General features: G+C 74.2%; 50 protein-coding genes and 1 riboswitch (1 of these 51 running past the window's edge). Of the genes, 31 read left to right on the forward strand and 19 right to left on the reverse strand.

Annotated features, from left to right (window positions below):
• The 4 genes in view from ACFYE1_RS11120 to ACFYE1_RS11135 are tightly spaced (each overlapping or abutting the next) and all read left to right on the forward strand, a layout consistent with a single transcriptional unit that may run on beyond the window.
• Positions 1 to 881 carry the 3' portion of an ABC transporter permease gene (locus ACFYE1_RS11120; protein WP_387742720.1) on the forward strand. The gene continues 61 nt to the left of window position 1, outside the view, so the window shows 881 of its 942 coding nt (coding positions 62–942); its start codon lies beyond the left edge, outside the window; the stop codon is at positions 879 to 881.
• On the forward strand, positions 874 to 1,716 hold the full coding sequence (locus ACFYE1_RS11125) for an ABC transporter permease (protein WP_387742721.1): 843 nt from the start codon (positions 874 to 876) through the stop codon (positions 1,714 to 1,716). Before ACFYE1_RS11120 ends, ACFYE1_RS11125 begins: the two co-directional genes overlap by 8 nt.
• Positions 1,709 to 3,361: a nickel ABC transporter ATP-binding protein NikE gene (gene nikE, locus ACFYE1_RS11130; protein ID WP_387742723.1), complete on the forward strand. Its 1,653-nt coding sequence runs from the start codon at positions 1,709 to 1,711 to the stop codon at positions 3,359 to 3,361. The genes ACFYE1_RS11125 and nikE overlap by 8 nt, the downstream gene beginning before the upstream one ends.
• Positions 3,348 to 4,670, forward strand: a complete 1,323-nt coding sequence (locus ACFYE1_RS11135; RefSeq protein ID WP_387742725.1) for an MFS transporter — start codon at positions 3,348 to 3,350, stop codon at positions 4,668 to 4,670. The genes nikE and ACFYE1_RS11135 overlap by 14 nt, the downstream gene beginning before the upstream one ends.
• Positions 4,671 to 4,704: 34 nt before the next feature.
• On the opposite strand, the gene ACFYE1_RS11140 is transcribed toward ACFYE1_RS11135, so the two are convergent.
• The 4 genes from ACFYE1_RS11140 to ACFYE1_RS11155 all read right to left on the reverse strand — a co-directional run bounded on the left by ACFYE1_RS11140 (position 4,705) and on the right by ACFYE1_RS11155 (position 8,435).
• A complete protein-coding gene (locus ACFYE1_RS11140) occupies positions 4,705 to 5,217 on the reverse strand; it encodes an SRPBCC family protein (RefSeq protein WP_387742726.1) in 513 nt (170 codons plus the stop codon).
• A 104-nt stretch (positions 5,218 to 5,321) separates the two neighbouring features.
• A complete protein-coding gene (locus ACFYE1_RS11145; RefSeq protein WP_387742728.1) occupies positions 5,322 to 6,548 on the reverse strand; it encodes an NAD(P)/FAD-dependent oxidoreductase in 1,227 nt (408 codons plus the stop codon).
• A 9-nt stretch (positions 6,549 to 6,557) separates the two neighbouring features.
• On the reverse strand, positions 6,558 to 7,730 hold the full coding sequence (locus tag ACFYE1_RS11150; protein ID WP_387742730.1) for a type III polyketide synthase: 1,173 nt from the start codon (positions 7,728 to 7,730) through the stop codon (positions 6,558 to 6,560).
• Between the two features lie 93 nt (positions 7,731 to 7,823).
• On the reverse strand, positions 7,824 to 8,435 hold the full coding sequence (locus tag ACFYE1_RS11155) for a malonic semialdehyde reductase (RefSeq protein WP_387742732.1): 612 nt from the start codon (positions 8,433 to 8,435) through the stop codon (positions 7,824 to 7,826).
• Positions 8,436 to 8,561: 126 nt separating this feature from the next.
• On the opposite strand from ACFYE1_RS11155, the gene ACFYE1_RS11160 reads away from it, so the two are divergent.
• From ACFYE1_RS11160 to ACFYE1_RS11170, 3 genes are all read left to right on the forward strand, one after another.
• The gene (locus tag ACFYE1_RS11160; RefSeq protein ID WP_387742733.1) at positions 8,562 to 8,984 is read left to right on the forward strand and encodes a DoxX family protein; all 423 of its coding nucleotides are present in this window, start codon (positions 8,562 to 8,564) and stop codon (positions 8,982 to 8,984) included.
• Positions 8,985 to 9,184: 200 nt separating this feature from the next.
• On the forward strand, positions 9,185 to 10,846 hold the full coding sequence (locus ACFYE1_RS11165) for a S8 family serine peptidase (protein WP_387742735.1): 1,662 nt from the start codon (positions 9,185 to 9,187) through the stop codon (positions 10,844 to 10,846).
• A 237-nt stretch (positions 10,847 to 11,083) separates the two neighbouring features.
• On the forward strand, positions 11,084 to 13,213 hold the full coding sequence (locus ACFYE1_RS11170; RefSeq protein WP_387742736.1) for a S8 family serine peptidase: 2,130 nt from the start codon (positions 11,084 to 11,086) through the stop codon (positions 13,211 to 13,213).
• A gap of 29 nt (positions 13,214 to 13,242) precedes the next feature.
• On the opposite strand, the gene ACFYE1_RS11175 is transcribed toward ACFYE1_RS11170, so the two are convergent.
• The 3 genes from ACFYE1_RS11175 to ACFYE1_RS11185 are packed head-to-tail and all read right to left on the reverse strand — an operon-like array spanning position 13,243 to position 15,239.
• The gene (locus ACFYE1_RS11175; protein ID WP_387742738.1) at positions 13,243 to 13,791 is read right to left on the reverse strand and encodes a TspO/MBR family protein; all 549 of its coding nucleotides are present in this window, start codon (positions 13,789 to 13,791) and stop codon (positions 13,243 to 13,245) included.
• Positions 13,792 to 13,794: 3 nt separating this feature from the next.
• Positions 13,795 to 14,436 carry a hypothetical protein gene (locus tag ACFYE1_RS11180; RefSeq protein ID WP_387742739.1) on the reverse strand — a complete coding sequence of 214 codons (642 nt, stop codon included), beginning with the start codon at positions 14,434 to 14,436 and terminating at the stop codon, positions 13,795 to 13,797.
• Entirely contained in the window at positions 14,433 to 15,239 is an 807-nt protein-coding gene (locus tag ACFYE1_RS11185; protein ID WP_387742741.1) for a glycosyltransferase family A protein, read from the reverse strand. Before ACFYE1_RS11185 ends, ACFYE1_RS11180 begins: the two co-directional genes overlap by 4 nt.
• A gap of 38 nt (positions 15,240 to 15,277) precedes the next feature.
• On the opposite strand from ACFYE1_RS11185, the gene ACFYE1_RS11190 reads away from it, so the two are divergent.
• Genes ACFYE1_RS11190 through ACFYE1_RS11210 form a run of 5 tightly spaced genes read left to right on the forward strand, consistent with a single transcriptional unit; the run spans position 15,278 to position 21,078 of the window.
• Entirely contained in the window at positions 15,278 to 15,898 is a 621-nt protein-coding gene (locus ACFYE1_RS11190; RefSeq protein ID WP_387742743.1) for a MarR family winged helix-turn-helix transcriptional regulator, read from the forward strand.
• A gap of 47 nt (positions 15,899 to 15,945) precedes the next feature.
• Positions 15,946 to 17,064: a polyprenyl synthetase family protein gene (locus tag ACFYE1_RS11195; RefSeq protein WP_387742745.1), complete on the forward strand. Its 1,119-nt coding sequence runs from the start codon at positions 15,946 to 15,948 to the stop codon at positions 17,062 to 17,064.
• On the forward strand, positions 17,061 to 19,547 hold the full coding sequence (gene crtI / locus ACFYE1_RS11200) for a phytoene desaturase family protein (RefSeq protein ID WP_387742747.1): 2,487 nt from the start codon (positions 17,061 to 17,063) through the stop codon (positions 19,545 to 19,547). Before ACFYE1_RS11195 ends, crtI begins: the two co-directional genes overlap by 4 nt.
• Complete coding sequence (locus ACFYE1_RS11205; protein WP_387742749.1) at positions 19,544 to 19,900, forward strand: lycopene cyclase domain-containing protein; 357 nt, start codon at positions 19,544 to 19,546, stop codon at positions 19,898 to 19,900. Before crtI ends, ACFYE1_RS11205 begins: the two co-directional genes overlap by 4 nt.
• Positions 19,897 to 21,078, forward strand: coding sequence for a prenyltransferase (locus ACFYE1_RS11210; RefSeq protein ID WP_387742751.1), 1,182 nt, complete (start codon positions 19,897 to 19,899; stop codon positions 21,076 to 21,078). Before ACFYE1_RS11205 ends, ACFYE1_RS11210 begins: the two co-directional genes overlap by 4 nt.
• A 47-nt stretch (positions 21,079 to 21,125) precedes the next feature.
• Here the strand turns inward: ACFYE1_RS11210 and ACFYE1_RS11215 are convergent, their stop codons facing one another.
• Positions 21,126 to 22,565, reverse strand: coding sequence for a phytoene desaturase family protein (locus tag ACFYE1_RS11215; protein WP_387742752.1), 1,440 nt, complete (start codon positions 22,563 to 22,565; stop codon positions 21,126 to 21,128).
• The gene (locus ACFYE1_RS11220) at positions 22,562 to 23,428 is read right to left on the reverse strand and encodes a UbiA family prenyltransferase (protein WP_387742754.1); all 867 of its coding nucleotides are present in this window, start codon (positions 23,426 to 23,428) and stop codon (positions 22,562 to 22,564) included. The genes ACFYE1_RS11215 and ACFYE1_RS11220 overlap by 4 nt, the downstream gene beginning before the upstream one ends.
• Positions 23,429 to 23,566: 138 nt before the next feature.
• Between ACFYE1_RS11220 and ACFYE1_RS11225 the strand changes: the two genes are divergently transcribed.
• The 3 genes from ACFYE1_RS11225 to ACFYE1_RS11235 all read left to right on the forward strand — a co-directional run bounded on the left by ACFYE1_RS11225 (position 23,567) and on the right by ACFYE1_RS11235 (position 26,462).
• Positions 23,567 to 24,760: a glycosyltransferase gene (locus ACFYE1_RS11225; protein WP_387742756.1), complete on the forward strand. Its 1,194-nt coding sequence runs from the start codon at positions 23,567 to 23,569 to the stop codon at positions 24,758 to 24,760.
• Between the two features lie 197 nt (positions 24,761 to 24,957).
• Positions 24,958 to 25,119, forward strand: a complete 162-nt coding sequence (locus ACFYE1_RS11230) for a hypothetical protein (protein ID WP_387742758.1) — start codon at positions 24,958 to 24,960, stop codon at positions 25,117 to 25,119.
• 89 nt (positions 25,120 to 25,208) lie between these two features.
• Positions 25,209 to 26,462 carry an alpha-hydroxy acid oxidase gene (locus ACFYE1_RS11235; protein ID WP_387742760.1) on the forward strand — a complete coding sequence of 418 codons (1,254 nt, stop codon included), beginning with the start codon at positions 25,209 to 25,211 and terminating at the stop codon, positions 26,460 to 26,462.
• An 89-nt stretch (positions 26,463 to 26,551) separates the two neighbouring features.
• Here the strand turns inward: ACFYE1_RS11235 and ACFYE1_RS11240 are convergent, their stop codons facing one another.
• The 3 genes from ACFYE1_RS11240 to ACFYE1_RS11250 are packed head-to-tail and all read right to left on the reverse strand — an operon-like array spanning position 26,552 to position 30,233.
• Positions 26,552 to 28,009 carry a dihydrolipoamide acetyltransferase family protein gene (locus tag ACFYE1_RS11240; RefSeq protein ID WP_387742762.1) on the reverse strand — a complete coding sequence of 486 codons (1,458 nt, stop codon included), beginning with the start codon at positions 28,007 to 28,009 and terminating at the stop codon, positions 26,552 to 26,554.
• A gap of 2 nt (positions 28,010 to 28,011) precedes the next feature.
• Positions 28,012 to 29,061, reverse strand: coding sequence for an alpha-ketoacid dehydrogenase subunit beta (locus ACFYE1_RS11245; protein WP_387742764.1), 1,050 nt, complete (start codon positions 29,059 to 29,061; stop codon positions 28,012 to 28,014).
• The gene (locus ACFYE1_RS11250; protein WP_387742766.1) at positions 29,058 to 30,233 is read right to left on the reverse strand and encodes a thiamine pyrophosphate-dependent enzyme; all 1,176 of its coding nucleotides are present in this window, start codon (positions 30,231 to 30,233) and stop codon (positions 29,058 to 29,060) included. Before ACFYE1_RS11250 ends, ACFYE1_RS11245 begins: the two co-directional genes overlap by 4 nt.
• A 242-nt stretch (positions 30,234 to 30,475) precedes the next feature.
• Between ACFYE1_RS11250 and ACFYE1_RS11255 the strand changes: the two genes are divergently transcribed.
• The 4 genes from ACFYE1_RS11255 to ACFYE1_RS11270 all read left to right on the forward strand — a co-directional run bounded on the left by ACFYE1_RS11255 (position 30,476) and on the right by ACFYE1_RS11270 (position 34,656).
• On the forward strand, positions 30,476 to 30,928 hold the full coding sequence (locus tag ACFYE1_RS11255) for an Lrp/AsnC family transcriptional regulator (protein ID WP_387742768.1): 453 nt from the start codon (positions 30,476 to 30,478) through the stop codon (positions 30,926 to 30,928).
• A 109-nt stretch (positions 30,929 to 31,037) separates the two neighbouring features.
• Positions 31,038 to 31,159: riboswitch (SAM riboswitch) on the forward strand.
• Between the two features lie 37 nt (positions 31,160 to 31,196).
• Entirely contained in the window at positions 31,197 to 32,525 is a 1,329-nt protein-coding gene (locus tag ACFYE1_RS11260) for an O-acetylhomoserine aminocarboxypropyltransferase/cysteine synthase family protein (protein ID WP_387742770.1), read from the forward strand.
• A gap of 8 nt (positions 32,526 to 32,533) precedes the next feature.
• Positions 32,534 to 33,727 (forward strand): cystathionine gamma-synthase, encoded by a 1,194-nt coding sequence (locus ACFYE1_RS11265; protein ID WP_387742771.1) that lies wholly within the window; start codon positions 32,534 to 32,536, stop codon positions 33,725 to 33,727.
• A gap of 32 nt (positions 33,728 to 33,759) precedes the next feature.
• Positions 33,760 to 34,656, forward strand: a complete 897-nt coding sequence (locus ACFYE1_RS11270; RefSeq protein WP_387742773.1) for a sulfurtransferase — start codon at positions 33,760 to 33,762, stop codon at positions 34,654 to 34,656.
• Here ACFYE1_RS11270 and ACFYE1_RS11275 read toward each other — a convergent pair.
• The 3 genes from ACFYE1_RS11275 to ACFYE1_RS11285 form a co-directional block, all read right to left on the reverse strand.
• On the reverse strand, positions 34,622 to 36,178 hold the full coding sequence (locus ACFYE1_RS11275) for an SDR family oxidoreductase (protein ID WP_387742775.1): 1,557 nt from the start codon (positions 36,176 to 36,178) through the stop codon (positions 34,622 to 34,624). The two genes, ACFYE1_RS11270 and ACFYE1_RS11275, sit on opposite strands and share 35 nt — an antisense overlap.
• Positions 36,179 to 36,350: 172 nt before the next feature.
• Entirely contained in the window at positions 36,351 to 37,466 is a 1,116-nt protein-coding gene (locus ACFYE1_RS11280) for a fatty acid desaturase family protein (RefSeq protein WP_387742777.1), read from the reverse strand.
• A 51-nt stretch (positions 37,467 to 37,517) separates the two neighbouring features.
• Positions 37,518 to 38,570, reverse strand: coding sequence for a ferredoxin reductase (locus tag ACFYE1_RS11285; protein WP_387742779.1), 1,053 nt, complete (start codon positions 38,568 to 38,570; stop codon positions 37,518 to 37,520).
• Positions 38,571 to 38,673: 103 nt separating this feature from the next.
• On the opposite strand from ACFYE1_RS11285, the gene ACFYE1_RS11290 reads away from it, so the two are divergent.
• Complete coding sequence (locus tag ACFYE1_RS11290) at positions 38,674 to 39,879, forward strand: PucR family transcriptional regulator (RefSeq protein ID WP_387742781.1); 1,206 nt, start codon at positions 38,674 to 38,676, stop codon at positions 39,877 to 39,879.
• A 27-nt stretch (positions 39,880 to 39,906) separates the two neighbouring features.
• Here ACFYE1_RS11290 and ACFYE1_RS11295 read toward each other — a convergent pair whose 3' ends face one another.
• The gene (locus ACFYE1_RS11295) at positions 39,907 to 40,722 is read right to left on the reverse strand and encodes a lysophospholipid acyltransferase family protein (protein WP_387742783.1); all 816 of its coding nucleotides are present in this window, start codon (positions 40,720 to 40,722) and stop codon (positions 39,907 to 39,909) included.
• A gap of 248 nt (positions 40,723 to 40,970) precedes the next feature.
• On the opposite strand from ACFYE1_RS11295, the gene ACFYE1_RS11300 reads away from it, so the two are divergent.
• A complete protein-coding gene (locus ACFYE1_RS11300; RefSeq protein WP_387742784.1) occupies positions 40,971 to 41,369 on the forward strand; it encodes a DUF4870 domain-containing protein in 399 nt (132 codons plus the stop codon).
• Here the strand turns inward: ACFYE1_RS11300 and ACFYE1_RS11305 are convergent.
• Positions 41,362 to 42,615: an MFS transporter gene (locus tag ACFYE1_RS11305; RefSeq protein ID WP_387742786.1), complete on the reverse strand. Its 1,254-nt coding sequence runs from the start codon at positions 42,613 to 42,615 to the stop codon at positions 41,362 to 41,364. The two genes, ACFYE1_RS11300 and ACFYE1_RS11305, sit on opposite strands and share 8 nt — an antisense overlap.
• 56 nt (positions 42,616 to 42,671) lie before the next feature.
• On the opposite strand from ACFYE1_RS11305, the gene ACFYE1_RS11310 reads away from it, so the two are divergent.
• The 8 genes from ACFYE1_RS11310 (at position 42,672) to ACFYE1_RS11345 (ending at position 47,424) form a co-directional block, all read left to right on the forward strand.
• Positions 42,672 to 43,310, forward strand: coding sequence for a DNA-3-methyladenine glycosylase I (locus tag ACFYE1_RS11310; RefSeq protein WP_387742788.1), 639 nt, complete (start codon positions 42,672 to 42,674; stop codon positions 43,308 to 43,310).
• A 58-nt stretch (positions 43,311 to 43,368) separates the two neighbouring features.
• Positions 43,369 to 43,581, forward strand: coding sequence for a hypothetical protein (locus tag ACFYE1_RS11315; RefSeq protein WP_387742789.1), 213 nt, complete (start codon positions 43,369 to 43,371; stop codon positions 43,579 to 43,581).
• Between the two features lie 4 nt (positions 43,582 to 43,585).
• A complete protein-coding gene (locus ACFYE1_RS11320) occupies positions 43,586 to 44,419 on the forward strand; it encodes a PhzF family phenazine biosynthesis protein (protein ID WP_387742791.1) in 834 nt (277 codons plus the stop codon).
• A 41-nt stretch (positions 44,420 to 44,460) separates the two neighbouring features.
• The gene (locus ACFYE1_RS11325; protein WP_387742793.1) at positions 44,461 to 44,634 is read left to right on the forward strand and encodes a hypothetical protein; all 174 of its coding nucleotides are present in this window, start codon (positions 44,461 to 44,463) and stop codon (positions 44,632 to 44,634) included.
• A gap of 1 nt (position 44,635) precedes the next feature.
• Positions 44,636 to 45,505 (forward strand): SMP-30/gluconolactonase/LRE family protein, encoded by an 870-nt coding sequence (locus ACFYE1_RS11330; RefSeq protein WP_387742794.1) that lies wholly within the window; start codon positions 44,636 to 44,638, stop codon positions 45,503 to 45,505.
• Positions 45,506 to 45,510: 5 nt separating this feature from the next.
• A complete protein-coding gene (locus tag ACFYE1_RS11335) occupies positions 45,511 to 45,684 on the forward strand; it encodes a hypothetical protein (RefSeq protein WP_387742795.1) in 174 nt (57 codons plus the stop codon).
• 43 nt (positions 45,685 to 45,727) lie between these two features.
• On the forward strand, positions 45,728 to 46,522 hold the full coding sequence (locus ACFYE1_RS11340; RefSeq protein WP_387742797.1) for a MerR family transcriptional regulator: 795 nt from the start codon (positions 45,728 to 45,730) through the stop codon (positions 46,520 to 46,522).
• Positions 46,523 to 46,722: 200 nt separating this feature from the next.
• Positions 46,723 to 47,424, forward strand: a complete 702-nt coding sequence (locus ACFYE1_RS11345) for a TetR/AcrR family transcriptional regulator (RefSeq protein WP_387742798.1) — start codon at positions 46,723 to 46,725, stop codon at positions 47,422 to 47,424.
• Positions 47,425 to 47,428: 4 nt separating this feature from the next.
• Here ACFYE1_RS11345 and ACFYE1_RS11350 read toward each other — a convergent pair whose 3' ends face one another.
• Positions 47,429 to 47,974, reverse strand: a complete 546-nt coding sequence (locus ACFYE1_RS11350) for a GNAT family N-acetyltransferase (RefSeq protein WP_387742800.1) — start codon at positions 47,972 to 47,974, stop codon at positions 47,429 to 47,431.
• 131 nt (positions 47,975 to 48,105) lie between these two features.
• Between ACFYE1_RS11350 and ACFYE1_RS11355 the strand changes: the two genes are divergently transcribed.
• A complete protein-coding gene (locus ACFYE1_RS11355) occupies positions 48,106 to 50,241 on the forward strand; it encodes a 3-hydroxyacyl-CoA dehydrogenase NAD-binding domain-containing protein (RefSeq protein ID WP_387742802.1) in 2,136 nt (711 codons plus the stop codon).
• A 50-nt stretch (positions 50,242 to 50,291) separates the two neighbouring features.
• Positions 50,292 to 51,530 carry an acyl-CoA dehydrogenase family protein gene (locus tag ACFYE1_RS11360; RefSeq protein WP_387742804.1) on the forward strand — a complete coding sequence of 413 codons (1,239 nt, stop codon included), beginning with the start codon at positions 50,292 to 50,294 and terminating at the stop codon, positions 51,528 to 51,530.
• A 75-nt stretch (positions 51,531 to 51,605) separates the two neighbouring features.
• Here ACFYE1_RS11360 and ACFYE1_RS11365 read toward each other — a convergent pair whose 3' ends face one another.
• Positions 51,606 to 51,944: a hypothetical protein gene (locus ACFYE1_RS11365; protein WP_387742806.1), complete on the reverse strand. Its 339-nt coding sequence runs from the start codon at positions 51,942 to 51,944 to the stop codon at positions 51,606 to 51,608.
• Between the last annotated feature and the right edge of the window lie 619 nt (positions 51,945 to 52,563).

Below are 52,563 nucleotides of genomic sequence, written 5' to 3' on the forward strand. Positions count from 1 at the left end.
TCGTAGTCTTCCTCATCCCCTACGTCACGCCGGGGGACCCCGTGCGCAAGATCATCAGGTCGCGGGTGGCGGGGGAGGTGGTCGACGACGCCGCCGCCCAGGGGCTGGCGCTCGAGCTGGGACTCCAGGATCCTTTGGCGGTGCAGTACCTGGGATGGGTGGGCCGGCTCGCCGGCGGCGACATGGGCCTGTCCTACGCCAGCCGCACACCGGTGGTCGAGCAGGTGCTGCCCGCTCTGTGGATCACGCTGAGCCTCGTGGTCCTGGCAATCGGGGTGGCAGCCACGGTGTCCGTGGTGCTGGGGACCGTCGCCGCCCTGCAGGAGGGGCGCCCGGCCGACCGGGTGATCACCACGGTCACCCAGTCCTTCATCGCGATGCCCGAGTACTGGCTGGCCCCGATGCTCGTGCTGGTCTTCGCCCTGCAGCTGTCCCTGCTGCCCTCCGCCGGGTGGGAGAGCCCTGCGTCTGCGGTCCTGCCGGTGGCGGTGCTGGCCCTGCGCCCGATCAGCTACTTCACCTCGGCGGTGCGGGAGGGAATGCTCGAGGCTCTGAGCGCCGAGCACGTCGTCGCCGCCCGGGCCCGGGGACTGAGCCACCGGCAGGCCGTGTGGAGCCACGTGCTCCCCAACGGCCTGCTGCCCCTGACCACGCTGGTGGCGGTGTGGTTCGCCGGGCTGCTGGGCGGGTCCGTCATCGTGGAGGTCGTCTTCGCGATCCCGGGGATGGGGAGGCTGTTGTTCAACGCCGTTCTCAACAGCGACATCCCGCTGGCCCAGGGAGGCGTGGTGGTGGTCGTGGGGTTGGCGGTCGCGCTGACGACCGTGGCGGATCTGGTCCACGGACTCCTCAACCCCCGGTTCAGGGGGTCCCTTGGGTAACCGGCCCGTGCTCGTCTGGGTGGCGGCGGCGGTCCTGGCCCTGATCGTGCTGTCCGTGGCCGTGTCGCCCTGGATCGCACCGTATCCGCCCGCCGGCCAGGACCTCGGTGCGCGGCTTGCCCAGCCCGGTCCAGCCCACAGGCTGGGTACGGACCACCTGGGCCGGGACACCTTGAGCCGGTTGCTCGACGGCGGCCGGTTCTCCCTGGTGACCGCCGCCGTGGCCACCGTGCTGACCGCTGCGATCGGCACGGGGATCGGCGTGCTGAGCGCCCGCCGGCGGGGTTGGCTCGACGAGCTCCTCACACGGACCAACGACGTCCTGCTGGCGCTGCCGGAGATGGTGGTGGCGCTGTTCCTGGTCGCCGTGCTGGGGTCCGGCCACCTGACCCTGCTGCTGGCCCTGACCGTGACCGGCTGGACGCCCTTCGCCCGGCTGGCCCGAGCGCTGGCCTACGACGTCTCGGCCCGCGGCTTCATCGAGGCCGCCCGCGTGCTGGGGTGCTCACCGTCCTTCATCGTCTTCCGGCACATCCTGCCGCACCTGGCCGGACCGCTGCTCGGGCAGGCCGCACTGCGGTTCGGTCAGTTCCTGATCACCGTCGGCGCCCTGTCCTACCTGGGGCTGGGGGTGCAGCCGCCGCAGTCGGACTGGGGGGCGATGCTGGCCGCGGCCCAGCCGTACGCCGCCAGGGCGCCGGTGACGATCCTGGCCCCCGGCATGGCGGTCTTCACCGTGGCGCTGTGCGTGACCCTGATCGGCCAACGACTGGCGCACATGAGCAGCACTCGCATGCTGCTGCCGGCCTCGTCACGGACGGACCACGATGTCTGAGCACCTGGTCGTCGAGGACCTGCATCTCAGCCACCGGCCGGCCGGTCCCGGAGGTGGGACCGCGGACAGCGCCGGGGGCCGCCCGATCCTGTCCGGTGTCGGCCTCAGCGTGGCTGCCGGTGAGTTCGTGGCGCTGGTGGGCGCTTCCGGGTCGGGCAAGACCCTGACGGCCATGTCCGTCCTGGGTCTGCTGCCCCCGCAGGTGCACCGCGACGCCGCGACGATCCGGCTGGGCGGGACGGACCTCGCCCGGGCCGGCGAGGCGGAGCTGAACCGCGTGCGCGGCGGCCGGATCGGCATGCTCTACCAGCAGCCCAAGAGGATGTTCAACCCGCGCCGGACCATCGGCAACCACCTGCGGGAACCACTGAGGCTCCACGCCGGGCTCCGCGGCACGCGGGCTCGTGCGCGGACGCTGGAGCTGCTGGCCGAAGTGGGTTTCGAGGACCCCCAGTGGTGCGCCAGGGCACATCCGCACCAGCTCTCGGGTGGCATGGCCCAACGGGCCATGGTGGCCCTGGCCCTGGCCGGCCGCCCCGGACTGCTGCTGGCCGACGAGCCGACGTCAGCCCTGGACACGGTGCTCGAGCGGCAGATCCTGGAGCTGATCGACCGCGAACGGCGCGATCGCGGACTGGGGATCCTCTACATCACCCACAACCTGGCCACGGTGTCCGCCTACGCCGACCGGGTCGTGGTGATGGACGCCGGACGCGTGCAGGAGTCCGGGCCGGCCGGCACCGTGCTCAACGATCCGCAGAGCACGTGCACGAAGGCCCTCCTGGAGGCAGCGGCCCTCACCCCCACCGGGACACCGCCCTCCACCGGTGGGGCGCGCCCCGTCGTGGTGCTGGACGACGTCACCAAGCGATTCCGTCCGAAGCGACGGGAGGCCCGTCCCGCCGTGGACCACGTGTCCCTCGACCTGCGGGAAGGCGAGATCCTCGGGGTGCTGGGGCAGTCCGGCTCCGGCAAGAGCACCCTGGCCCGGTTGCTGATCGGACTCGAGACACCGGACACCGGACGCATCACCCACACCCCGGGCACCCACGGCGGTGACACCGGTGCGGCGGGCTCGCACGTGCAGCTCGTCTTCCAGGACCCGCACGACTCCTTCGACCCGCGCATGAGGCTGCGCACCAGCCTGGAGGCTCCCCTGCTGCGACACCGGAACGGCACGCCCGAGCAGCGGCGGGAACGCATCCGCGAGGTCGTGCGCGAGGTGGGGCTGGAGCCCGGACTGCTGGACAGACATCCCGGCCAGTGCTCCGGAGGCCAGCTGCAGCGGCTCACCATTGCCAGGGCACTGCTGCTGGAGCCGGCGGTGCTCATCTGCGACGAGGCCACCTCGGCCCTGGACGCCGTGACCCAGCGCACCGTCCTGGACCTGCTGCTGCGCCTGCACCGGGACCGACGACTGTCCCTGGTGATGATCTCCCACGACCTGAGCGTCGTCCGCTACATGAGCCACCGGGTCGCCGTGCTCTTCCGGGGCCGTCTCGTCGAGCTCGCGGAGACCTCCGAACTCTTCACCCGTCCGCAGCACGAGCACAGCAGGCAGCTGGTGGCAGCGGCACTGCCCCAGGTGTGCGCGATCCTGGACACGCACCGCCCGCCCGAGGAGCCCCTCGATGCCCTTCCGTGACCACCGGCCCGAGACGCGCATCCTGCTGGGCGCTCAACTGGTGTTCAACATCGGCTTCTACGCCGTCGTGCCGTTCCTGGCCGGAGCCATGGGCACCGAGTACGGCCTGGACGCCGCAGCCATCGGACTGGTCCTGGGGGCTCGGACCTTCAGCCAGCAGGGTATGTTCCTGCTCGGCGGGATGCTGGCCGACCGGTGGGGTGCCCGCCGGTCCATCCTCACCGGCTGTCTGGTGCGCATCGCCGGCTACGCCACGCTGGCGGCGGCGTCCGACTTCGCCCTGTTCCTCCTCGGCGCGGTGCTCACCGGCGCGGGCGGCGCCCTGTTCTCGCCCGCCCTGGAGTCCTGGCTCTCCCACGCCGATCGGCCGGGCGGATCGGACGGGCCGGACCGGGCGGGGGGAGGTCCACGATCGGTGTTCGTATGGCTGGCGATCACCGGCGAGATCGGCGCCGTCCTGGGGCCGGTGCTGGGTTCGCTCCTCCTGGGGTGGGGGTTCGACGCGGCCCTCGCCGTGGGGATCGGGGTGTTCGCCGTGGTGACGGTCACGCTCTGGTACCTGCTCCCGGCCGAACCGGCGCACGTGCCGCCGGACCAGGACGTCCACGTGCTCGCCACCAGGACTCCTGCGGCTGGCTCCCGGTGGGCCTGCCTGCGCGACCGGCGCTTCGTGGCGTTCTGCGCACTGGCCGGCATGAACGTGCTGGCCTACCACCAGCTCTACTTCGCCGTGCCCGTCGAACTGAGCCGGCGCGGCCTCGACGGCGCCTGGCTGGGCGCACTGTTCCTGCTGGCCTCGGTCCTGACCCTGCTGCTGCAGCTTCCCGTCTCCACCGCCGGGCTGCGCATGGGCCCCGGCCGGGCCCTGGCGGTCGGCTTCGTGCTGGAGGCCGGCGCGTTCACCCTGGCCGCCCTGACCTCGGTGCACCCCGGGACCGCTGCCGGCTCGGTGGCGCCGCTGATGGGCGCCGTCAGCATCCTGATCCTGGGCCACATGCTCCTCACCCCCACGATCCTGTCCCTGATCCCGTCGTTCGTCCCCGCGCAGGGACCCGCCTCGGGGCGGGGCGCCTACTACGGGCTCGCCGCCACCTGCGGCGGCATCGCCGTGCTGGCCGGCAACGCCGTGCTCGGGCAGCTGCTCGATCTCACGGACCGGCACCACTGGTGGCCCGGCACCCCGTGGACGCCCCTGGTCGTGCTAGCGCTCCTGGCCGCCGGAGCACTGCCGGTGGTGCTCCGCGGGCACAGCACCACCGGGCCCGCCGACTCGTCCTCCTCCGCAGCGCCTGCCGGACGAACCTCCTGACGGTCGACCCGCCTCGGACCCCGAGGGGGCGACGTCAACGAGCTGGTGCCTTCGGTGCGGCGGATGCTCTCCGAGCGGAACCGGGTCGCTCCGGCAGCCAGCGGGCCAGGTGCGCCAGCGACGAGGCGAGACCGGCCGCGTGGTCCTCCGCGGAGATGCCGTCGGGGACGTCCTCGGCGCGCAGGTCCACGCGGGTGCCCTCCCCGACCCGGGCGAGCTCCCAGGTCATGGTCATGGTGCCGGCGAAGGCCGGATCGGCGGAGACGAAGTCCACGGCCTGCGCGACACGCACGCCGGGGACGAGCGCCACGAAGCGCGCTTCCACGACGTCGGAGTCGGCGGTGGCCTTCCCCGGGGCGCCCGAGGCGTCGGTGTAGGTGAGGACCATCCGGTACGACCCGCCCGGCCGGGCGTCGAACCGCTCGAAGCGGCCGCTCATCCCGTCCGGAGGCAACCAGGCCGCGAGCGCGTCCGGGTCGACCAGGGCGGCGTAGACGCGTGCGGGGGAGGCGGCGATCACCCGTGAGGCCGTGTCCGTGCGTGCCATGCCGACATCGTAGGACCCTGTTCTGGGACGCGCCCGGGGAACGGGCATCCCGGTCCCGCGACGGAGGCGCCCGGCTCCACCGGCGACCGACGGAGGGGACCCGGTCAGGCCAGCAGCGCCTCGGCGGCGCGGCGCCCGGAGCGCAGGGCGCCCTGGGTCGAGCCGTCGGTGCGGTGGTCGCCGCACACGTACAGGCCCTCGCCGAGGACGGCGGGCCGGTCGGTCGCGAGCCCGGGCGGCTGCTCCGGCAGCGCCTGGCGCACCTCGTGCACCGTCAGCAGGTCCCAGGCGGAGGCGTCGGCGGACCAGATCGTGCTCAGCTGCCGGCGCACGTCGGCCTCGGTGGGGAGCTCGGCGCCCCGCGGCAGGAGCGAGGTCGCCTGGATCAGCGCCCGGCCGTCCGGGGCGTAGCTGGGGGCGGCGTTGCTGACCACGGCCGTGTCGATGAGCGGTCCGGCGGACTCGCCGGGCAGGACCAGGCACCCGAGCTCCGAGGGCGCGGACGCCGCCGCGAACCACCAGGTCGCCTCGCCCTTCATGGGGGTGTCCGGCAGGTCCAGGATCCGGGCGGCCGCCGGGCCCTCGGTGGCCACGACCACGGAGGACGCCTGCCAGGCGGCGTCGCCGGCGCCCACGGTCCACCCCTTCCCGGTGCGCTCCACCGCGTCCACACGGGTGCCGAGGACGGCCGGGGCCCGGAGCCCGTCGTGGACCCAGGCGGGGAGTGCCCCCATGCCCCCGGTCGGCAGGCCCGGCGTGCCGAGCAGGAACCAGCCGACGAGCTCGCGCACGAAGGCGGCCGAGGTGCGGCCCTCGTCCTCGAGGATCACGCCCGCCAGGAACGGCTCGAGCACCAGGTCCCGCAGCGGTCCTCGCACCCCCGCGGCGTCGAGCGACTCGTGCCAGGCCTGGTCCCGCTGCTCCTGGCGCCGTGCGCGGGGGTCCAGTCCCGGGGTGAGCCAGGCCGCCAGGGCGGGCAGTCGCCGCAGCTCCACCAGCGGGCTGCGCAGCGTCCCCGGCAGATGGCCGGGGACTCGCCGGGGATCGGCGAGGACGTCGATGCCGTTGCCGCGCCGGACTCCGGCCGCGGCGTCGAACTTCTGGATCTCCAGGGCCGCGACGTCCACGCTGCGGCGCAGCTCGGTGTAGGCGGGGTTGAGCACCTGGAACCCGCGGTCGCAGCGGAAGCCGTCGACCGTGTCGGTGCGGATCCGGCCCCCGACCCCGTCCGAGGCCTCCAGGACCACCACGTCCAGTCCGTGCTGCTCGAGCAGGTGGGCGCACTGCAGGCCGGCGAGCCCGGCGCCGACGACGACGACGTCGTGGTCCACGGGAACCTCCTAGCGGATCGGGACGGCCGCGGCGGGATCGAGCTCCGCGGCCGGTGCCGCGGCCCGGGCGGGGATCGTGAACAGCGCCGACTCTACGGTCAGTCCCGGCCCGAACGCCAGGGCGCAGACGGTGCGGGCCTCGTCCGTGGGCGCCGCGTCGATCACCTGGCGCAGCACGTGCAGGACGGTCACGCTGCTCATGTTGCCGCGCGTCGCGAGGACGTCGCGGGACTCCCGCAGCGCCTCGGGCGGCAGCCCCAGGGTGTGCTCGAGCTTGTCGAGGATGCCCCGGCCGCCTGGGTGGAGGGCCCAGTCGGTGATGCTGTCCCGGTCCACGGCCCCCTCCGGTCCGTCCAGGAGGGCCTCCAGGGCGGTGTGGATGTTGTCCTCGAGGACCTGGGGCACCGCGGCGCCGAGGATCATCTCGAACCCGGCGTCGCCGATGGTCCAGGCCATGGCGTCCTCGCCGTCGGGGATCACGAGGGTGCGGAACCTGTCGAGCTCCAGCAGCGGGGTCACGCCCTCGGGCGACCTCGCGCTGACCACGGCCGCCGCCGCGCCGTCGGCGAAGAGGGCGGCCCCCCGGATGGCGTCGGTGTCCCGGGCCGGGCGCAGGTGCAGCGTGCACAGCTCCACGGCCACCAGCAGGACGACGGCGTCCGGGTCCGCCGTGGCGATGGCCGCGGCCTGGCGCAGCCCGATCAGCCCGCCGTGGCAGCCCATGAAGCCGATGTGCGCGCGCCGGACGGCCGGGTCGAGGCCGAGGTCCCGGACCAGCTGGTAGTCGGGGCCCGGGGCGAAGAAGCCGGTGCAGGAGACGGTCACCACGTCGGTGACGGCTGCGGGGTCGAGCCCGGGGCAGCGCTCGAGGGCGTCCCGGGCGGCCTCGGCGAAGAGCGCCGGGGCCCGCTCCACGTAGGTCCGGTTCCGCACGCCGGTCAGGGGAGCCAGGAACCGGCCGTCCGTGGTGATGTACGGGGATCCGGTGCGGGCGTCGTCCTCGACCAGCTCGGACAGCACCGTGTGCCGCCGCTCCACCCCGGAGGCGCCGAACACCGTGCGCAGCAGCCGGGCGTTGAGCCGGTCGGTGCCGGGCTGGGCCTGGTAGAGGTCCTGGGCGTCGGTCTGCTCGAGCACGTGCGGCGGGAGGGCCGTGCCGAGGGACAGAAGTGCGGGCGTCATCCCGTCCAGTATCCGTCCTCGGGCCGACAGGTGCCACGGAGGGCGCGCGGGGGCCGGGCGGACCCGCGCACGGCGGGTCCGCCCGGGAGGGACTCAGACAGTGGTGGTCGCGGTGTCGAAGTCCAGGCGCGGCAGCCGGTCGTGGCGCGGGGCGGCGGGGGTGCCGATGTTCACGACCATGAGCGAGCGCAGGTTCGTCCCGGCGTGGAACTCGGCGTCCACCCCGGGGGCGTCGAAACCGCCCATGGGACCCGCGGCCAGGCCCACGGCGCGCACGGCCAGCACGAAGTACCCGGCCTGCAGGTGGGCGTTGTCCCGGCCCCACCGCTCGCGCAGCTCCTCGTCGCCGGCGAACATCTCCTGCTTGCCGGCGGCGGGCGGGAAGACGACGGGCAGGTGCTCGTGCCAGCCGAGGTCGTAGCTGAGCACCGCGACGACGGGCGCGGCGGCGGTCTTCGCGCGGTTGCCCTCGGCCATGTGGGGGAGCAGTCGCTCCCGGGCCTCCGCGGAACGGATCCACGTCACGCGCAGCGGCTGGATGTTCATGGCGGTGGGGCCCATCCTGGCGAGCTCGAAGGCCGCGCGCAGCTGCTCGTCGGCCACGGGCTCGTCGAGGAACTCGGAGGCCGTGCGGGCCTCGCGGAAGAGCAGGTCGGCGGCGAAGGTGTCGAGGGTGAGCTGGTCCTGCAGGGTCTCGGGAGCCATGGGAGGTCCTTCCGGGAGCACGGTAACGTTGATGTACGTGTCAACAAAGAAGGGTGCGGGTCTATGCCGGGGGCTCCCTGTGCCGTTCGTCACGTCGCGGCACGTCCCGCCGGGTACCCTGGCTCCATGCCCTGTCGTCCCCTGCGGCTCCTCACCGGCGCGGATCCCCGCGGCGCCCGCTCCGCTGCGGTGGCGGCAGGCGCCCTGCGCATGGGCCTGGTTCTGTGCGGGACGGGCGTGCTCCACCTCGCCCGGCCCGCACCGTTCGACGAGCTGGTCCCCCGGTCGCTGCCGGGGTCGCCCCGGACCTGGACGCTGGGCTCCGGGGTGGCGGAGCTCGGTGTCGGGGCGATGCTGCTCCACCCCGGCACCCGCCGCGCCGGCGGCTGGGCCGCGGCGGCCCTCTTCGTGGGCGTGTGGCCGGGCAACGCCACCATGGCCTGGCGCGCCCGCCGGGGCTCCCCGGCGCGGCGGGCCGTGACGCTCGTGCGGCTCCCGCTGCAGGTCCCCCTGATCACCGGAGCCCTGCGCATCGCCCGGGCGAGCTGAGCGCCCGCCTCCCGGCGCGTGGCGCCCGCCTGCCCCGGGGCGCAGGGTTCGCATTCGGTCACACACGCACATCCTCCCTACGCTGGGCAGAGCACAGGAGTGGGGGCTCCGTTTCCGCAGGGGACCGCTCTCGCTCCAGTCCATCGGGGGGTGGGCTGTGCGCACCCTGCCGCCTCCCGTCCCGACGGCCGGAGTAATCTTTGACGACCACCCGCAGCACCACCGCCTTCCTCGCGCTCGCGACCGCCCTCGCCCTCGTCCCCCTCGGCTCCGCCGCGGCGGAGACCGGGGTCGCGGCGCCCGCGGCCCCGGCCGCGCAGCCGGTCCCGGAAGCCGCCGCCGCCGATCCCGGTGCTGGTCCCGGAACGGGAACGGTGACGGCGACCGACCGCTTCGTCGTGAAGTTCAGGGAGGGCACCGTCCCCGAGGACTCCCGCGACGTCGTGTACGCCCAGGCTGCCGACCGGTCCGGGGACGCCGGGCTCGTGGAGACCACGGCCACCGCGGACGGCGCGCAGGTGGTGCGCACCGACGGGATGCTGGCCGGTGCCGAGCTCGATGCGCTGATCACCGCCCTGGAGCAGGACCCCGCCGTGGAGTACGCGGAACCGGACCTCCTGGCGACCACCACCGCCGTGCCGAACGACCCGTCCTACGCCACGCTGCAGTGGAGCCTGTGGGACGACCCGGCCGGCCTGGGCATGCCCCTCGCGTGGGACCGGGCCACCGGCGCCGGGCAGACCATCGCCATCGTGGACACGGGCATCACCTCCCACCCCGACCTGGACGCCAACGTCCTGCCCGGCTACGACTTCGTCTCCACGGCCCAGAACGGCCGGGACGGCGACGGGTGGGACCCGGACCCGACCGACATGGGCGACCACCCCGATGCCGTGCTGTGCCCCAGCAGCCCCATGCCCCCGGAGTCCACCTGGCACGGCACCCACACGGCCGGCATCGCCGCGGCCGCCGCGAACAACGGCCTGGGCGTCGCGGGGGTGGCCCCGGACGCGAAGATCCTCCCCGTGCGCGCCGTGGGCGCCTGCAGCCAGGGGTACATCACCGACGTCGCAGCCGGCGTCCGGTGGGCCGCCGGCGCCCCGGTGGCCGGCGCCGTCACCAACCCGAACCCCGCCACGGTCATCAACCTGAGCCTCGGCGTTCCGGGCGAGTGCCCCGCGGTGCTGCAGTCCGCGATCAACGAGGCCCTGACCCGGGGGATCCCCGTGGTCGTGGCCGCGGGCAACCAGGGCGTGGACGCCGCGCAGTCCGCCCCGGCCAACTGTGCCGGCGTGATCTCGGTCGCCGCGACGGACGTCGCAGGTGCCCTGGCCCCCTACTCCAACTTCGGCTCGGTCACGCTCGCGGCCCCGGGCGGGGACCCCTACGCGCAGATCCTCTCGACCGGCAATGACGGGGCCCAGGCCCTCGGTGCGCCCACGTACACGGAGCGCAACGGCACGTCCATGGCGGCGCCGGCCGTCTCCGGCACCGTGGCGCTGCTCCGCGAGGTCTCGCCGGGGCTGGGTGCGGCGGGCCTCCAGGACGCCCTGACCTCCACGGCCCGGCAGGCCCCCGGCGGGTGCGCTCCCGGGTGCGGCGCCGGCATCGTGGACCCGGTCTCCGCGCTCGTCGCGGTGCAGGGCGGCGAGCCCTTCACCACCCGGGGCAGCATCGGGGCTCTGCACCGGAAGACCAGCGCGACCACCGGCGAGGCCCGCTCCCGGGAGCTGTGCGCCCTGGGCGGCACGCCCTGCTTCCAGGAGTTCGCCAACGGGTGGATCCTCTGGAACGACGGACTCGGCGCCCGCTGGCAGCAGATCCTGCCGGCCCAGTGGTGGGAGCCCTCCACCACGCCCTGACTCCCCGGTCCGCCCGGCGGCGCCGTCCACCTCCCCGGGGTGGGCGGCGCCGCCGTCGTCCCGGGGAGGTTCCTCCGGGACGCGCCCCGGGCCCGGTGGCAGCCCTGGATCTTCCCATTCGGTAACAAAAGCAACCGATCCGTACGCTGAGCGCAGCGGCGCCGACTCCCCGCCTTCCGTGGTCGGTGCGCTGCAGCTCCCCGCTGCGCGCTGCACCCCCCACCGGCTGGAGAGTCCATGACGTCCTTCCACGGCCGCGCCCTGGCGGCCGCCCTGGTCCTGACTTTGGTCGGTGCCGCGGCACCCGCGGCGGCCCGGCCCCCCGCGGAGACCACCGGGTCGGCCGCGCACGCGCGCGCGGCCGACGGGCCCCGGAGCCCCGGGGCGACCGACCGGGTGATCGTGAAGTTCAAGGACGGCGCGGAGCCCGCCCCGGGGACCCGCGAGCGCGTCTACGCGGAGGCCGCGCAGCGCATCGTGCCACGGGGCGCGGCGGCGGCGGGCGAGCGCGAGGAGGCGGCGCCCCTGCTGGACGAGATCAGCGAGACCGTGGACTCGGCCAAGGTCGTGGCGGCGGACGAGCTCCTCGACGCGGAGGAGCTCGAGCTCCTGACCGCCGCCCTCGAGCAGGACCCGGCCGTCGAGTACGCCGAGCCGGACCATCTCGTGAGCATCGCCGCGGTGCCCGACGACCCCTACTACGCGACGTCGCAGTGGAACCTCCAGCCCACGGCGGCCGGCCTCGACCTGCCCAGCGCGTGGGACCGGGCGACCGGCAGCGGCCAGACCATCGCGGTCGTCGACACCGGGATCACGTCCCACCCCGACCTGGACGCCAACGTCCTGCCCGGCCACGACTTCGTCTCCCTGCACGCCGGCGGCGTGCAGGCGGGCCACTCCCGCGACGGCGACGGCTGGGACCCGGACCCGCAGGACGAGGGGGACTACGCCGGCCTCGGCGAGTGCGGGTCCGGTTCCGCCGCCAGGTCCTCCTCCTGGCACGGCACGCACACGGCTGGCATCGCGGCGGCGCGGGGCCACAACGCGACCGGCGTGGCCGGTGTCGCCCACGGCGCGAAGCTCCTGCCGGTGCGCGCCCTCGGGGCCTGCGGGGACGGGTACGTGTCCGACATCGCCGTGGCGATCGCCTGGGCCGCCGGCGACGCCGGCGACGCCGTTCCGGCGAACTCCCACCCGGCGACCGTGGTGAACCTCAGCCTCGGCTTCCTGTCCAGCGCGTGCCCGGCCGTCCTGCAGGACGGGATCGACCGGGCGCTGTCCCGCGGGGCGAGCGTGGTCGTGGCCGCGGGCAACAACAACCGGGACGCCCGGATGGAGTCCCCGGCCAACTGCCGGGGGGTGATCACCGTGGCGTCCACCACCGCCCACGGCGCCCGCGCCGGGTACTCCAACTGGGGCAGGGTCACGCTGGCCGCCCCGGGCGGGGACCCCTCCCGGCAGATCCTGTCCACCGCCAACGCCGGGAGCGCCCGGCCCGGCGGCGGCAGCTACTCCTACAAGTACGGCACCTCGATGGCCAGCCCCACGGTCGCAGGGATTGTGGCACTGGTCCGCGAGGCGGACCCGTCCCTCTCGCCGGCCCAGGTCAAGGAGGTCCTGGTCGCCACGGCCCGGCCCCTGCCCGGACACTGCACGGGCGGCTGCGGCGCCGGGCTCGTGCACCCGAGGGCCGCCGTCGCCCGGGCCACGCTCCAGGAGGGCTACACCACGCAGGGCGCCATCGGCGCGCTCCACGCCCGGATCGGCACGTCCACCGGGGCGCCGCGCTCGCACGAACGGTGCGGACTCGCCCAGGACGGCTGCTACCAGGAGTTCGAGCGCGGCGCCATCTACTGGAGCCCGGACTCGGGCGCCAGGTGGGTGCACGGCAGTGTGCGGAGCACGTGGAAGCGGTCCGGCGGCGTCAACGGCCTCCTCGGCTACCCCCGGACCGGGGAGACGAGCAACGGCGCCGGCGGCGTCCACCAGCTCTTCCAGCGGGGCACGATCGTCTGGAGCGCCGGGACCGGAGCGGCCGCCGTGCGCGGCGCCATCGGCTCGCGCTGGGCGGCGCTGGGCGGGGAGACGGGTCCGCTCGGGTACCCGCTGGGCGGCGAGCGCGGCGGCCTGGTCGGCGGCGGGGCCCACCAGGCCTTCGAGCGGGGCAGGATCCTGTGGTCACCCGCCACCGGTGCGCAGCCCGTGCGCGGGGCGATCGGACGGGCCTACGCCGACCTCCGGGGCGAGCACGGCCGTCTGGGCTACCCGGTGACCTCGGAGCACCGCTCCGGGGACTCGGTCGTCCAGCGCTTCCAGGGCGGATCGATCGGCTACCGGCACGGAGGGATCACGATCTCCTACCGGTGAGCGGGTCCGGGCGGACGGCATCCACCGGCTCAGCCGTTGAGCCGGTGGATGCGGGCGCTCAGGACGGTGGCGAAGCCGCACCAGCCCACGTAGGGGAGCAGCGCGGCGCCGAGAAGCGGCCGTGCCTGCGCCGCCCGGCGGGCGAGATCGGCGGTGCTGGCGGTCAGCGCCGCGGCCGTGGCCGCGGCCAGGGCGGTGTCGTGCTTCGTGAAGAAGACCCAGCTCCACCCCGCGTTGAGGGCGAGGTTCAGCGCGAGGGCCCGGCGGTAGCCGCGCTCGCGCCGTGCCGCCTCGGACGGGGTGCGCACCGGGCCCCGGATGGTCCGCACCCGCGGGCCGCGGCGGTGCAGCCCCGGGCGGGTCTGCCGCTGCAGCTCGGTGAGCACGGCGGCCGAGGTCACCGCGAGGACCGCGTAGAGCGCGGTCCACACGACGGGGAACACGGCGGCCGGCGGCTGCAGATCCGGTTTCCGCAGGTCCCGGTACCACGGGCTGTCCACCCCGGCGGAGGCCGCGGTGCCGGCGGCGGCGGCCGCCCCCGTCTGCAGGGTGGTCCTGAGCAGGTTCGTCCAGAGCATGGGTCAGTCCTTCTTCTCGGTGGTGTCCGGACGTCCGGTGGCGGACGGATTCCCCGTGGCGTTCCGGTGACCGGCGCGGTCCGGGCGTCCGGCGGTGTCCCCGTGCGCCCGGGTGCCGCCGGACGCGTCCGCCCACTGCCGGGCCCAGGTGCCGAGGATCCCGGCGACCACCGCGCCCGCGTGGCCGGCGGCCAGATCGCCCATGGTGTCCAGGTACCCCACGTTCACCTGGGGGTCCACGAGGTAGTAGCCGGCGAACTCGAGGTACTCCCACACGAGGGCCAGCGCCGCGCCCAGGGAGCTGACCACGATCACGTGGGACACCGGGCCGGGGGACGAGAGCCGGGCCCAGCGCTCGAGGGCGCGGATCGCGAGCTCGGCCAGCACCGCGGTGGCCGCGAAGTGGATGACCAGGTCCCAGTGCTCGTACCTCTCGTAGAGCAGGAACACGGAGCTCCAGGCCGCGAGCAGCAGCGTCAGGTCCGTGGTGATCTCCAGGGCCGCGGGCAGCCGGGCCCGCCACGTGATGGTGATGGCCAGGCACACGAGCATCATCACGGAGGCGCCCACGGCGTCGAAGAACAGGGCGGTGAGCAGCACGGAGGGGGGGCCGAGCCACCGCACCGCCAGGGCGAGCCGGCTCATGCGCCGCCCCCGCGCAGCCGGTGCCCCAGGCGTGCCTGCCACCGCTCCCACGGGCGCTCGTCGGCCCAGTTGAGCCGGATCGTGCGGAAGGCGCGCGCCAGCCGGCGGACGGCGGGGCGCCCGCCCCGCAGCGCCCGGGGGGACATCCCCACGGACAGGCCGGGCCGGAAGAGGATCCGGTGGGCGGGGTCCAGCCGGAAGCTGAGGTCGAAGTCGTCGTGCAGCTCCGGGTCGTCGCGGTGGACGCGGTCCCGGACCTCGAGCCACCAGGACCGGCGCATCGCCATGTTGGTGCCGAACAGGGGGGGATGGGCCAGCGCGGCGGCCGTGGTGAGCACGTACAGGCCGACGTACAGCGAGGACAGCAGCCGGTCGACACCGGGAGGAAGGCCGCGGAAGCGGCCCGGGCCGGCCACGGCGACCACGTCCGGGCGCGACGCGAGGGCCGCGAGCAGCCCGGCGATCCACTCCGGGCCGGGAAGGCTGTCCGCGTCGCAGCGGACCACCACGTCCCCCCGGGCGGCGTCGTAGCCGGCGGCGGCGGCGGGCGGAATGCCCCGCACGGGCTCGAACACCACGCGGGCCCCGGCGGCGCGGGCGACGTCGGCGGTGTCGTCGCTCGAGGCGTTGTCCACCACCACGATCTCGTCCGGCGGCCGGGTCTGCGCGGCGAGCAGCCGCAGGCACCGCGCGAGGTGCACGGCGTCGTCGCGCGCCGGCACGACGACGGACACCGCCGGGGCGCCACCGGCTGCCTCCGCCGACGGGACGTCCGGTCCGGTCTGGTCTCTGCGCTCCGTCATGGCCCCATTCTCTCGTGCCCGACCCCTAGAATCGGCACATGCAGTCCGACGAGGGCACGATCAGCACGCCCGGCGCCGCGGTGCCGGGCCGGGCGCCGGGCGGCAGCGCACACCAGGGGCGGCGGGGATTCGACGTGCTCTTCCTGCTGCAGCAGTTCAGCACCGAGGCCGAGCGCTACGCGGACCAGGTCCGCCGCCGCTTCGGCCTGGCGCACAAGGACGTCCACGCCCTCAACGAGGTCATGCAGGCCAACCGCGCCGGCCGGCCGATCCGCGCAGGGGACATCGCCCGCCGGCTCGTGCTGAGCGGCTCGGCGACCACAACGGTCATCAAGCGGCTGGTCGCCGCGGGACACCTGGTGCGCGCCGTCGATCCCCGCGACCGCCGGGAGGTCAGCCTCCAGGCCACCGAGCACGCCTACCGCTCCGGCCGCCAGATGTTCTCGGCCATGGGGGAGGAGGTCCTCGCGGTGCTCGACGACTGCACCGACGAGGAGGTCGACGTCCTGCGGCGGCGACTGCCCCAGCTCACCGAGGCGGTCCGCCGGGCCGGCCACCGAGCGGGGGAGGGCGCGACCGGGAACGGGGCGGCGCCGGGGGCGCCGGTCCCGCCCGGGACGGCTCCGGAGGGACCCGGGGCGGCTCCGCGCACGGCGTGACGCGATTGATTGATTCGGTTTTCGAAGGACTGTGGTGGAATGGGGGAATGGTGACGGTCTTCTCGCGCGAATCGCCCTTCTCGAGCGCTCGTCCGGGCACCGGGACGCGGACCGGGCACGGTGGCGGGAGTGAGCCTGGCCGGGCGCCCGTCCTGGAGGAGTTCCTCGCCGAGGCCACCGGCCGCGCGGAGGCCGTCGACGCCGGGTTCGCCCGGCTGTGGGGCGAGGTCGCCCGGCTCAGCTCCGGCGGCAAGCAGATCCGTCCGCACCTCGTGCGTCTCACGGCCGGCGCCTATCCCGCGCCCGAGCCGGAGCCCGTGGTCGAGTCCGTCGGCGCGGCGTTCGAGCTGCTGCACACCGCCCTCATCGTGCACGACGACGTCATCGACCAGGACGAGCAGCGCCGGCACCAGCCCACCATCAACGCCGCCGCGGCCTCCCGGGCGTTCGCGTCGGGCTCCGGGCCTGACCAGGCCCGCCAGTACGGCGCGAGCGTGGGCGTCATCGCCGGGGACCTCGCCCTGGCCGGCGCGTACCGGCTCGTGGCCCGCTCCGGGCTCTCGCCCGAGCGGCTGCCCCGTCTGCTCGACCTGCTCGACGCCGCCCTGTTCTCCTCGGCCGCGGGCGAGCTGCTCGACGTCGACCACACGCTGCCCGGGGCCCGCCCCGGCCGCGAGCAGATCCTCGCGGCCACGCGCCTGAAGACCGCGGTCTACTCCTTCGAGACCCCCCTCCAGGCCGGGGGGGTGCTCGGCGGCGCCCCCGACGGGGACGTGGAGGTGCTCGGGCGCCTGGGCCGGACCGTGGGCACCGCCTACCAGCTGGTGGACGACCTGCTCGGCGTCTTCGGGGACCCGGAGGCCACGGGCAAGTCCGCGGTCAGCGACCTGCGGGAGGGCAAGCGGACCATGCTCGTCGCCGCCGCGCAGCGCACGCCCGCCGGCGAGGAGCTCGACGCGATCCTGGGCCGCCACGAGATCAGCAGCGAGCAGGCCTTGCGGGCCCGCGACCTGCTGGAGCAGTGCGGGGCGCGGCAGGAGGTCGAGGACATGGTCGCCGAGTGCGCGGACGAGGCCCAGGCCCTGCTCGACACCGCGGGGCTGCCCGCGTCCCTCGAGCACGACCTGCGCGGCATCGTGGCCGGGGCCACGGAGCGCATCCGGTGACCGCCGCCCAGCACACCGGGTCACCGGCCGAGGCCGCCGCCCGGTACGACGACACCGCCCGGCAGGCCGCCGCGACCGTCATCCGCCGCTACTCCACGTCCTTCGGCCTCGCCTGCCGGCTGCTGGGCCCGGAGATCCGCCCGCACGTCTACGCCGTGTACGCCCTGGTGCGGATCGCCGACGAGATCGTCGACGGCGCCAGCGCCGGCGCCGGTGTCCCCGCCCAGGGGTCGAGGGAGCTGCTGGACGGCCTCGAGGAGGAGACGTACGGGGCGATCGAGCGGGGCTTCAGCAGCAACCTCGTGGTGCACGCCTTCGCCCGCACGGCGCGCCACGCGGGGATCGGCCCCGACTTCGTCCGCCCGTTCTTCGCGTCGATGCGCGCCGACCTCAGCGAGGACCGGCACAGCGCCGACTCCCTCGACGAGTACGTGTACGGCTCGGCCGAGGTCGTGGGGCTGATGTGCCTGCAGGTCTTCCTGGCCGGCCGTCCCATGCCCGAGCAGCGCCGGGCACAGCTCGTGGCGGGGGCCCGCCGGCTGGGCGCGGCGTTCCAGAAGGTCAACTTCCTGCGCGACCTGGCCGAGGACTACGGGCAGCTCGGCCGCGTGTACTTCCCCGGCGTGGAGCCCGGGGAGTTCTCGGAGACCGAGAAGAACCGCCTCCTCGACGACATCGACGCCGACCTCGCGGCCGCCCGCGCGGTGATCGACGACCTCCCCGGGTCCTCCCGCGCCGCCGTCCTCACCGCCCACGACCTGTTCCGGGAGCTGTCCGTGCGGATCCGCGCCACCCCCGCCCGGGAGCTGCTGAGCTCCCGGATCCGCGTGCCGAACCCGCGCAAGGCCGGGCTCGCCGCGGCCGCCGTGGCCAAGGCGCGCACCCGCCGTCGCCCCACCGGGCCCCGGGGGCGGCACGCCGTGGTGGTGGGGGCCGGGATCGCCGGGCTCGCCGCCGCGGGCCTGCTCGCGAAGGACGGCTGGGACGTGACCGTCCTCGAGCGCGGGACGACGACGGGCGGGCGCGCCGGGCGGCTCGAGCGTGACGGCTTCCGCTTCGACACCGGACCCTCCTGGTACCTCATGCCCGAGGTCTTCGACCACTTCTTCCGGCTCATGGGCTCCAGCGCCGCCGAGGAGCTCGAGCTGCTCCGCCTGGACCCCGCGTACCGGGTCTGGGGCGAGCGCTACGAGCAGCCGATCGACATCCGATCGGACCTCGAGGACACCGTGGCGCTGTTCGAGTCGGTGGAGCCCGGCGCGGGCGCGCGGATCCGCGCGTACCTGGCCTCGGCGAAGCGGACCTACGACCTCGCCGTCGACCACTTCCTCTACACCTCCTACGCCTCGTTCACGCCGCTGCTCACCCGGCCGGTCGTGCGGGGCCTGCCCGAGCTCGCCCGCCACCTGACCGGCTCGCTGCACGACTTCGCGGCCGCCACCGTGCAGGACACGCGGCTGCGGCAGGTGCTCGGCTACCCGGCCGTCTTCCTGGCCAGCGCGCCCCGGATGACGCCGTCGCTGTACCACCTCATGAGCCACATGGACCTCACGGACTCCGTGCAGTACCCGCAGGGCGGGTTCCGCCGGGTCGTCGCGGCCGTCGAACGGCTCGCCCTCGCCCACGGGGCACGGATCCGGACCGGAGCGGACGTGGTGCGGATCAGCACCTCCCCGGCCGCCGACGGCCCGGTCCGGGCCACCGGCGTGGTGTGGCGGGACGCGGACGGGGCCGAGCACGAGCTCGCGGCGGACGTCGTCGTCTCGGCCGCGGACCTGCACCACACCGAGACCGCGCTGCTCCCGCGCGAGCTGCAGAGCTACCCGCAGCGGTACTGGGACAAGCGCCAGACCGGCCCCGGCGCGGTGCTCGTGATGCTCGGGGTGCGGGGGGAGCTGCCCCAGCTGCCGCACCACAGCCTGTTCTTCAGCGAGGACTGGGACACGAACTTCCGAGCCATCTTCGAGGAGCCCACGAGCATCCCGGACCCCGCGTCCGTCTACGTCTGCAAGCCCTCGGCGAGCGACCCCGGTGTGGCCCCGGACGGGCACGAGAACCTCTTCGTGCTGATCCCGGTCCCTGCCGACCCCGCGCTGGGCGCGGGCGGACCGGACGGCACCGGCTCCCCCCGGGTCGAGGCCGTCGCGGACCGGGTGATCGACCAGGTCGCGGCGTGGGCCGGGGCGCCGGACCTGCGGGAGCGCATCGTGGTGCGCCACACCGTGGGACCGGAGGACTTCCGGCGGGACTTCAACTCCTGGCGCGGCAACGTGCTGGGGCCGGCCCACGTGCTCAAGCAGTCCGCGTTCTTCCGGGGCGCCAACCGCAGCCGGAAGGTCGCCGGTCTGCACTACTGCGGGGCCTCGACCATCCCCGGCATCGGCCTGCCGATGTGCCTGATCAGCGCGGAGATCCTGCTCAAGGACCTGCGCGGGGACACCTCCACCGGACCGCTGGCCGAACCCCTGGTGCCGCGCGGATGAGCTTCGTGTACCTCGGCTTCCTGCTGTTCAGCCTGGCCGGGATGGTGCTCCTCGACGTGCGGGAGAGGCTGTTCTTCGCCCAGGACCCCCGCCGGGCGGCCCTCGTGCTGCTCGCGGGCCTGGTGTTCTTCCTCGCGTGGGACGTCGCCGGGATCGGTCTGGGCATCTTCCTGCACAGCCGGAGCGCCTGGGCGACCGGCTGGATGGTCGCCCCGCAGATCCCCGTCGAGGAGGTCGTGTTCCTCGTGTTCCTCTGCTACCTGACCATGAACCTGGTCCGGCTCACGGAGAAGGTGCTGGCGCGCCGCTCCGCCGCGGCCGAGCCGGGCCGCGGGCAGGCGGACGAGCCGTGACCTACGCCCTCGTCATCCCCGTCTTCCTCGCGCTCGCCCTGGCCCCGGCCACCCTGCTGGTCCGCAGGCCCTCGCCGGCGCCGCCGCGGCGCCGGGCCCTGGCCGTGCTCGGGATCTCCTTCGCGGTGCTCGCGGTGCTGACGGTCGTGTTCGACAACCTCATGATCGCCGCCGGGTTCTTCGACTACGGGGCCGGGCACATCACGGAGCTGCGGATCGGTCTCGTGCCGGTCGAGGACTTCGCGTACCCGCTGGCGGCGCTGCTGCTGCTGCCCTCGCTGTGGTGGGGGCTGGCCGAGCGCGGCCGGCTCACGGCCACCGTGCGGACCCTCGTGGTGACCTCCCGGCCGGTCTCCTGGGTCAACACCGCCTACCCCTTCGCGGCGGCCTACGTCCTGGCGACCGGTCGGGTGGACCTGCCCCTCGTGGTGGGGACGATCTTCTTCCTCTTCCCGTACAACCTCCTGATGTACGGGATCAACGACGTCTTCGACTACGAGTCCGATCTCCGCAACCCCCGCAAGGGCGGTGTCGAGGGCGCGCTCGTGGACCGGTCGGAGCACCGGATGGTCCTCGTGGGCTCGGTGCTGTCGGCCCTGCCGTTCCTGGCGTACCTGGTCCCGGCGGGCGGGGCCGCCGCGGCGGGAGTGCTCGGGGTGAGCCTGTTCGCGGTGGCGGCCTACAGCCTCGGGGGGCTGCGCTTCAAGGAGGTCCCGTTCCTGGACTCGGCGACCTCCGCCACCCACTTCGTGTCCCCGGCGGTCTACGGCCTCGTGCTCGCCGGAGCGGACTGGTCGGCGGGCCTCGTGGCCCTGTGCACCGGGTTCTTCCTGTGGTCGATGGCCTCGCAGGCGTTCGGGGCCGTGCAGGACGTCCAGGCGGACCGGGAGGCCGGGCTGCGCTCGATCGCGACGGTCCTGGGCGCCCGCCCCACGGTGTGGGCCGCTGCGGCGTTCTACCTCGCCGCCGGGGTGCTCCTGCTGCTCACCCCCTGGCCCGGGCCGGTGGCGTCCTTCCTGGTGCTGCCCTACCTCGCCAACGTCGTGCCGCACCTGACCATTACGGACGCCGGCTGCGAGCGCGCCAACCGGGGCTGGCGGCGGTTCCTGTGGCTCAACTACCTCACCGGGTTCCTCGTGACGCTGCTGCTGATGCGGGCGTGGGAGCTCGCCCGCTGACCGGCCGACCGGACCGTGCCGGCCGCCCTGCCGGGGGGGGTCCCGTCCTATCCGAGGCGCTTCAGCAGCTTCTCGGTCGAGATCATGGCGCCGCCCAGCACCGCGGGCAGTCCGCCGCCTGGGTGGACGGACGCGCCCACCCGCCACAGCCACGGCCGCAGCGGACTGGTGTGGGCCGGGGCGTGGAACGGTCCGCTGCGCCACGACGGCCGCACCGCCCCGTACAGCGCCCCGCCCTCCGACCCGTGCGCGGCGAAGTACGCGGGGTCCAGGATCTCCGTGCTCCGGAACCGGTCCGTGATCGGTCCGGGCAGCCCGAGCACCCGCGCCGTGCGCTCGAGCTCGCGCGCGACGAACGGGTCCTCGAGGGCGTAGGACTTGCCGTTGGCCGGCGCGGTCAGCAGCAGGGCGAGCGTGGCCGCGCTGTTGGGGTGGCCCGGGTGCGCCGGGTAGTGGTTCGCGAAGGCCATGGTCTGCTCGGGCTCGGAGCCGGCCTCCAGGTCGGCGTAGAGGTCGGCGGGGCGGTCGGGCAGGACGACGCCGTGCCGGGGCGTCCCGTCGGGCAGCTCGGAGTCGAGCACGGCGTAGATCGCGATCGCCGAGCAAGTGAGCCGGCGCGGGGCCCGCCCGGCGCGCCCCGCGAGCAGACCGTCCAGCCGGTGGGCGTCGACCCCGCTCACGACGGCGTCGGCCGGATACGCGCCCCGGTCCGTGAGGACGCGCCGGCGGGTGACGGAGCGGACCGGTTCACCGGTGCGGAGCTCGACCCCGGCGTCCACGGCGAGGCGCTGGAGCGCCTCGACGAGCTCGTAGACACCGCCCCGGGGGATCCAGACGCCGTCCCGGGCCATCACGGCGGGCATGCTCGCGTAGAGGGCCGGTGTCCGGGCCGGGCCGACACCGGCGTTGAGGGTGTGGATGGCGATGACCTCGCGCAGGCCCTCCGGCAGCCAGGTGAGGCTGTCGAGGTAGTCGCGGGTCGTGAGCCTGCGCCCGTACAGCCTCCCGAGCCGGCCCAGCGCGGGAAAAGCCGCCCGGTCCAGCACATCGGTGGTCAGCAGCCGCGTGATGTCCGGGCCCAGCACGCCGTGCTCGGCCTCGAAGCGGTTCCACGCCGCGTGCCAGGGGTGCCCGGGCGGAACGGGCAGCTCGCACCGGGTGCCCCGGTAGTAGTAGGTGCCGACCGCGGGCAGTCGCTCCAGCTCCAGCCCGGCCGTCTCCGCGGCGCGGGGAGCCCGCGCCGCCGGGCGTGCGGTGCGGGCGTCCCGCAGACGGTCCAGGCGGCGGAGGAGCTCCTCCCAGACGCCGGGGAAGGTGAAGAGGGACGGTCCGGTGTCCAGGCGCTGCCCCGCGGCCTCGAGGCGGCGGCTCTTGCCGCCGAGGTGCTCGGCGGCCTCCAGCAGGGTGACGCGGTGACCGGCGTGGCCGAGCAGGACGGCCGACGTCAGCCCGCCGATGCCACCGCCGACGACGACGACGCGGCTCACGGGTACAGCCCGAAGAACAGCGCCACCGTCAGCTGCACACCGGCCACGGCGCCGGCGACGTAGGGGAAGGCGATGGAGTGCCTGTAGAGACGATGACCGGTCTCGGGCCGCGGGTCCCGCAGGAGGGAGACCACGAGCCACCCCGCGATGAGCGCGTTGACCGCGGCCACCAGGAGGCTGACCAGCGCGAAGCCCAGCGTGGACGCGACCCACCAGCCACCGCTCCACAGGGCCGTCCCGCGGGGTCCCAGCCGGACCGCCGTGGTGGTGATGGCCACCGCGCTGTCCTCCTCGATGTCCTGGACGGCGTCGAACGCGTGCTTGGCGACGCTCCAGGCCATCAGGCCGAGCGCCGCGGGCCACACGGGAGCCGCCCCGAGTGCGCAGGGGACGAAGACCAGCGGCAGCGCGTAGGCGGCGTTGCTCAGCGAGTCGAGGTACGCCCGGGCCTTGAAGCGCAGGGGTGGGGCCGAGTAGAACACGAAGACCAGGACGTACAGCGCGATCCACCCCAGGGCGGCCGGGGGCAGGGACAGGACGAACCAGACGACGAACGGCACGTTGGTGACGAGCACCCAGGTCCAGATCGCGCGGACCTCGGAGGGCTCGATCCGGGCTCCCTCGAGCGAGCCCTTGCGCGGGTTGAGGGCGTCGGTGTCCTGGTCGAAGACGTCGTTGACGCCGTAGATCAGCAGGTTGAACGGGAGGGTGAGCCACAGCAGGAGCGGCAGGGCCTCCCACTGCCAGAGCGACCCGGCGAGCCACATGCCCACCACACCGGGGCCCAAGGTGTTGACCCAGAGCACCGGCCGCGAGATGTGGACGATCCGGTGCACCGCGGGGGCGGGTCTCGCCTGGGGCACGGAGGGCCTCCTCGGACGACGGGTGACCGGGAAAGCCCGGGTGCACCCCACCCTACGTGGGGTCCGGGGCCTCCGGCGCGGCCCGCAGCCGGTCCGTTCGTGCTCGGGCCGGCCGCGGGGCAGACTGTGGGGGTGCGCATGATGCTGCTGACCTCCGGAACCCGCGGCGACGTGGAGCCCTTCCTGGCGCTGGCCCGGTACGCCACCGCACGGGGCCACCGGGTCCGCCTGGGGGTGCCGGAGAACTCCGGGGCCGACCTCTCCGGGGTCGACGCCGTGAACCTGGACGTGGACTTCCACCGGCTGGTGCGGACCCACGGGCTCACGCCGTGGACGGCGGTGCGCCACTTCCGCTCCGAGGTCGCCCCGGGGATGCGGCGGATGCTCTCCGCGGCGGTGCGGGAGACCCTGGCGTTCGGACCGGACCTGGTCGTGCACCACCCCCTGATCCTCACCGCACCGGCCGTGGCGGACGCCCTCGGCGTTCCTCGCGCGCTGGCCGAGTTCGTGCCGGTGGCGACGCCCACGCAGGAGTTCTCCGCGCCGGGCGGACCCACGGTCTTGAAGGACCTCGGGCGGTTCAACCGGGCGACCTACGCGGTGCCCCGCAGCGGCGCCCGGCTGTTCCGGGGGGACGTCGAGCGCGCGTGCCGGCAGCTGCCGGGCGGCCGGGCGGCGTCGCCGCCCGCGGCCTCCCGCGCCACGCTGATGGGGATCAGCCCGCAGCTGCTGCCCCGGCCCGCCGACTGGCCGGCCAGGGTGCACCTGACCGGCTCCTGGCACCCCGGCACGGGCGGGCCCGCCCCGGACCCGGCGGTGGCCGAGTTCGTCCGGGGCGGGCCGTGCCTGGTGGCGACCTTCGGCTCCATGGCGGCCGGCGACCCGTCCGCGCGGGGGAGGACGGTCGTGGACGGCGCGCGCGCCCACGGGCTGCGGACCCTCCTGGTCACGGGCTGGGGCGGGCTGGCCCTGCCCGAGGACCGCCGCGGCGAGGACGTGCTCGTCGTGCCGGCCGCGCCGCTGGACGCCGTGCTCCCGGACGCCGCCCTGGCGGTCCACCACGGCGGGGCGGGGACGGCGCACACGGTGGCCCGCGCGGGTGTCCCGTCCGTGGTGGTGCCCTTCCTCGTCGACCAGCCCTTCTGGGGCCGGCAGCTGCACCGGCTCGGCGTCGCCGCGGCCCCGATCCCGCGCCGGAGGCTGACGCCGGGGGCCCTGGTCCCCGCGGTGGGCGACGCCCTCGCCCGGCAGGAGCAGGCGCAGCGCGTGGGGCGCGCGGTCCGGGAGGAGCAGGGCCTGCGGACCGCACTCGACGTCCTCACCGGGCTCTGACCCCGGGCGGCGGGCGGAGCGCGCCCCGGGGCAGGGAGCCAAGGCCCCGTGGCCGGTCCGGCCACCGCGGCCGCACTCATCAGACCGGCTGACGGGTCAGGGTCGGAAATCATCGCTGTTCCTCACGGGTGGTGGCTCCGATACTGGAGGGACCGGGCAGCGCCCGCCCGCCCTCACCCCTCCCGGAGGACAGCACCATGACCGTCGACCTGCTCCCGTCCCGTTCCCCCCAGACCTCCTCGCGCCCGGACGACGTCTCCGACCGAGGGTCTGCGCCGCAGACCCTCGGGGGCGGGCGGCACCGTCGGTCCGACGTCGAGCCGGCCTGCCCGTACTGCGCGGGTCCCGAGACCGACTGAACGGTGCACCGCTCCCGGTGCACGGGCGCGCGGCGGCAGGATCTCCGTCGTAGTGTGGTGGGGGACACCCCGACCGGAGGAGATCGGCCATGGAACGGCGCCTGCCCCAGTGGTCCGAGCTGCGTCCGCTCCTGCAGTTCGAGACCCCCTCCCTCGACCGCCGCGCGGCCCGGCTGGCCGGGGCCGCGGACCTCTGGGACCTGCGCCGGATCGCCCGCCGCCGCACCCCGCGCCCGGCGTTCGACTACGTGGACGGCGCCGCCCAGCGCGAGCTGACCCACCGGCGCTCGCGGGAAGCGTTCGACGCGGTCGAGCTGCTGCCCCGGATCCTGCACGGCATCGCCGCCCCGGACCTGTCCACGCCGATCGCCGGGTCCTGGTCCGCGCTGCCGTTCGGCATCGCCCCGACCGGCTTCACCCGCTTCATGCACGCGGAGGGCGAGGTCGGGGGCGTCCGCGCGGCGGAGAAGGCCGGCATCCCCTTCACGCTGTCCACCATGGGCACCCGCTCGCTGGAGGAGGTGGCCGCGGCCGGCCCGGGCGCCACCCGCTGGTTCCAGCTGTACCTGTGGAAGGACCGGGCCCGGTCCCTGGACCTGCTGGAGCGGGCCGCGGCCGGCGGCTACGGCACCCTGCTCGTCACCGTGGACACCCCGGTGGCGGGCCAGCGGCTGCGGGACGTGCGCAACGGCATGGTCATCCCGCCGAGGCTCACGCCGCGGACGGTGCTCGACGCCTCCTACCGGCCCGAGTGGTGGTTCAACTTCCTGACCACGGACTCCTTGAAGTTCGCGTCCCTCTCCGGCACGAGCGCCGACCTGCCCACCATCACGAACTCGATGTTCGATCCCACCCTGTCCTACGAGGACCTCGAGTGGATCCGCGCCGTGTGGCCGGGGAAGCTCTTCGTGAAGGGCGTGCTCACTCGGGACGACGCCCGGCAGTCCCTGGCCGCCGGCGCCGACGGGCTGGTGGTCTCCAACCACGGCGGCCGCCAGCTCGACCGCGCCCCCGCCTCGCTGCACGCGCTGCCCGAGGTGCGGGACGAGGTGGGCGAGGGCGTCGGGCTGATCCTGGACTCCGGGGTCATGAGCGGCGCCGACGTCATCACCGCCCTGTGCACCGGAGCGGACTTCGTGCTCATCGGCCGGGCCTACCTCTACGGGTTGATGGCCGGGGGACAGCAGGGGGTGGAGCGGGCGATCGAACTGCTGGCCGAGGAGGTGCGGATCAGCATGCAGCTGATGGGCGCCGAGACGATCGCCGACCTGGGCCCGCACCTGCTCGGCACCCGCCACCACCCCGACCTCTCCCGCAGGGACGCGCCGGCCGACCAGCGCTGAGCCACCGGACCCGTCGCCGCGTTCTGTCGGCACGCGGCCAGGGGCACCGGCAGAACGCGACGCCTCGCGGGCGGCGGGCCCGTGGGCTGCTAGAGGTCCGCGAGCACCGACACCGGGTTCTCCACCGCGTCGGCCACCATGCGCAGGAAGCCGCCGGCGGCCCCGCCGTCGCACACCCGGTGGTCGAACGCGAGGGAGAGCTGGGTGACCTTGCGGACGGCCAGCTGCCCGTCGACCACCCACGGGCGGTCGATGATCCGGCCGATCCCGAGGATCGCGACCTCCGGATGGTTGATGATCGCCGCGGCCCCGTCCGTGCCGAACACCCCGTAGTTGTTGAGGGTGAACGTGGAGCCGGACAGCTCGGCGGGGCCGGCCCTGCCGGAGCGCGCGAGCTCGGTGAGCCGCCGGAGCTCGGCGTCGAGGCCGCGGGCGCTCAGGGTGTGCGCGCTGCGGATGTTCGGCACCACGAGCCCGCGGTCGGTCTGCGCCGCGAAGCCCAGGTTCACGCCGTCGAAGCGCACGATCTCCTGGCTGCCGTCCCCGAGGGTCTCGATCCGGGTGGCGAGCTCCGGGTGGCGGGCCAGGCCGGCGAGCACGAACCGCGCGATCAGGGCCATGAGTCCCGGCGCGGTGGCGGGGTCCTGGGCCTGGAGCTCGGCGCGCAGCTCGACCAGCTTCGTGGCGTCCACGTCCACCCAGACGGTGGCCTCGGGGATCTCGGCGCGGGAGCGGGTCATGGCCTGCCCGATGACCTTGCGGATCCCGGAGACCGGGAGCCGCTCGGCCACCCCGAGCCCCGTGCGGGCGTCCACGGCGGACGGCACCGCGGTGGACGGCTCCGGGGCCGGGGTCGACGACGGGGCGGCGCTCTCCGGCGGGACCGGGGCCGCGGGGGCGGCCGCCGCGGCCACGACGTCGCGGCGCAGGATGAGCCCGCCCGGTCCCGAGCCGCGCACGGTGGAGACGTCGACGCCGCGGTCCTTGGCGAGCTTGCGCACGATCGGCGAAACGACCGTGGGCGCCAGGCGCGGGGCCGAGGCCATCGCGTCGTGGGCGGCGCCCGCGGCGGCGGAACCAGCCGGGGATCCGGCCCGCTTCGGCCGGCGCCGGCGCCCGGCCGTGCCGCCGGCGGGCGTGCCGTACCCGATGAGCACGCTGCCCGATCCGGCGTCGTCCTCGGGGGCCCCGGAGGTCCTGGCGGCCTCGGCGGCCGCCGCGGGGTCCGCCCCGGCGCGCTCCTCCTCCCGGTAGGTCTGCCCGCCCTTGGGCCCGCCGCCCTGCGGGGCGGGGGTCCCCGCCCGGTCCCCGGTGTCGACGGAGATCAGCGGCGCGCCCACGTCGAGGGTCTGCCCCGAGGCGCCGTGCAGCTGGTGCACGGTCCCGGCGAAGGGGCAGGGCACCTCCACGGCGGACTTGGCGGTCTCCACCTCGGCGATCGGCTGGTCCACGGCAACGGTGTCGCCCACCTGGACGAGCCAGCTCACGAGCTCGGCCTCGGTCAGTCCCTCGCCGAGGTCCGGCAGGGTGAACGTCCTCACGGTCATGGTCAGTCCTCCCACTGCAGGTCGTCCACGGCGTCGAGGATGCGGTCGACGCTCGGCAGGTAGTGCTCCTCGAGCTTGGGCGCCGGGTACGGGATGTCGAACCCGGTCACGCGGCGCACGGGCGCGGCCAGGGAGTGGAAGCAGCGCTCCTGGACACGGGCCACGATCTCGGCCGCCACGGACGCGAAGCCCGGCGCCTCGGCCACGACCACCACGCGCCCGGTCTTCCGCACCGACGCGGCGACCGTCCCGTCGTCGAACGGGACGATGCTGCGCAGGTCCACGACCTCGAGCGAGCGCCCCTCGCCGGCGGCGGTCGCCGCGGCCGCCATGGCGGTCGGCACGGACGGCCCGTAGGCCAGCAGCGTGGCGTCCTCACCGGCGCGGGCGACGACGGCGCGGCCCTCCCGGCGCTCGGGCGCCCGGTGCTCGTAGCGGTCCTTCAGCTCGGCCAGGTCCACGGGGGCCTTGGACCAGTAGAGCTTCTTGGGCTCGAAGAACACGACCGGGTCGTCGGAGTCGATCGCCTCGCGCAGCATGAGGTAGGCGTCCTCGACCGTGGCGGGGGTGAACACCTTCAGGCCCGGGGTGTGGGCGTAGTAGGCCTCGGAGGAGTCGCAGTGGTGCTCCACGCCGCCGATGCCGCCGGCGTACGGGATCCGGATGACGACCGGCAGGCGCACGGCGCCGCGGGTGCGGTTGTGCATCTTCGCGATGTGCGAGGCGACCTGCTCGAAGGCCGGATAGGCGAAGGCGTCGAACTGCATCTCGATGACGGGGCGCATCCGGTTCATCGCCATGCCCACGGCCATGCCGGCGATCCCGGACTCGGCCAGCGGGGTGTCGAAGCACCGGGTGCGGCCGAAGCGCTTCGTCAGCCCGTCGGTGATGCGGAAGACGCCGCCGAGGGTGCCGACGTCCTCGCCGAAGACGACGACGGCGTCGTCGGCGGCCAGCGCGTCGGCCAGGGCGGTGTTGAGCGCCTGGGCGAAGGTGGCCGGCTTGACCGCCGGAGCCTCGCCGGCCGGGGCGGGGGCGTGCAGGGTGCTCACTGTCCGGTCTCCTCTCGGGCGAGCTCGGCGGCGAGGAACTGCTCCTGCTCGGCGAGCTGCGGGGTCTGCTCGGTGTGGACGTGGCGGAACAGCTCGAGCGGGTCGATCTCCACGTCGGCGTTCATGCCGTCGCGCAGGGCCGTGGCGACGTCCTCGGCGGCGGCGGCGATGCGCTGCTCCGCCGCGTCGTCGAGCAGGCCCTCGGCGCCGAGGTAGGCGCGCATCCGGGTCACCGGGTCCTTGGCGATCCACTCCTGCACCTCGGCGTCGTCCCGGTAGCGCGTGGCGTCGTCGGCGTTGGTGTGCGCCTGCATGCGGTAGGTGTGCGCCTCGACGAGGAGGGGTTCGGACTCGGAGCGCGCGAGGTCCACGGCGCGGCGCAGGGTGGCGAGCAGCGCCACGAGGTCGTTGCCGTCCACGCGCTCGCCGGCCATGCCGTAGCCGACCGCCTTGTGGGCGAGGCTCGGGGCCGCGGACTGCTGGGACAGGGGCACGGAGATCGCGTAGCCGTTGTTCTGCACGAAGAACACGACCGGCAGCTTGAACACGGCCGCGAAGTTCAGGGCCTCGTGGAAGTCCCCCTCGCTGGTGGCGCCGTCCCCGCACATCGCCAGGACCACGGTGTCCTCGCCGCGCAGCTTGGCCGCGTGGGCCACGCCCACCGCGTGCAGCAGCTGGGTGGTGAGCGGGGTGGACTGGATGCCCACGCAGTGCTCGTACGGGTCGTAGCCGCCGTGCCACTCGCCGCGGAAGATCGCCATGACCTGCAGGGGGTCCACGCCCTTGGTCATGACCGCCACGGTGTCCCGGTAGGTGGGGAACAGCCAGTCGTCCTCCCGGAGGCACAGGGCGGCGGCCACCTGGCAGGCCTCCTGGCCGTGGCTGGACGGGTAGACGGCCATCCGCCCCTGGCGGACCAGCGCGGAGTTCTGGTCGTTGACCCGCCGCCCGACCACCAGCTTCTCGTAGGCCTCCAGCAGGACGTCCCTGGCCGGCAGCGGGTACTCGTGGCCGGGGCCGGTGCCCTGCTCCTCGGGGGCGAGCAGCTGCCCGCTCGGATCGACCATGCGGATCTCGCCGCGGGCCGGGAGCATGTACTGCTCCGGTGTGATGCCGAAGGTCTGGGAGGCCCGGAGGATGGGGTCCTCGGGGGTCTCGACGGTCTGGCTCATGATGTCCCCTCGGTCGGTCCCCGGTCCGATCGCGGACCCGGGGAGGCAGGAAGGCCGGTGCAACTCTGTCTTCCCAGTATGAGAACGGGGCATGGTTCGTATCCACAAGGCCGGGAAAGTGCAGAAGACTGAGACGAACAGTGCACGGCACGTGGACGAAATGTTCTAGTGTGGCGTGGAGCACACGCATTCGTCCGGCGCGTTCCGGAGGCTGCGACCGACCCGCCCCGAAGGAGCCCGCCGTGCCCTCGACCCCCGTGCCGCTGGACGAGACCGACCGGAAGATCCTCGCGGCGCTCTCCCGGGACGCGAGGCAGTCGGTGACCGCGATCGCCGCGGCCGTGCACGTCTCCCGCGCCCACGCCTACGCCCGGATCAACCGGCTCCGGGACGAGGGGGTGATCCTGCGCTTCAGCACCGTGATCGACCCGGTGCGGGCGGGCCTGCAGTCCTCCGCCTACGTGACGCTCAAGCTCCAGCAGAACACCTGGCGGGAGCTGTGCGCCCAGCTCCGGGCGATCCCCGCCGTGCACCACATCGCCCTGGTGGGGGGGAACTTCGACGTCATGCTCCTCGTGCGGGCCGTGGACACCGTGCACCTGCGGCAGGTGATCTTCGAGCACATCCAGCAGCTGCCCGGTGTGGTGGACACCCAGACGTTCCTGATCTTCGAGGACATCGACACCCGGGCCTGACGCGCGGCTCCGGCACGGGCCCGCGCACGGCCGGCGTCATGAACCGTCACGGTCGTCATCTTGCGTCGCGGAAGGACACCCACTACCTCTGCGCATAGTGTTGTTCCAGCTTCACGAGACGTGACCGCCAAGCTCCGACTGGGTCACGCACCAACCCCATGCTCATTGGGTGGTTCGGATGAGGAAGCGGCCTGCATCTTCCGCGGCGCGCCCACCGGGCCCGTGCGGATGACCGGTGCGGGTAAGAGCAAGGCACAGGAGCAGCGACATGTCCATCCCCGTGACCGACCACGACCTCGCAACCCGGCAGATCCACTCCGGCACCCACGACCAGGTCACCCAGCGCACCCTGACGGTGCCGATCTACCAGACCGCGGCGTTCGAGTTCCCGGACTACGAGGCGGCCCGGCAGATGTTCGCCCAGACCCGGGCGGGCTTCACCTACACGCGCACCGGCAATCCCACGGTGGCCGTGCTCGAGCAGCGGATCAGCGACCTCGAGGGCGGCGCGGGCGCCGTGGCGACCGGTTCCGGGCAGTCCGCCGTGGCCGTCGCGCTGCTGGCCCTGCTCGGCCAGGGCACCGGCAAGCACCTCGTGGCTTCCGAGAAGCTCTACGGCGGGACGGTGGACCTGCTCACCGACTCCCTCGCGGACTACGGCATCGAGGTCTCCTTCGTGGACCCGACCACCCCGGGGGCGTGGGCCGCGGCCGTGCGCCCCGACACCCGGGCGTTCCTGCTCGAGTCCATCGGCAACCCGCTGGCCACCCTGCCGGACCTGCCCGGGATCGCCGACGTCGCCCGGGCCTCCGGGGTGCCCGTCGTCGTCGACAACACCCTCGCGTCCCCGGCCCTGTACCGGCCGCTGGAGAAGGGCGCCGACATCGTGGTGCACTCGGCCACCAAGTTCCTGGGCGGGCACGGCAACGCGCTCGCCGGGGCGGTCGTGGACGGCGGGACCTTCGACTGGTCCGCGCGGCCCGGGAAGTGGCCGCAGTTCACGCAGGCGCGCGCCCGCTGGGGCGGGCTGAGCCTCGTCGAGAAGTGCGCCGGGACCAGCCCCTACCTGCACCTGGTCCGGGCGAAGTACGTGCACGACCTCGGCACCACGCTGTCCCCGTTCAACGCCAGCCAGATCCTGCAGGGCACCGAGACCCTCGACCTGCGCGTGGCCCGCCACACGGACTCGGCCCTCGAGGTGGCCGAGTTCCTGGCGGGGCACCCCGCCGTCGCCCGCGTCCACCACCCCGGCGTGCCCGGGGACCCGGGCGCCGGGATCGCGGCCCGGGACTTCCCGCGCGGGACCGGCTCCGTGTTCTCCTTCGACCTCGCCGCCCCAGACCACGCCGTGGGTCCGTTCATCGACGCGCTCCGGCTGTTCAAGCTGGTCGCCAACATCGGGGACACCCGCAGCCTCGTGGCCCACCCGGCGGCGATGACGCACTGCCGTCTCACCCCCGAGCAGCGCCGCGCCGGCGGGATCGCCGAGACCACGATCCGGCTGTCGGTCGGCCTCGAGTCCCCCCAGGACCTCGTGGCCGATCTCGGCCAGGCCCTCGACACCGTCGTCGGCACCGTCCAGACCTTCCGGAAGTGAGCCCCACCATGACGTCCTCCACCGAGATCCGCACCCGCCACGGGGGCTTCACCACCACCGCCGTCCACGCCGGTCAGGAGCCCGACCCGCTGACCGGGGCGGTCATCCCGCCGATCTACCAGACCTCCACCTTCGCCCAGGACGGGATCAACGTGCTGCGCGCCGGGCACGAGTACAGCCGCGGCTCCAACCCCACCCGCAGCGGCTTCGAGGAGCAGCTCGCGGCCCTGGAGCGCGGCGTGCGCGGGTTCGCGTTCGCCTCGGGGATCGCCGCCGAGGACGCCCTGCTGCGCGCGGTGCTCCGCCCGGGCGACCACATCGTGCTCGGGGCCGACGGCTACGGCGGCACCAACCGGCTGATCACCAGGGTCCTCGCCCCGTGGGACATCGGCCACACGCCCGTGGAGATCACGGATCTCGACGCCGTCCGTGCGGCCGTGCGGCCCGGTGCCACGAAGGTGCTGTGGCTCGAGACGCCGTCCAACCCGCTGCTCGGCATCGCCGACGTCGCGGCCTGGGCCCAGCTGGCCCGGGACGCCGAGGCGCTGCTCGTCGTCGACAACACGTTCGCGTCCCCGTACCTGCAGAACCCCCTGGAGCTCGGCGCGCACGCCGTGGTGCACTCCACCACCAAGTACATCGGCGGGCACTCCGACGTGCTCGGCGGCGCCGTGGTCGTCGGGATGGCCGCGTGGCGCGGGGCCCCGCTCGCCGAGACGGTCGGCTTCCAGCAGTTCGCCGCCGGCGCCGTGGCCGGCCCCCAGGACAGCTACCTGGCCGCCCGCGGGCTCAAGACCCTGAGCCTGCGGATGGAGCGTCACCAGGACAACGCGCAGCGGATCGCCGAGTGGCTGCTGGAGCGCCCGGAGATCTCCCAGGTGCTCTACCCCGGGCTGCCCGGGCATCCCGGCCACGCGCTCGCCGCCGCGCAGATGCGCGGGTTCGGCGGCATGGTCTCCTTCCGCCTCGCCGGCGGGGAGGCCGCGGCCCGGTCGGTGGCGGAGGGCACCCGGCTGTACTCGCTGTCGGTGAGCCTGGGCGGGGTGGAGTCCCTGATCTGCTACCCCTCGGAGATGACGCACGCCTCCGTCCGGGGCACCGCGCTGGCCGTGCCCGTGGACCTGGTGCGGCTCTCGGTGGGCATCGAGGACGTCGAGGACCAGCTGGAGGACCTCGAGCGCGCCCTTGCCGGCGCCTCCTGACCCCGGCTGCCGGGGGCACTAGCCTGGGGTGCATGAGCACCGGCACCCCGTACGACGACGACGCCCCGCTCGAGCTCCCCGGATCCGTGGTGAGCACGGAGTGGCTGGCCGAGCACCTCGGCGAGCCCCGGCTCGTGCTCGTGGACGCGAGCTCCACGCTCAACCGGGCCGAGGAGGCCCTGCCCGGCGCCCTGCGCCTGGACCTGGACGGGAGCTTCTCGGACCCGTCCTCGGCCCTGCCGCACACGGCGCCCCCGGCGGAGCAGCTGACCGCGGCGGCCCGCGCGCTCGGCGTCTCGCGCACGAGCACGGTCGTGGCCTACGACGGCAAGGGGATCTTCGCGTCCGCCCGGGTCTGGTGGATGCTCCGGACCGCGGGCTTCGACCGGGTCGCGGTCCTCGACGGCGGCCTCCCGGCATGGGTCGCCGAGGGCCGGCCCACCGGGGCGCACGCCGCGCCGCCGGCCGCGCCCGGCGACGTCGAGCTCGTGCCCGGTGAGGACGGCTTCGTCGGGGCGGAGGACGTCGCGCGCGCCCTGGCCGACCCGGGCGCCACCGTCCTGGACGCCCGCTCCGCCGGCCGGTTCGCGGGCACCGAGCCCGAGCCGCGGCCGGGTCTGCGCCCCGGGCACATGCCGGGGGCGGTCAACCTGCCGTACACCGACCTGCAGGACGCGCACGGGCGGCTGCTGCCCTTGCCGCAGCTGCGGGAGCGGATCGCGGCGGCCGCGCCCGAGGGACGACGGATCGTCACCAGCTGCGGGTCGGGCCTCACGGCGTGCGTCCTGGCGCTGGGCGCCCACCTCGTCGGCCGCGAGGACGTCGCGGTCTACGACGGCTCCTGGAGCGAGTGGGGCCGTCCCGGTCCCCGGCCCGTGGCGGGCCCGGAGGAGGTCAGCCGCGGACCGGGTCCTGCCCGGCAGGAGTGAGCCGCCCGGCGGCCTGGTCCGCCTGCCGGTCCCGGGTCCCGGGCCCGGGGTCGTCCAGCGCGGCGGCAGCGGCGAGGATGTTGCGGGCCATCGACGGGAAGATGAACCCGTGGAAGGGCCACACACCCCACCAGTAGAGCCGGCCCGGCAGGCCCCGGGGGAAGAAGATGGCCCGCTGCCTGTACCGGCTGCCGTCGCCCTCGGGCTCCACGGACAGCTCAAGCCACGCCCGGCCGGGGGCGCGCATCTCGGCGTGCAGGAGCAGCTTGTGCCCCTCCTCCATGGCCTCGACCCGCCACCAGTCCACGTACTCGCCCACCTGCAGGTCCGTGGCGTCGCGGCGGCCGCGGTTCAGGCCGGCCCCGCCCACGAGCTTGTCCATGACGCCGCGGACCTGCCACGCCAGGGGCAGCGAGTACCACCCGTTGCGCCCGCCGATGGACTCGATGACCCGCCACACCTGCCCGGGCCGCGCCGGGCCCGTGCGGCTGCGCTCGTCCACGAACACCGTGCGCCCCGCCCAGTCCGGGTCCGAGGGCAGCGGGTCCGCGGCGGCCTCGGAGGAGCTGTAGTGGACGTCCCACGTGGTCTCCACGGAGTTGTCCTCGATCTTCTTCAGCGCGAGGGCCACCGCGCGGCGGTAGCCGGCCAGCCCCTCGGGGGGCTGCGGGATGTGGTCGTCGATGTCGTGCTCGCCCGCCACGGCGTCGTGCTGGAGCGACTGCACGAGCGGCAGGGCCAGGCCCAGGGGGATCGGGGTGACCATGCCCACCCAGAACCCGGACAGCCGGGGTGCGGGGAGGGGGAGGTGGAAGACCACCCGCCGGCGCAGCCCGGCGACCCGGGCGTAGCGGCGCATGGCATCCGCGTAGGTCATGACGTCGCGGGAGCCGATGTCGAAGGCGCGGTTGAGGTCCTCCGGCAGGTCCATCGCACGGACCAGGTAGTACAGCACGTCACGGACGGCGATGGGTTCGATGCTGTTGGTCACCCAGGACGGCGCCGGCATGATCGGGAGGGTGTCGCCGAGGTGGCGGATCATCTCGAAGGACGCCGAGCCGGAGCCGATGACCACACCGGCCTGGAAGACCACCGCCGGGACGGAGCTCTCGAGCATGATCTCGCCCACGCGGACCCGGGATCGCATGTGCTGGGACAGCTCCACCCCCTGGGGGTGCAGACCCGAGAGGTAGACGATGCGCCGCACCCCGGCCCGCTCGGCGGCCCGCGCCACGGTCCGGGCCATCTCGGCCTCCTCCTCCTCGAACTGCCGGGAAGCGCCCATGGAGTGCACCAGGTAGTACAGGGTGTGCACGTCCTGGCACGCGGCGGTCATCCCGTCGAGGTCGTTGAGGTCCGTCTCGGCCACCTCCACCCGGTCCCGCCACGGCACGGCGTGCAGCTTGCCCGGTGACCGGACGGCCACGCGCACGGCGTGCCCGTCCTCCAGCATCCGGGGCGCGAGGCGCCCTCCGATGTAACCGGTGGCACCGGTGATGAGGACGCGCTGGGGAGAGCTCATGGCCTGCCTTTCGTGCGGGTCCCGCGAGCCTACCAACGCCGCCCGACAGGCGCCCGGCCGGGTCCCGGTCCCGCCTGTGCTGCGGGCTGCGCGCCCGTCCGCGCCCCGGCACGCCGAACGGCCGCGTGCCGGGGCATCGCGGCCGTTCGGCCTGTCGTCGGGCGGGAAAGGATCAGGGCAGGGCCAGGCGGAACACCTTCGCCCACGCCGAGGCGACCTGCTTCGGCAGGGGCCCGGTGGTGTAGGGCAGCTCGTAGCGCTCGCAGATCTCGCGCACCTTGACGGCGACCTCGGCGTAGCGGTTCGAGGGCAGGTCCGGGAACAGGTGGTGCTCGATCTGGAAGGACAGGTTGCCGGTCATGAGGTGCATCAGCTTGGACCCGGAGATGTTGGCCGAGCCGATCATCTGCCGCACGTACCAGTCGCCGCGGGTCTCGCCCTCGATCTGCGCCTCGGTGAACGTGTCCGCCCCAGCGGGGAAGTGGCCGCAGAAGATCACGGCGTGCGCCCAGATGTTCCGGACGGCGTTGGCGGTGAGGGTCGCGGCCAGGGCCTGCTTGCCTGAACCGGTGAGCGTCGCGGCGGCGGGCGTGGCCACGTAGTCCTTCGCGGCCTGCTTCACGAACTTGACGCCGAGGGCCTTCAGCGCGCGCTGGAGCTCCGCCTTGGTCTTGCGGCCCTCGCGGTACTCGTCGAGCTCGAGGTCGTAGATCGCGATCCCCCACTCGAAGACCGGGGCCAGCAGCGCGTTGTACAGCGGGTTGCCGAGGTTCCGGGGCGTCCACTCCTGGTCCTCGTCCATGCGCAGGATGGTGTATCCGACGTCCCGGTCCTTGCCCACCACGTTGGTCCAGGTGTGGTGCAGGTCGTTGTGGGTGTGCTGCCACGCCTTCGCCGGGCTCACGAAGTCCCACTCCCAGGTGGTGGAGTGGATGTCGGGGTCGCGCATCCAGTCCCACTGCCCGTGCAGCACGTTGTGGCCGATCTCCATGTTCTCCAGGATCTTGGCGAGGGTCAGCATGCCGGTGCCGGCGAGCCAGGCGGGCTTGTGCTTGGCGAACAGGAGGGTGGCGCGCCCGGCCAGCTCGAGGGAGCGCTGCGTGGCGATGACCCGGCGGATGTAGGCCGCGTCCTTGGCCCCTCGGGTGGCGATCACGGATTCGCGGAGGGCGTCGAGCTCGCGCCCCAGCTCCTCGATCTGCGCGTCGGAGAGGTGGGCGGCGGCGGAGGGCTTGGCCGACTCGGTGGGCCGGCCGGAGTCGAGCAGCAGCGGGGTGACGACGGTCATGGTGTCTGTCCTTCGGAAAAGGGGTCGGGGAACGAGTGCTGGAAGTTCGGGTCAGGCGTCGAGGCTGACGGGACCGGCGGCCGTGGACACGCAGGTCTGGACGAGGTGGCCGGGCTCGCCGTGGACCTCGCCGGTGCGGGTGTCACGGACCTGCCCGGAGAGCAGCGGGGTCACGCACGCGTGGCAGATGCCCATGCGGCAGCCGCTGCGCATCATCAGGCCGGCGTCCTCCCCGGCGGCCAGGAGCGTCGTGCCGCTGTCGGCCTCGACCTCCTTGTCGGACTTCTCGAAGGTCACGCGCCCGCCCTCCCCGCCGGAGCCGGGGGCGACCACGGCGGCGAAGCGCTCGACGCGCAGCTCGCCCTCCTCGTGCTGCCAGAGCGCCTCGGCGGCGTCGAGGAAGTCGGCGGGACCGCACGCATAGGCGGCGCGGTCGCGCCAGTCGGGGCACGCGGAGTCGAGGTCGGCGGTGGCCGCGAGGTCGAGGCGGCGGCCGCGCTCGCCGGTGAACCACTGGACGAGACGGAAGCCGGAGAACTGGTCGGTGAGCTCCAGCAGCTCCTCGCGGAACAGCGACTCCTCGGGGGAGCGCGAGGAGTGCACGAGCACGAGGTCGGCGTCCGCACGACGGGGCACGAGGGTGCGGATCATGGACATGACCGGCGTCAGGCCGCTGCCGGCGGTGAGCATCAGGAGGGGGCGCGGGCTCTCGGGGAGGACGAAGTCGCCCTCGGGCGGGGCGAGGAACAGGACGTCACCGGGCCGGGTGCCCCGGACGAGGGCGGTGGAGACCTTGCCCATCGCCGTCACCGTGATGGCCGGGTCCTGGCCGGCGCCCGTGCTGAGGGAGTAGGAGCGCCAGTACCGCACGCCGTCGATCTCCACGCCGATGCGGGCCCACTGGCCGGCCTCGTGCGCGTTCCAGCCGCGGCCGGGGCGGAAGCGGATCGTCACCGAGTCCGCGGTCTCGGGCACCACGGAGGTCACCAGGCCGCGCAGCTGGCGGGCGCTGGCGAGGGGGTCGACGAGGCGCAGGAAGTCCTCGGGGGAGCGGGGCGTGGTGAAGGCCGACGCCAGGCGGGTGAAGAGTCGCAGTTGGGGCACGTGATAACTGTGCCCCAAATCCGGCTGTCGTTCTCGTCATGTCACGTACTCTTTCCGCAGAGAAACTGTGGTGTCGGAATGAAAGCGGGGAAACGTGGAGCGGATGGGTCACACGGAGCACGAGCAGCCGGCGGGCCGGGCGGACCGGGAGCTGCCGTGGACCTCCCTGCCGCCGACGCTCACCCCCCTCCTCGTCCCGCACCTGGCCGCGGTGACGGAGGAGCTGTTGGACGCCGTGCGGTTCGACGTCCCGGTCTACGCCCGGCCGCTGGAGGGACTGTTCGGCGACAGCATCCGGCGGGGGGTCGAGGTGGCCCTGACCCGGTTCCTCCAGCTGCCCGGCACCCAGCAGCCGGCGCTGATGGGCGACGACCGGCGGGTCTACGAGGGGCTCGGCCGCGGCGAGGTCCGTGAGGGCCGACCGATGGACGCCCTCTTCGCGGCCTACCGCTCCGGGGCGCGCACCACGCTGCGCTCGCTCTCCCGCGTGGCCATGGACGCGGGGTTCGAGGCGTCCGTGCTGATCGGCCTCGCGGAGTCCGTCTTCGCCTACATCGAGGAGCTCTCCGCGGCCAGCGCCGAGGGCTACGCCATGGAGCAGTCCGAGCGCGCGGGGGAGCGGGACCGTCTGCTGGACGCGCTCGCGGACATGCTCGCCCGCGGCCACGTGGCGGAGGACGCGGTGCGCACCGCCGCCGCCGCCGCGGGGTGGCCGGTGCCCGACCGGGTGGTCGTGGTGACGCTGGCCGCCGACCGTCGGGTGGGACTGCGCTCGCGCCTGGGGGAGCGTGCGCTGCTCACGTCCCGACCCGGCGACGTCGTGGCGGTGGTCCCCGAACCCTCCTCGCCGACCGGCCGCCGGGAGCTGGAGCGCGCGCTCACCGGACGGGGCGCGGTGATCGGCCCGGGCCGGCCCTGGTACGCGGCCCCCGACTCCCTGCGCCTGGCCGTGCTGACCCGGGACCTGCTGCAGCGGGAGGAGCCGGCCGACCCCGGACCGATGTGGGTCTCGGAGCACCTCATGGAGCTCGTCCTGCACAGCGAGCGCGGCGTGGTCGAGGACCTCGCCGCGCAGTGCCTGGCGCCGCTGGAGGACCTCAAGGCCGGGCAGCGGGAGCGGCTGGCCGCGACCCTGCTGTGCTGGCTCGAGCACCACGGGCAGCGGGCGGCGATGGCCGCCGAGCTCAACATCCACGAGCAGACCGTGGGCTACCGGGTGAACCAGCTCCGGGAGGTCTTCGGGGACCGCCTCAACGACCCCAAGAGCCGGTTCGAGCTCGAGCTGGTGCTGCGCGCCGGATTCCGGTGAGGCGGCGCCACGGCGCGCCCGCCGGACTCAGCCGGTCCGCTTGTAGGCCTCCCGCTCCCGGGCGTCGGAGTCGATCTGCTCCTGGACCGTGATCGCGCTCCCGCCCAGGTGCGCCGGCATCCACCACGCGCCGGGCTCCGGGGTGACGGGGTAGCTCTCGATGCACCGGTCGATCCCGTCCTGCAGCGCCGCGCGCAGCCGGGCGCCCGCGGCGCGGACGTCCTCGTCGCGGGTCACCTGCAGCACCGGGCCGACGTGGACGCGCACCGGCGTGCGCCACACGTCGCGCAGCCGGATCCGGCCGCGACCCCGGGTGAGCATCCGGTGGCCGCCCCACACGGACACCGGAATGATGGGGGCGCCGGTCTCGGCGGCCATGCGCACGGCACCGGTGCGCAGCGGGCGCACGGTCCAGCTGCGGCTGACCCCGCCCTCCGGGAACACCGCGAGGAACTCGCCGCGCGCCAGCTTCACCACGGACTCGGCGTAGGCCGGGGAGCCGTCGGCGCGGTCGACGACGACGTGGTCGCACAACCGGCACACCGCCGTGACGAAGGCACTGCCCGTGTGCTTGCGTGTGATGAGGAAGCGGGAGTGGGCCCGCAGCCGGCGCCAGACCACCAGCTGGGCGAAGACGAAGTCGAGGTAGCCGAAGTGGGTCACCGCCACGACGGCGCCCTTTCCCGGACGGACCTCCCGGTGCAGGCCGTGCACCACCTGGTCGGTGGGCAGGTGCTCCTCGCCCGAGGCCAGCAGGGGCACGCGGAACAGCTTCACCGCGGCGAGGCCGGTGAGCACCATGGCCCGGTAGGCGTACTTGTTGGGGCGCAGCTGCGGGGCCACGGGCCTCCCTCGGGAAGGGGCCCGCGGGAGGCGGGCCGGGAACGGTCTGCGGAGAATCGTAGACCAGGGCGCGGCGCGGCGCGGCGTCGGTGCCGTGCGTGACGGCGGGGAACCGCCGCCGTCAAGTGCGGTCATCCCCCATACCGGGGCCGGGCCCGGCCCCGATACGCTGGCAGCACCGCGCCGGTCCGGCGTCCGCGGCACCGGGTGCTGCGACCGGTTCCGCCCCTGCCGACCAGGAGAACCCGATGTCCTACCTTCCACCGTCAGCACCCCGTCCGCAGTACCGGGCGCAGGGTGACGACCGCACCATCGCGGTCCTCACCCACCTGTCCGGCCTGATCGGCGCGCTGGTCTCCGTCGGGTGGCTCGGCTTTGTGGGTCCCCTCGTCGTGTGGCTCGTGTACAAGGACCGGAACCCCTTCCTGCGGGCCACCTCCGCCGGGTCGTTCAACTTCAACCTGTCCATGTGGCTGCTCAACGTGGCGGCGTGGGTGTGCCTGTTCACCGTGATCCTGATCCCGGTGGCGATCGTGCTGTGGATCCTCGCCGCGGTGCTGCTCGTCGTGTGCCACATCCTGGCCGTGCTGAAGGCCAACAAGGGCGAGGTGTACCGCTACCCGCTCCAGCTGCCGGTGCTCAACTAGTCGGGGCGGGCTCCGTCCGGGGCCGGTGCGCCAGCACCACGACCGCCACCAGGACGAGCAGGGCCGCGCTGAGCCCGTCGAAGCCGATCAGCGCCAGCACCGGTCCGGCGAGCGCGCCGCCGGTCGCCCCGGCGAGGTTCATGAACAGGTCCGAGACGCCCTGCAGCTTCGGCCGCTCGGCCGGCGGGACGGCCTCGGCCACGAGCGTGGATCCTGCGACCGTGGACGCGGACCAGCCGAGCCCGAGCAGGACCAGGCCTACCGTCACCAGCACCGGGGACGTCGAGCCGAGCCAGGACAGCACGAGGGACGTCACGAACAGGGCCTGACCGAGCAGGACGGTGGGGCGGCGGCCGGCCCGGTCCGCGAGCCAGCCGAACACGGGGGCCAGGGCGTACATCCCGGCCACGTGCAGGCTGATGGTCAGGCCCACGACGCTCAGCGACGCACCGTGCAGGGTCAGGTGCACGGGCGTCATGGACATGAGCGCCACCATGACGGCGTGGCTCAGCGCCACGGTCAGCACGGCGCGGCGGGCGGGCGACGAGGACCGCAGCACCGCCAGCCCGCCCGCGGGCGAGGGCTTGTTCCTCCCCGCGGCCTCCCCGTCGGCCACCGCCAGCAGCAGGGGGTCCGGCCGCAGCGCCGTGAGGTAGACCAGGGCCCCGAAGGCCTGCGCCACGAGCGCGATGACGAACCCGCCCGTGAGCTCCGGCAGGCCCAGGGCCCGCCCGAGCAGCTCGCCGGGCTCGAAGAGGTTGGGCCCGAGCACCGCGCCGATCGTCGTGGACCAGACCACCAGGGACAGGTCGCGGGCGCGGGTGTCGTCCGGGGCGAGGTCGGTCGCCGCGAACCGGGACTGCAGGTTGAGCGCCGAGCCGGCGCCGAGCAGCGCCAGGCCCATGAGCAGGACGGGGAAGCTGGAGAGGACGGCGGCGCTGATCGTGATCAACGCACCGGCCATGGCGGTGAAGGCCCCGGTGCTCAGCGAGATCCGCCGTCCGCGGGCCTGGGCGAGCCGGGCGAGAGGGACGGCGAGCAGGGCCGCGCCCAGGGTGTTCATGGTCGCGGCCATGCCGGACCAGGCCGAGGAACCGGAGACCTCGGTGACGAGGAGGGCCCCCAGGGCCAGGGTGGCGCCGACGCCCAGACCGCCGAGGACCTGGCCGAGGGCCAGGACGCGGACGACCTTCCGCTGCAGAGCGCGGCGGTCCACGGTGGAGTTCGTCGGGTGCACGACCGCCATCCTATACCCCAGGGGGTACTCCTCCGGGATGTGCCGGAGTCCTCCGGTGTGGTTCGATGCTCGGCATGAGCTCCCTGCCCGATCCCGCGACCGGACTCGTCCTCGGCGAGGACGGGCTCGCCCGCCCCGCCTGGGCGGCCACGGACCCGCTCCTGCGCGCGTACTACGACACCGAGTGGGGCCTCCCCGTGCGGGACGAGCGGGGGCTCTACGAGCGGATCTGCCTCGAGGGCTTCCAGTCCGGGCTGTCCTGGGCCACGATCCTGCGCAAGCGGCCCGCCTTCCGGGCGGCCTTCGCGGACTTCGACCCGGACACGGTCTCCGGCTTCGGCCCGGACGACGTCGACCGGCTCCTGGGCGACGCCGGGATCGTGCGCCACCGGGGCAAGATCGAGGCCGCCGTCGGCAACGCCCGCGCCACCGTGGCCCTGCGCGCCGAGGGCGGGCTGGCCGAGCTCGTGTGGTCGTTCCGCCCGGCGCAGACCCCTCGTCCGCGCTCGGCGGAGGAGGTCCCGAGCCGCTCGCCGGAGTCCGAGGCCCTGTCCCGGGCCCTGCGGGCGCGCGGCTTCCGCTTCGTGGGGCCGACCACGATGCACGCGCTCATGGAGGCGGTCGGGATCGTCGACACCCATCCGGTCGGCAGCCACCGCCGGGGCAGCTCCGGGGTGTGGCCGGAGGCGCCTGAGGGTGCGTAGGATTCCTGGCACCGAACCCGACGACGCCCTGCGTCGCCTTCCGGCAGGAGGCCCGGCCATGTACGACAACAGCAAGCAGCGCAGCGCGGTACTGCCCCTGGTGCTGAGCACCGTGGGCTCCGTCCTGGTCGGCCTGGTGGTGCGGAGGCTCCGGGAGGACCGCGCGGCGGCCCGCGGGGTGACCGGGCCGGCCCCGTCCGCCGGACGGGGCGGCCGGCGGGCGGGGCCGGCCCGGTCACCCCGGAGGACCGCGCGCGGGCCGGTGCTCTGAGACCGTGACGAGCCACGCGATCAGCTGGGTGGACGTCTTCTCGGCGGCGCCGCTGGGCGGCAACCCGCTCGCCGTCGTGCACGGGGCGGACGTCCTCGGCGAGGACACGATGGCACGCTTCGCCCGCTGGACCAATCTTTCCGAGACCACGTTCCTGCTCGAGCCCACGGTCCCGGGCGCCGACTACCGGGTGCGGATCTTCACCCCCGGCGGGGAGCTGCCGTTCGCGGGGCACCCCACGCTCGGGACGGCGTCCGCCTGGCTCGCCCTCGGCGGGGAGCCCGCGGGCGAGGACGTGGTCCAGGAGTGCGGGGTCGGGCTCGTGACCGTCCGGCGCCGCGAGGACCGGCTCGCGTTCGCCGCCCCGCCCCTGCTGCGCTACGAGCCCGTGGCGGACTCCGCGCTGCTGGACCGGGTGGCGCGGTCCCTGCGGCTGGACCCGTCGGCGCTGCTGGACGTGTCCTGGCTCGACAACGGTCCCGGCTGGATCGGCGTGCGCGTGGCCGATGCCGAGACCGTCCTGGGGGTCCGTGCGGACTGGTCCGCCATGGCCGGGCTCAAGCTCGGCGTGGTCGGACCCCACCCCGAGGGCTCGGAGTGCGCGGTCGAGGTGCGGGCGTTCGTGGGCGACTGGGTCGTGGAGGACCCGGTCACGGGCAGTCTCAACGCGGGCCTGGCCCGGTGGCTGACCGACAACGGGTGGGCCCCGGACCGCTACGTCGCGGCCCAGGGCACGGTGCTCGGGCGCACCGGGCGCGTGGTGGTGGAGCGGGACGCGGGGACCGTCTGGGTCGGCGGCCACGTCAGCGCGGTGGTCCGCGGGACCGTGAAGCTGTAGCCGACGGCGCGCGGGACGCCCGCCCTCAGTATCGTGGGGACATGACGACCCAGGACATCTCCTTCCGCACCCGCAAGTCGGTCGAGCCGGAGGACCTCCACACCAGCGGCACCCTGTTCGGCGGGAGCCCGCTCCGCCGGAGCGACGAGGAGGCGGCGATCCACGCGATCGTCCGGCCCGGAACCGAGCGCGCGGTGCGCGGGAAGGGGTTCTGAGATGGCGGTGCGAAGGCTCAGCGCCGAGCGGATCACGGACTCCGTCACCTACCACGGCGAGGGGCCGTGCTGGTCGGAGTCCTGGGGCGGACTGCGGTGGGTCGACATGCTCGCGGGGGACGTGCTGTCCTTCGGCGCGGACGGCGAGGTGCTCCGCAAGCACGTCGGGGACGTCGTGGCCTGTGTGCGCCCCCGCGCGACCGGGGGCGCGGTGCTGGCGGTCGAGACGGGTGTGGCCCTCGAGGACCCGGACGGGACCGTCCACCCTGCCGAGCTGCTCTGGAAGACCGGGGCGGTCCGGATGAACGAGGGCGGGGCCGGCCCGGACGGCGCCTTCTACGTCGGCTCCATGGCCTGGGACCAGACCGAGGGCGCGGCCACGCTCTACCGCGTGGACCCGGACCTGCGGTGGGAGCCGGTCCTGGAGCGCGTCACCGTCTCCAACGGCATCGCCTGGTCCCCGGACGGCGCCCTGGCCTACTACAACGACACGCCGACCGGGAGGGTCGACGTCCTCGACTGGTCGGAGGCCGCGGGGCTGCACGGCCGGCGCACCTTCGTGGTGCCCGAGCTCGTGGAGGGGGACGTCCACCCCGACGGACTGACCGTCGACGCCGAGGGCGCCGTCTGGGTGGCGCTGCACGGCGCCGGGCAGGTGCACCGCTACACGGCCGACGGCGCCCTGGACACCGTCGTGGAGGTCGGCGCGCGCCAGACCACCGCGTGCTGCCTGGGCGGGGAGGACCTGCGCACCCTCTACATCACCACGTCCCGGGAGAACCTCGCCGCGGACGAGGACCCCGCCGCCGGCTCCGTGTTCGCCGTCCGGGTCGACGTCCCCGGTCTGCCCGTCCTGCCCTTCGGGGGCTGACGGCGGTGCGCAACCCCAGGCGCACCGCCGGGCTGCTGTGGCTGCTCGTGCTCGTGTGGGTCGTCGCCCTCGTGGGCTCCCTGCTCAGCGGGGGCACCTCGTCGGCACTGTCCTTCGCCGTGCTCGTGGTGCTGTGCGCCGCCGGGGCACTGTTCCTCGGCCGCAGGGCCCGGCGCTGACGGGCTTGACCCTCACGCGACGGGAGGGCGCATGGTGGAGGACATGGACGGACAGCGGCCGGCAACGGCGGACGAGAGGCTCACCGTGGGGCAGGTCGCGGAGCGCTTCGGCGTCACCGTGCGCACGCTCCACCACTACGACGACGTCGGCCTGCTGCGCCCGAGCGGACGCTCGGCGGGCGGGTACCGCCTCTACACGGAGGCCGACCTGCTCCGGCTGCGGCACGTCGTGGTCTACCGCCGGCTCGGCTTCCCCCTCGGGCGCATCGAGGAGCTGCTGGCCGCGGAGGACCCCGGGTCCGTGCTGGCGCACCTGCGCCGGCAGCGCGAGTCCGTCCTGGCGAGACTGGCCGAGCTGGCCGAGCTCGTCACCGCGATCGACCGAGCACTGGAGAAGGAAATGACCGGAATCGACCTGACCCCGGAGGAGCGCCGCGAGCTCTTCGGCGAGGGCTTCAGCGACGAGTACGCGGCCGAGGCCGAGCGCCGCTGGGGCGGCACCGACGCGTGGGAGCAGTCCCGCCGCCGCGCGGCCGGATACGACCGGGAGGACTGGCGGCGGATCGCCACCGAGACGTCGGCGATCAACGAGAGGTTCGCCGAGGCCAGGCGTGCCGGGCTGCCCGCCGACTCGGCCGAGGCGATGGACGCCGCGGAGGCCGCCCGGCGCCAGATCCACGAGCGCTTCTACGACCTCTCGCCCGAGTTCCACCGGGCCCTCGGGGACATGTACGTGGCGGACCCGCGGTTCACCGAGACCTACGAGGACCTGGAGCCCGGACTGGCCCAGTACGTCCGTGACGCGATCCACGCCAACGCCGACCGCGCCGCCGGCTGAGCACCCCGCGGGGCAACCCCTCAGCCGTCCCGCTGAAGTCCCCCGGGTGCCGGCGATCCCCCGGACCGATCCGGCGGATCGCCGGCACCCAGGGGACCTCCGCTCCGGGGGCGGGTCCGGGGACTCGTCGGTGCGCGGGCAAGGCTCCAGGGCACCGATCAGGAGCAGCGCCGGTCTACGATCGGATCGAGGAGGAACCCATGACCGAGACCCCCCGAGCGGCCCCGGACGTCGTCACCGGCTCGATCCGCCTGCTCGCGGAGCAGGGCTGGGAGGCCACGACCGTCGACCGGCTCGCGCTGGCCGCGGGGATCAGCCGGGCCACGTTCTTCCGCAAGTACGGGTCCAAGGAGGACATCGTCTTCGCGGACCACGCCGCGAACCTCGAGCGCCTCGAGCAGCAGCTGGCCCGGGCGGGCGATGAGCCGGGCGCCGACCCGGCCGTCGCACTGCGGAACGGCGTGCTGCTGGTCTTCCGCCACCACCTCGACCACCGGGAGCGGGCCCTGGCCCGCAACGCCCTGCTCCGGCAGGTCCCTCAGCTGCGGGACCGGGAGCTCATCACGTCCCACCGCTACGAGCGGGTCCTGCATCGTTACCTGAGTTCCGCCCTGCCCGACTCGCCGGGTCGGTCCACGCTCGCCACGGCGCTGTCGGCCGCCGCGGTGGCCGTGCACAACGCCGCGCTGCGGGCCTGGCTGCGCGCACCGGACACCGACCCCTCGGCCGAGCTGGCGGGGCAGCTCGAGCGCCTCGCGCGCACGCTCGTCTCCGGCTACGAGGACGGCGCGGCGCAGCCGGCCGCCGCGCCCGGGGTGCGCCCCGCCGTCGTCGTCACCGTCCTGGACTCCGGCGCGGACACGGAGGAGATCCTGGCGTCCGTGCGGGACGCCCTGCGCTGAGGACTCAGGCCTCGTCGGCGAGGATCGCGTAGATCAGTTCGTCGCGCCACTCGCCCAGCTGGTGGTGGCTCTCGCGCAGGGTCGCCTCGAGGCGCATGCCGATGCGCTCGCAGACCTTGGCCGAGCTCACGTTGAGGGCGTCCAGGCTCGCGCAAACGCGGTGGGCGCCCAGCGCGGCGAAAGCGAACTCGATCGCGGCGCGCGCGGCCTCGGAGGCGATGCCCCGGCCCGCGTGGTCGGGGTGGACCACCCAGCCGATCTCGACCTGGGCGGCCTCCGCCTCCGTCAGCGTCAGCACGATCTCCCCCACGAGCTCCCGCGAGCCCCGGGGGGAGACGGCGAAGCGGACGTGGTCGCCGTCCCGGCCCCAGGGGCGCATCCCGCTGTTCTCGGCCAGGGTGCGCTCGCACTCCTCGCGTGTGCGCGGGCCCCGCCACGCGTACTGCGCGTAGTCCTCACGGCTCTGGTAGGAGTGCATGGGGTCGAGGTCCGCGGCCTCGAAGCGGCGGAATGCGAGGCGTTCGGTCTCTGGTGGCAGCACGTCGATCATCACCAGTCAGAATACGGCCTGCACGCCCCGGAACCGGACGCCGCACCGCGACACTGAGACTCAATTCCTTGACCTGAGACTCAGTATCAGACACAGTGGTGAGGATCACACCGTTCGTCAGGAGTCCTCCCATGGCACCCACCGCGCCCGCACCGTCCTTCCCCTCCACCGTCACGGTGGACGTCGACCAGGTGGTCCTGCCCGGCCGGTCCGCCCCCGTCGCCCTGGTGCGGCTGGACTCCACTCCGCCGGGCGGGCTGATCATCTGGGGCTCGGCGGCCCTGGAGCAGCTCCGGGACGTCCTGGGGTCGATCGACCAGTCGGCGGTCGAGGCGATCGTGGTCACCGGCAACGCCCGGTCCTTCGGCGCGGGGGCCAACCTCAAGGAGATCCGCCACGCCCAGCTCGCCGGCGTCTCCGACCGGTACGTGTCCCTCGGCCACGAGGCCTTCGGAGTCCTGGCGGACGCGAGCGTGCCCACGTTCTCCTTGCTCACGGGGCAGGCCCTCGGCGGGGGCCTCGAGCTCGCCCTGCACACGGACTACCGGGCGGCCCATCCGCGCACCGGCCCGCTCGGGCTGCCGGAGTGCCGGCTCGGCTTCTTCCCGGGCTGGGGCGGCGTGCACCTGCTCCCGCACCTGATCGGCCCGGCAGCGGCCCTGCGCGTCATCGTGTTCGACTCGCTCCGGGGCCGGAACGCCAAGGCGGTGGAGGCCCTCGAGCTCGGCCTCGTGGACGTGGTGCTCGACGCCGCCCCGGGGACCGGGGAGTGGGACTCCGCCTGGCAGGAGTGGGTCGCCGGCACGCTCGCCGCGCTCGACGCGGGGGAGACCCGCCGCCGCGCCGGCGCACCGGGCGGGACGGACGAGCAGCAGTGGCACGACGCCGTGGCGCAGGCGCGGGACCGGGCCGCGCGCACCTGGCACGGCGCGGCGCCGGCCCCCCTCGTGGCGATCGACCTCGTGGCCGACGCCCGGACCGAGACCCGCACGGTGAACGGGGCGAAGGCTGTGGCCGCCTTCGCCGAGCTGGTCCGCGGGGACGTGGCCAAGGCCTCCCTCTACGCGTTCGAGCTCGTCTCGGCACGGTCCCGGCAGGCCGCGGACGTGCCCGACGCCGCGTCCGTGCCCCTGCGCAAGGCCGCCGTCATCGGCGCCGGCCTGATGGCCGGCCAGCTCGCCTCGCTGATCGCGAGCGGCGCCCGGATCCCCGTGGTCATGACCGACCTCGACGACGAACGGCTCGCCGCCGGCGTGGCACGGACCCGGGAGCGCTTCGCCGCCCAGGCGGCCAGGGGCAGGATCAGCGCGGAGCAGGCCGACCAGCTCGGAGCCCTCGTCACAGGGGCGAGCGGGCCGGAGGACCTCGCCGACGCGGACTTCGTGATCGAGGCCGTCTTCGAGGACCTCGACGTGAAGAAGGAGGTCTTCGCCCAGTGGGAGCGGGTCGTGCGGCCGGACGCCGTGCTCGCGACCAACACGAGCTCCCTGTCCGTCACCGCCATGGCGGAGGGACTCCGGCACCCCGAGCGGGTGGTCGGCTTCCACGTCTTCAACCCCGTGGAGGTCACCCCGCTCCTGGAGATCGTCGCCGGGCGGCGGACCGGCGACACAGCACTCGCGACCGCCTTCGAGCTCGCCGCGGTGCTGCGCCGCACGGCGGTGCGCGTCCAGGACGCCCCCGGCTTCGTGGTCAACCGCGTGCTGACGCGGCTGTTCGACGTGATCGTCCAGGCGATCGACGCGGGCTTCGACGTGGCGGCCGCCGACCACGCCCCCGATCCGATGGGCCTGCCCATGACCCCGCTGCGGCTGCTCGACTTCGTGGGTCCGGCCGTGCTGCACCACGTGGACGGGACCATGCACCGGGCCTATCCCGAGCGCTTCGCCCGGTCCCCGTGGATGGACGCGGTGGTCGAGGCAGGCCTCACCCACGTGCTGCCCACCGAGCAGGCTCCCGGGACGGGCGCGGACGGCTACCTCACCGCGGACGCCGCCCGGCTGCTCGAGCAGACCCGGGCGCAGCACCCCGCGCGCGCCCCCGGCGCTCCCGCCTCCCCGGAGGAGCTGCTGGTGCGGGTCCAGGATGCCCTGGCCGGGGAGATCGGTGCGATGCTGGCCGAGGGCGTCGTCGCCGGGCCCGAGGACGTGGACCTGTGCATGGTCCTGGGCGCCAACTATCCCCTCCACCTGGGCGGGATCACCCCGTACCTCGACCGCAGCGGCGCCTCCGAGCGCGTCCTCGGCCGCCGCTTCCACCGGGACTGACCGTGCTCCCGACCGACCTGCCGTCAGCCCACCGAACGAAGGATCCTTCCATGACCGCCACCCCTGAGACCGGCGCGGACCTGTTCCCTGCCGGCACCGTGGAGCCCGACTACGTCCTCGACGAGGCGCTCGACACCGACGCCGCCGGCGCCTTCGACGCGGTCTCCGACACCGACCGGGAGCACTGGATGCGCGCCCGCCGGTTCGTCCAGGAGGACCTGCTGCCCGTCATCGGCGAGCACTGGGACCGCTCGGAGTACTCCCTCGACCTCGTCCGCCGGCTCGGGGAGCTCGACCTGCTGCGCGACGGCGTGACCGTCGACGGGTACCCGGCGACGTCCAAGACCGCCGCGGGACTGATCAGCATGGAGCTCTCCCGCGGCGACGGGTCCATCGCGACCGTCTCCGGCGTCCAGGGCGGGCTCGCGATGCGCTCGATCGCCATGTGCGGCTCCGAGGAGCAGCGCGGACGATGGTTGCCGCGGATGGCCACGGGCGAGCTCCTCGGCGCCTTCGCCCTCACGGAGCCCACCCACGGCTCGGACTCGGTGAGCCTCGAGACCCGTGCCACCCCGGTGGACGGCGGCTGGCTGCTCAACGGGGAGAAGAAGTGGATCGGCAACGGCTCGATGGGCGGGATCACCGTGGTCTGGGCCCGCTCCGACGAGGACGGCCAGGTCCGGGGCTTCGTGGTCCCGCAGGAGAGCGAGGGCTACAGCGGCACGACCATCCGCGGCAAGCTCGCCCTGCGCGCCATCCATCAGGCGCACCTCCGGTTCGAGAACGTCTTCGTGCCCGAGGAGAACGCGCTGCCGGCGGCACGGTCCTTCAAGAACACCGCCGACGTCCTGTTCGCGACCCGCATCAGCGTGGCCTGGGGCGCGGTGGGCCATGCCCAGGCCTGCTACGAGACCGCCGTGCAGTACGCGAAGCAGCGCAGGCAGTTCGGCCGACCCCTCGCCGCCTCGCAGATCGTCCAGGAGCGGCTGGCCCGGATGCTGAGCGAGCTCACCCAGATCCAGCTGCTCGTGACGCGGATGACCGAACGGGAGGAGGCCGGCCGGCTCACCGCCGAGCAGGCGTCGCTGGCGAAGTACACCTCCACGCGCACGGCCCGCTCGATCGCGGCCAACGCCCGTGACCTCCTGGGCGGCAACGGCATCCTGATCGAGCACCGCGTGGCCCGCCACTTCGCGGACGTCGAGGCCCTGCACACCTACGAGGGCACCGAGACCGTGCAGGCCCTGATCATCGGGCGCGGGATCACCGGCATCTCCGCGTTCGCCTGAGCTCCCGCCGTTCCGCACGACGACGGCGCCTCGGCCATGGAGGCCGGGGCGCCGTCGTGCTCGGTCCGGTGGGGCTCAGAGGTCGGCGCCGCCGTGGAACGCGTCGTTGCTCGGGTCGATCTCGTCCTCGAAGGCGGGGTCCTCGGGGACGTCGAGGTCCGCGATCGCCTCGCCCATGCGGGGCTCCTCGGGCGGGACCTGCTCGTCGCCCGCCTCGAAACGGGCCCCCGCCGTCTCGTCCCGGAGCTCCTGCTCCGAGGGGACCTCCGGGTGCTTGGGGTCCACGCGCGCGTCCTGCACGCCGGTCTCGTCGCCCTCGATCAGCGGGTCCTCCCGCCAGTGCTCGGGGTCGACCTCGGCGGCACCCTCGTAGGTGTCGGGGGTCTCCGGCAGTTCTTCCGGTGAGGTGCTCATCTGCTGTCCTTTCGGGTCGGGGCATCGAGGTCCCATCAGCCTACGCACTGTCGCACCCGCCCCTCCGGCCGCCTGCCCAGGCAGTGGCCGGGGAGGCCGGGAGCGGTGACGAGGGGCCTCCCGCCCGGCCCGGCGCAGGTTTTGACGGTCCTCCGGGGCGTGTGTAATGTATTCCGAGTCGCCGCAAGGGACGCGAGAGATCGCCCCTGACGGCAACGCCGAATCCGGCGGACCGAACCTCCTCGCCCCATCAAGCCCATCACCGCTGTGCGGTGGCCGGCGGCTTGTGGGACGGGACCGGCTCGGGTACGCTAGTGGAGCTGTTTCGGGCAGCAGCGAGAGATCGTTGCGGCCCACGGCGCCAAATCCGGCAGATCCGCGAACTCTCCTCCCGAAGAACCGACCGTCGCTGAGCGACGGAAATGCGATTTGGGTCGGCGGAGAGAATGAGGATACGCTGAGGAGGTCGCCGCGGGGAGAGCGAGAGATCGCAGGAACCGAGCGAGAAAGAATTCCAACACGGTTTCCGGGTGTGGTGCCTGGTTGCTGGTCTGTTGTTTGAGAACTCAATAGTGTGCCATGTTTGTTGATACCGGATGTTTTATTCGGTTGATGGGTT

Origin of the sequence: Kocuria nitroreducens (assembly GCF_042879195.1) — a bacterium.
GTDB classification, from domain to species: Bacteria; Actinomycetota; Actinomycetes; order Actinomycetales; family Micrococcaceae; genus Kocuria; species Kocuria nitroreducens.

Bases quoted from the DNA above. Each gene is read 5' to 3' on its own strand.
- ACFYE1_RS11230 (WP_387742758.1), top strand. From the start codon at position 24,958: ATGACCGTCGACCTGCTCCCGTCCCGTTCCCCCCAGACCTCCTCGCGC.
- ACFYE1_RS11280 (WP_387742777.1), bottom strand. From the start codon at position 37,466: ATGACCGTCGTCACCCCGCTGCTGCTCGACTCCGGCCGGCCCACCGAG.
- ACFYE1_RS11305 (WP_387742786.1), bottom strand. From the start codon at position 42,615: ATGGCGGTCGTGCACCCGACGAACTCCACCGTGGACCGCCGCGCTCTG.
- ACFYE1_RS11185 (WP_387742741.1), bottom strand. From the start codon at position 15,239: ATGACGGAGCGCAGAGACCAGACCGGACCGGACGTCCCGTCGGCGGAG.
- ACFYE1_RS11315 (WP_387742789.1), top strand. From the start codon at position 43,369: ATGTACGACAACAGCAAGCAGCGCAGCGCGGTACTGCCCCTGGTGCTG.
- ACFYE1_RS11195 (WP_387742745.1), top strand. From the start codon at position 15,946: ATGGTGACGGTCTTCTCGCGCGAATCGCCCTTCTCGAGCGCTCGTCCG.
- ACFYE1_RS11325 (WP_387742793.1), top strand. From the start codon at position 44,461: ATGACGACCCAGGACATCTCCTTCCGCACCCGCAAGTCGGTCGAGCCG.
- ACFYE1_RS11260 (WP_387742770.1), top strand. From the start codon at position 31,197: ATGTCCATCCCCGTGACCGACCACGACCTCGCAACCCGGCAGATCCAC.
- ACFYE1_RS11265 (WP_387742771.1), top strand. From the start codon at position 32,534: ATGACGTCCTCCACCGAGATCCGCACCCGCCACGGGGGCTTCACCACC.
- ACFYE1_RS11155 (WP_387742732.1), bottom strand. From the start codon at position 8,435: ATGGCTCCCGAGACCCTGCAGGACCAGCTCACCCTCGACACCTTCGCC.
- ACFYE1_RS11180 (WP_387742739.1), bottom strand. From the start codon at position 14,436: ATGAGCCGGCTCGCCCTGGCGGTGCGGTGGCTCGGCCCCCCCTCCGTG.
- ACFYE1_RS11135 (WP_387742725.1), top strand. From the start codon at position 3,348: ATGCCCTTCCGTGACCACCGGCCCGAGACGCGCATCCTGCTGGGCGCT.
- ACFYE1_RS11140 (WP_387742726.1), bottom strand. From the start codon at position 5,217: ATGGCACGCACGGACACGGCCTCACGGGTGATCGCCGCCTCCCCCGCA.
- ACFYE1_RS11290 (WP_387742781.1), top strand. From the start codon at position 38,674: ATGGGTCACACGGAGCACGAGCAGCCGGCGGGCCGGGCGGACCGGGAG.
- ACFYE1_RS11150 (WP_387742730.1), bottom strand. From the start codon at position 7,730: ATGACGCCCGCACTTCTGTCCCTCGGCACGGCCCTCCCGCCGCACGTG.
- ACFYE1_RS11355 (WP_387742802.1), top strand. From the start codon at position 48,106: ATGGCACCCACCGCGCCCGCACCGTCCTTCCCCTCCACCGTCACGGTG.
- ACFYE1_RS11190 (WP_387742743.1), top strand. From the start codon at position 15,278: ATGCAGTCCGACGAGGGCACGATCAGCACGCCCGGCGCCGCGGTGCCG.
- ACFYE1_RS11270 (WP_387742773.1), top strand. From the start codon at position 33,760: ATGAGCACCGGCACCCCGTACGACGACGACGCCCCGCTCGAGCTCCCC.
- ACFYE1_RS11160 (WP_387742733.1), top strand. From the start codon at position 8,562: ATGCCCTGTCGTCCCCTGCGGCTCCTCACCGGCGCGGATCCCCGCGGC.
- ACFYE1_RS11225 (WP_387742756.1), top strand. From the start codon at position 23,567: ATGATGCTGCTGACCTCCGGAACCCGCGGCGACGTGGAGCCCTTCCTG.
- ACFYE1_RS11300 (WP_387742784.1), top strand. From the start codon at position 40,971: ATGTCCTACCTTCCACCGTCAGCACCCCGTCCGCAGTACCGGGCGCAG.
- ACFYE1_RS11240 (WP_387742762.1), bottom strand. From the start codon at position 28,009: ATGACCGTGAGGACGTTCACCCTGCCGGACCTCGGCGAGGGACTGACC.
- ACFYE1_RS11330 (WP_387742794.1), top strand. From the start codon at position 44,636: ATGGCGGTGCGAAGGCTCAGCGCCGAGCGGATCACGGACTCCGTCACC.
- ACFYE1_RS11340 (WP_387742797.1), top strand. From the start codon at position 45,728: ATGGACGGACAGCGGCCGGCAACGGCGGACGAGAGGCTCACCGTGGGG.
- ACFYE1_RS11205 (WP_387742749.1), top strand. From the start codon at position 19,544: ATGAGCTTCGTGTACCTCGGCTTCCTGCTGTTCAGCCTGGCCGGGATG.
- ACFYE1_RS11235 (WP_387742760.1), top strand. From the start codon at position 25,209: ATGGAACGGCGCCTGCCCCAGTGGTCCGAGCTGCGTCCGCTCCTGCAG.
- nikE (WP_387742723.1), top strand. From the start codon at position 1,709: ATGTCTGAGCACCTGGTCGTCGAGGACCTGCATCTCAGCCACCGGCCG.
- ACFYE1_RS11345 (WP_387742798.1), top strand. From the start codon at position 46,723: ATGACCGAGACCCCCCGAGCGGCCCCGGACGTCGTCACCGGCTCGATC.
- ACFYE1_RS11175 (WP_387742738.1), bottom strand. From the start codon at position 13,791: ATGCTCTGGACGAACCTGCTCAGGACCACCCTGCAGACGGGGGCGGCC.
- ACFYE1_RS11310 (WP_387742788.1), top strand. From the start codon at position 42,672: ATGCTCGGCATGAGCTCCCTGCCCGATCCCGCGACCGGACTCGTCCTC.
- ACFYE1_RS11350 (WP_387742800.1), bottom strand. From the start codon at position 47,974: ATGATCGACGTGCTGCCACCAGAGACCGAACGCCTCGCATTCCGCCGC.
- ACFYE1_RS11250 (WP_387742766.1), bottom strand. From the start codon at position 30,233: ATGAGCCAGACCGTCGAGACCCCCGAGGACCCCATCCTCCGGGCCTCC.
- ACFYE1_RS11275 (WP_387742775.1), bottom strand. From the start codon at position 36,178: ATGAGCTCTCCCCAGCGCGTCCTCATCACCGGTGCCACCGGTTACATC.
- ACFYE1_RS11170 (WP_387742736.1), top strand. From the start codon at position 11,084: ATGACGTCCTTCCACGGCCGCGCCCTGGCGGCCGCCCTGGTCCTGACT.
- ACFYE1_RS11365 (WP_387742806.1), bottom strand. From the start codon at position 51,944: ATGAGCACCTCACCGGAAGAACTGCCGGAGACCCCCGACACCTACGAG.
- ACFYE1_RS11360 (WP_387742804.1), top strand. From the start codon at position 50,292: ATGACCGCCACCCCTGAGACCGGCGCGGACCTGTTCCCTGCCGGCACC.